The sequence below is a fragment of the Geodermatophilus siccatus genome (genome assembly GCF_900103785.1).
Taxonomy (GTDB): domain Bacteria; phylum Actinomycetota; class Actinomycetes; order Mycobacteriales; family Geodermatophilaceae; genus Geodermatophilus; species Geodermatophilus siccatus.
This window is the reverse complement of record NZ_FNHE01000003.1, coordinates 226,384-281,037: the sequence shown is the minus strand read 5'-3', so window position 1 is coordinate 281,037 and position 54,654 is coordinate 226,384. Positions and strand designations below refer to the sequence as shown.

Here is a 54,654-nt window from a genome sequence, read left to right as displayed (position 1 = left end):
CAACCGGATCGGCTACGGCGCGATGCAGCTGGCCGGCCCGCACGTCATGGGTCCGCCGGCCGACCGCGCCGCCGCCGTCGCCGTCCTGCGCCGGGCGGTGGAGCTCGGCGTCGACCACATCGACACCAGCGACTACTACGGCCCGCACGTGACCAACGAGATCATCCGCGAGGCGCTGCACCCCTACCCCGAGGACCTGACGATCGTCACGAAGGTCGGCGCCGAGCGGACCCCGGCCGGCGAGTGGCCCGAGGCGCTGGCCCCCGAGCAGCTGCGCCGGGCGGTCGAGGACAACCTGCGCGACCTCGGCGTGGAGGTGATGGACGTCGTGAACCTGCGCATGCCCGGCTTCTCCGAGCCGGTCGAGCGGTCGCTGGCCGAGCCGTTCGAGGCGCTCGCCGCTCTGCGGGACGAGGGGCTGGTCCGGCACCTCGGGGTCAGCAACGTGACGACGCAGCAGCTGGCCGAGGCCCGGTCGATCGCCCCGGTCGTGTGCGTGCAGAACCACTACAACCTGGTGCACCGGCACGACGACCCGATGGTGGACGCGCTGGCCCGCGAGGGCGTCCCCTACGTGCCGTTCTTCCCGCTCGGCGGCTTCACGCCGCTGCAGTCCGCGGCGTTGGAGACGGTGGCCCGGCGGCTGGAGGCCTCCCCGATGCAGGTCGCGCTGGCCTGGCTGCTGGCCCGCAGCCCCAACCTGCTGCTCATCCCGGGCACCTCGTCGGTGGCCCACCTGGAGGAAAACCTGGCCGCCGGGATGCTCGTGCTCGGCCCGCGGGAGCTCGAGGAGCTCGACGACATCGGCGGCACCCCGACCCCGTGATCGACTCGGCGCTCGGCGGGAGGGAGCCGGACGGGAGGTCAGCGCGGCCGGTCGCCGGCCAGGGCCCGGGCGGCCGCGGCGTCCTCCTCGTCGAAGCCGATCTCGCCGACGGCGCCGTGCTGGGCGGCCTGCCCGTCGATCCAGCGGCGGTGCGCCTCCCACGCCGACTGGCGCGTGGTCCCCAGGGACCGTCCGATCTCCGCCCACGAGGCACCGGTCCCCCGCGCCGTCCGGACCGTCAGCTGCCGCCCCTGGCCGGCCTTGCGGGCGATCACCTCGCCGAGGGCCAGCAGCTCCAGCGCCTCGGCCCGGCTCAGCGGACGGGGACCGTCCGGGTCGTCGGGGTCGGCCAGCGAGTCCCGCCCGCGCAGCTCGTCGAAGCGCTGGACGGCGGTGGCGAGCGTGTGCTCGCGGTCGAGGGCGTCGATGTCGGCCATGCCCCAGCGTCCGTCAGGACAGCCTGACTGTCAAGGTGGCCTGACACGTCAGCGGCGGCGACCCGGCCGTCGACGGCGGACGGTCACGACCCGCCGAACTTGCTCCTCGCGAGTTCCTCGACCGCCTGGGGGATCCGGGTCTCGAAGTCGTGGACCCTCGCCCACGTCGGCGTGACGTCGATCCGGACCATCTGGTCGTACAGCGCGTGCACGCCCGCCTCCCACCGCGGGAACTCCTCCGCCGGCGTCAGCTTCCGGGCGCCCTCGACGTACTCGGGGAAGACGCCGTCCACCAGCGAGACCTCGGCCGTGCCGCGCACGAGCAGCACGTTGGGCGGCCAGGTCGGTGGGCTGGTGTCGATCGTCAGCGCCACGGCGGGACGGGCCTGCAGGGCGGCGACCTTCGCGGACCCGGGCACCGTGCCGATGACGATCGCCGCGCCGTTCCAGGAGAAGCCGACCGGGACGACGCGCGGCGTCCCGTCTCGCGCGACGTAGGCGAGCCGGGCGGGGTTCGCCGACGCCAGCAGCCGGCGCGCGACGGGGTCCTCCATCACCGCACGGATCTCGTCAGCCTCCACGGGACACCTCCTGGCCTCGACGGCGGGATGCGGCTCCGGCCCTCCGCCGAGGTCGACCGCGTGAGCACCCTCACACACACGGGCGACCGGTGGGCCCCTCTCACCGGGCGCGCCGTACCCGCGTCCCGTCGAACACCGGCTCGGCCGACTCGTACACCCGGCCGTCGGCGCCGAAGACCAGGAAGCGGTCGAAGGAGCGGGCGAACCAGCGATCGTGGGTGACGGCGAGCACCGTGCCCTCGAACGCGGCGAGCGCCTCCTCCAGCGACTCGGCCGACAGCACGTCGAGGTTGTCGGTCGGCTCGTCGAGCAGCAGCAGCGTGGCGCCGGACAGCTCCAGCAGCAGCACCTGGAAGCGCGCCTGCTGCCCGCCGGAGAGCGTGCCGAACGTCTGGTCGCCGGATGCCGCCAGCCCGTAGCGGCGCAGCGCGGCCATCGCCCGCCCGCGGTCGACCCCCGGCCGGCCCGGCTCCCCGTGCCACAGCAGGTCGACCAGGGTCCGGTCGAGCCAGTCCGGGTGCGCGTGGGTCTGCGCGAAGAACCCGGGGACGACGCGGGCGCCGAGCCGCCACGTGCCGGTGTGCGCGACGTCCTGGCCGGCCATCAGCCGCAGGAAGTGCGACTTGCCCGCGCCGTTGGCCCCCAGGACGGCGACCCGGTCGCCGTACCAGACCTCCAGGTCGAACGGCCGCATCAGGCCGGTGAGCTCCAGCTGCTCGGCCATGACCGCGCGCACGCCGGTGCGCCCGCCGCGCAGCCGCATCGCGACCTGCTGCTCCGGCGGCCGCTCCGGGGGCGCTCCCTCCGCCTCGAACCTGGCCAGGCGGGTCCGCGCGGCCCGGTACCGGGAGGCCATGTCCGGCGAGTTGGCCGCCTGCTGCTGCAGCGTGCGCACCAGCTCGACCAGCCGCGCGTGCTCCTCGTCCCAGCGCCGGCGCAGCTCGGCCATCCGCTCGTGCCGGGCGGTCCGCGCCTGCGCGTAGTCGCCGAACCCGCCCCCGTGCACCCACGCCGTCCCGCCCTCGACGGTGACCACCCGGTCGGCGACGCGCGCCAGCAGCTCCCGGTCGTGGCTGACGAACAGCACGGTCTTGCGGGTCGCCCGCAGCCGCTCCTCGAGCCACCGCTTGCCGGGGACGTCGAGGTAGTTGTCCGGCTCGTCGAGCAGCAGCACCTGGTCCGGACCGCGCAGCAGCGCCTCCAGCGCCAGCCGCTTCTGCTCCCCGCCGGAGAGGGTCGAGAGCTCGCGGTACTTGCACCGGTCGTACGGGATCCCGAGCGCGGCGACGGTGACGGTGTCCCAGGTGACCTCGGCGTCGTAGCCGCCGGCGTCGCCCCACTGCGCGAGCGCGTCGGCGTAGGTCAGCTGCGCCGCGTCGTCGTCGGTCTCCATCAGGGTCAGCTCGGCGGCCTCCACCGCATCCCACGCGGCGCGCACGGCCGGCGGCGCGAGGTCGACGAGGAACCGCTGGACCGTCGTGTCGTCGCGGACCAAGCCGATGAACTGGCGCATCACGCCGAGGCCGCCGCTGCGGGCCACCGTCCCGGCCTCGGGGACCAGGTCGCCGGCGACGATCCGCAGCAGCGTCGTCTTGCCGGCCCCGTTCTCGCCGACCAGCGCGGCACGGGCACCGTCACCGACGCGGAAGGAGACGCCGTCGAGCAGCACCCGCCCATCGGGGAGGGTGTGCCGCACCCCGGTCACGTCGACTGAGCCCACCCGGTCATCGTCCGGGCGCGGGCAACCGGTTTCGCCGGCCCCCTGCAGAGCCTGCGAGCGGTGGGGGCGGGAGGCCCTCCATCAGGCGACGGACTGCAGGCGCTCCCGGGCCAGTCGCTCGACGAGCTCGGGCAGCGCCGTGGCGGGCACCCCGCTGAGGTCCTGCCGGCAGGTGCGGACCACGGTGCCGATGACCTGCGGGCGCAGCCGCGCCCGGAACTCGTCGGCGAGTCGGGCCACGGCCTGCTCGACGGCGGGGTCGTCGGTCAGCGTCATGCGGGGGCGCCTCCGTGCGCGGGGATCAGGTCCGGTGGGCACCATCGGCGCCGGCGTCAACGGTGAACGGTGAACGGGGCCCGCACCAGGGACCAAGGTCACGGCGCAACCCGGGGTTGCGGATCGCGATCGGACGGGACGAGGGTGAGCATGGGGTCCGACGCGAGGAGGCTCGGGTGCCGTTCCAGGACCGCAGGGACGCGGGTCGGCAGCTGGGGCGCCGGATGGCGCCGCTCGCCGGTCGGGACGCCGTCGTGCTCGGGCTGCCCCGGGGCGGGGTGCCGGTGGCCGCCGAGGTCGCGCGCGCACTGGGCGCTCCGCTGGACGTCGTCCTGGTCCGGAAGCTCGGCCTGCCGCGACGCCCGGAGCTGGCGATGGGCGCCGTCGGCGAGGACGGCGTGGTCGTCCTCAACGAGGACGTGCTGGACGCCGCCGGGGTCGACGAGGCGACCCTCGCCGACGTCGAGCGGCGCGAGCGCGCCGAGCTCGAGCGGCGGGCCCGGCAGCTGCGCGGCGACCGGGCACGGCTGTCCCTCGAGGGCCGGACGGCGGTGGTGGTGGACGACGGCATCGCGACCGGCGCGACCGCCCGGGCCGCCTGCGAGGTGGTCCGGGCGCACGGCGCGGCGCGCGTGGTGCTGGCCGTCCCGGTCGGCTCGCCGCGCGCCCTGGCCGACATCGCGCCGACCGTGGACGAGGTGGTGTGCCTGGAGAGCCCGCAGCGCTTCGCCGCGGTCGGGCAGGCCTACGCCGACTTCCGGGCGACCGACGAGGAGGAGGTCCTCGCGCTGCTGCGCCGGCCGGCCCCGGCACCCGCGGCGGAGGTCCCCACCCCGCGGGACGAGGACGTGGTCGCCGACGCCGGCCCCGACGGACTGCCCGGGCACCTGGCCGTCCCCGAGCACGCCGCCGGGCTGGTCGTCTTCGCCCACGGCACCGGCAGCGGCCGGCACAGCCCCCGCAACCGCGCCGTCGCCGAGGTGCTGCACTGCGCGGGGATGGCCACGCTGCTGGTCGACCTGCTCACCCCGGCCGAGGAGACCGCCCGCGGCCCGGTCTTCGACGTCGAGCTGCTGGCCGGGCGGCTGGCCGCGGTGGCCCGCTGGGCGACGGCCGAGCCGTCCTGCGCCGGCCTGCCGCTGGGGTACTTCGGCGCGAGCACCGGCGCCGCGGCGGCCCTGGTGGCGGCGGCGCGGGACGACGCCGTGCGGGCCGTGGTCAGCCGCGGCGGGCGCCCCGACCTCGCCGGCCCGGCGCTGGCCGAGGTGCGGGCGCCGACGCTGCTCGTCGTGGGCGGCCACGACCAGCAGGTGCTCGAGCTCAACCGGGAGGCGCAGGCCCGGCTGCGGTGCACCAGCCGGCTGGCCGTCGTCCCCGGCGCCTCGCACCTGTTCGAGGAGCCGGGCACGCTGCGCGCGGCCGCCGAGCTCGCCCGTGACTGGTTCGCCACGCACCTCACCGGGGCGGCACTCGCCGGTCCCCCGGCCCGGCGGCGGGCCGATCAGCCCGAGGAGTAGGCGTTGGCGCCGGCCTCCGTCGCGGCGACGGCGTCCTGCAGCAGCGCGGTCAGCTCGTCCCGGTCCACCCGGTCGAGCGAGGAGAAGCGGATGCAGCTCTTCCCGCAGGAGACCCGGCCCAGCCGGTCGGCACGGGCCTCGGCCAGGTAGGCCCCGTCGACGACGGCGCAGACGTAGAGCGACAGGTGCCGCTTCTGCGCCGCGAGGGCGATCAGCGGCCACGTCGTCGTCTCCCGCGCCGAGCGCGGCCGGTAGGGCATCAGCCCGTAGCCGAGCACCTGCCCCGACCCCGCCGGCACCAGCTGCCGGTCGATGCCCGGCGCGGCGGCCACGACGAGCGCATCGGTGGCGCGCAGCTCGGCCTCGCGCGGGCCCGCCGCGGCGAACCAGCCCTCGATCCCGGCGTCCACGACCCGCCTCCTCAGCCCAGCACGATCGACAGCACCGTGGCCGCGGCGGTGAGCAGCATCGCGAGCACCACGACCGCGGCGACGAGCCGCCGGCGGCGCTGCGCGTCCGGGCCGCCGGCCCCGCCCATCCCCATCACCGGCCGGACGCTACCTCCGGTGGAGGGACCCCGCCCGCACCGCTCGCACGCTCGCGGCGAGCCTCCGGACGGGGCCGACCCGGCACGGGCACGGGGCGGCGGCCCAGCAGCAGGGTGTCCAGCGCGGTGCCCGCCGGTGTCTGCCGACGCACCTGCTCCAGCCGGTCGACGTCGAGCAGCTCGGCCACGGGCGCGAGCCGCCGGACGCTGTGGAGGATCGCCGGGTCCTGCGGTCCGCCGACGCCGTGGGCGACGTTGTCGACGTCGTGGCCGAGGACGAGCAGTCGCCCGCCGGGCCGCAGCCAGCCGACCGCGCGGCGCAGCAGGGTGGTGGTCTGCGCCTCCGGCAGGTGCAGGTAGGCGACGAGCACGAGGTCCAGCGACTCCGGTGGCGCGCCCCACTCCAGCACGTCGGCGGTCACCCAGGTGACGCGGTCGGCACCGGACCGGCCGCGACCCCGGGCCAACCCGGTGGCGGAGAAGTCGACCGCCGTCACCCGCCAGCCGAGCCCGGCCAGCCACAGCGCGTGCCGCCCCTCCCCCGCCGCCAGGTCGACCGCCGCGCCGGGCGGCAGGTCCCCGACCAGCTCGGCCACCAGCGCGTTGGGCTCGGCCGACCACTGCTGCTGCGCGGCGTAGCGCGCGTCCCAGTCCGCTGCCTGCACGCGCGGAGTGTGTCAGCCGCCGGTCCCGTCGCACCCCGCTGGCAGGCTCCCCGGCCATGACGACGTCCCGCGACCTGGCGCTGCTCCGGCTGGTGGCCCAGCGGGTGGCCGGGCCGCCCCCGGCCACGGCGACCGAGGCGGTCCGGCTGCTCACCTGCGTGCAGGGGCAGGACCTGCCCGGCGCGCTGACCTCGGTGGCCCTGCGGACCGCGGCGCGCACGCGGGCCGGGGTGGAGGCGGCGCTGGACGCCGGGGAGGTGGTCCGCTCCTGGCCGATGCGCAGCACCCTGCACCTGGTGCCGGCCGAGGACCTGCACTGGCTGCTGGAGCTGTGCGGTCCGCGGGTGCTGGCGGGAGCGGCCAGGCGGCGGGCCGTGCTCGGCCTCACCGAGGCCGACACCGAGCGGGCCCGCGAGCTGGTCACCGCGGCGCTGCGGGGCGGGCGACGGTGCGGCCGCAAGGAGCTGCTGGCCGCCCTGCCCGAGGGCGGGGTCGACGTCACCGGGCAGCGCGGCTACCACCTGCTCTGGTACCTCGCGCAGACCGGCACCCTCTGCCTCGGGCCGATGGCGGGCGGCGACCAGGCGTTCGTGCTGCTCGACGAGTGGGTGACCGCGCCGCGGCGGCTGGACCGGGACGCCGGCCTGGCCGAGCTCGCGCTGCGCTACTTCCGGGGTCACGGCCCGGCCACGGTCGCCGACCTGGCGCGCTGGGCCGGGCTGCCGCTCGGCGACGTCCGCGCCGGGGTGGCCGCCGTCCGTGACGAGCTGGCCGCCGTGGAGGTCGACGGCCGCGAGCACCTGCTGGCGCCGGAGACGGCCGATCTGCTGGCCGCGCACCGGGCCGAGGCCGCCGGGCTGTTCCTGCTGCCCGGCTTCGACGAGTTCGTCCTCGGCTACGCCGACCGCAGCTGCGCCGTCCCGCCCGAGTTCGCCGACCGGATCGTGCCCGGTGGCAACGGCGTCTTCCGGCCGACCGTCGTCCACCGCGGGCAGGTGGTCGGCACGTGGGGCTGGACGGGCCGCGGCGCGAAGCGGACGGTGACCGCCACCCCGTTCACGACGTTCCCCGACGAGGTCGCCGCCGCGATCCCGCAGGCGGCCGCCGCCCTGCCGTGAGCCGGCGGTACTCGCGCACCACGAGCACGGTGATCGCGAGGTCGAGCGCCGCGGCGACCCAGAGCGCCGACGACCCGGTCCGGACCGCCCGGTACGCCTCGTAGCCGACGAAGACCGCGAGGACGCCGATCGCCACCGGGTACGCGGGCCGCAGCTCGCGCAGCAGGGCCACGACCAGGCCCAGCTTCACCAGGCCGTGGAGGGTCAGGTAGACGACGGCGAACGTGCGGTCGCCCCCGCTCAGCGCGGCCTCCCCCGCCGTGAACCGCTCGGCCAGGGCGCCGCGCGGGCTGCCCAGCAGGTGGTGCGCGACCACCCCCCGGGTCAGCTCCCCGAGCTCCCGGGGGCCCACCAGGGCGAGGGCGACGCCGGCGAGCAGCTCGACCGCGCCGTCGAGTCCCTTGAGGAGCAGGGCGGCGCGCAGCAGCCGGTCGGTGGTCGTGCCGGGCATGCTCCTCGCCGACGACCCGCGGCGTCCAGGCCCGCGAGGTCGCGCTCTCGACGGCGGAGAGGGCGGCGTCGCCGGCACGGCGGCTCCCCGGCTGACCGCGGCTCAGCTCTCCAGCTGCTGCGCGAACCGCTCCAGGTCGTCGAGCACCAGCCCGGCGCCCAGCGGGCCGATCGCCAGGAACCAGCGGTCGTCGCTGACCTCGAACGCCCGGCCCTGCTGGACCGCGGTCAGCCCCTGCCACAGCCCGCCGGAGGTGATCTGCCCCGCCGCCGTCCGCCCCTCGTCGCCGTAGGAGGCGTGGAAGAGCAGGTCCCCGTCGGCCTGGTCGATCTGCTCCGGGCTGACCTCGACGAAGGTCTCGGCCGTGCGCTGCACCTCCGGCCGGGCGAAGCCCACGTCGCCGAGGACGTCGCCGATGAACGAGCCCTCCCCGTAGAGGCGGACCGTCGAGCCGTCGAGGAAGCGCACCACGCTCACCTCGGTCGCCCCGGGGTCGCCGTAGAGGGCGCCCACCTCGGCGGCGCGCTCCGCGTACCCGGCGAGCAGCTGCTCCGCCTGCTCCGACCGGCCGAGCGCCTCCCCGGCCAGCCGCAGGTTGTCCTCCCACGTCTCGCCGATCGCCTCGGCGTAGACGGTCGGCGCGATCGCCGAGAGCTGGTCGTAGACGTCGGCGTGCCGGACGGCGTTGGAGAGGATGAGGTCGGGCTCCAGCGCGGCGATCTGCTCGAGGGCCGGCTCGGCGATCGTGCCGACGTTCGCGATGGCGGCCGGGTCGACCCCGGCGTCCTCGATGTAGCCCGGCAGCTCGTCGCTGACCCCGGTGCGCACGGCGCCGACCGGGGTGACGCCCAGCGCCAGGACCGCGTCGAGCTCGCCGGTGTCGAGGACGACGACCCGCTCCGGGGTGCCGGTGATCTCCGTGGCGCCCGCAGCGTGCTCGACCGTGCGCACCTCCTCGGCCGCGGTGGACGGCGCCGACGCCGTCGTCCCCTCGTCCGCCGAGCCGCAGCCGGCGAGCACCAGCCCTGTCACCAACGGGACCGCGCCCCACACCGTCGTGCGCACTGCCGCCCTCCTCCCGGCGCCGGTCCCTCCGACGCCGGGCTCAACTTAGGACAGCCTTGCCTATGCCGGGTTGACCGGGTCGGCCCGCTCGACGACGAACACCGGGATCTCCCGGTCGGTGCGCTGCTGGTACCGCTCGTACTCGGGGTAGACCGCGACGGTCCGCTCCCACCACTGCCGCTTCTCCTCGCCGGTCACCTCGCGGGCCACGCCGTCCCACGGCTCGGGCCCGTCCTGCACGGTGACCTGGTCGGGGTGGGCGCGCAGGTTGGCCACCCACGCCGGGTCCTTGGGCGCGCCGCCCTGCGAGCCGACCATCGCGTAGGCGCCCTCGTGCTCGACCCGCATCAGGCCGTTCTTGCGGACCTTCCCGGTCCTCGCACCGCGGGTCCAGAAGATGGCGATCGGGATCCCGGTGTCGCGCAGCGTGTTGGCCTCCCGGCCTCCGGTGGCCTCGTAACGCTCGACCTGCTCGCGCACCCAGGCCTCGGGACTCGGTTCGTACTCACCCTCCAACGGCATGCCCCGACCGTAGGTCGGCTACCGGCGCCCGGCCTCTGGAGCGGTGAAGTCGATGGTGTGCGGCACGAAGAAGCTCAGGTTGTCGGTGATCAGCCCGTCGCTCTCGCGGATGCCCAGCCCGGCCGGCTCGCCATCCACCACCCAGGCGCCGAGCACCGGGTGGTGCGGACCGTCGACGCCGGCGAAGTCCGGCAGCGGCGCGAACTCCTGCACGACCCAGCCCTCGGTGCCGTACCGGCCGGGCAGCTCCACGGCCACCTGCCCGTCGCGCACGATCTGCACGTTGGCACCCTCCCGGCCCCACAACGGCTTGCGCACGTACGTCCGCCAGGACGACGGCACCTCGTCGGCGAAGTAGGCCGGCAGCAGCAGCGAGGACAGCGCCGGGTCGCTGCCGAACAGCTGCCACAGCACGGGCAGCAGCGCCTTGGTGCTCCACAGCATCTTGTAGGCCGGTTCCACCCAGGTCGTGCCGCCCGGGCGGGCGGCGTCGGCGAGCACGGCGGGGCCGAACTCGTCCTCGATCAGCCACTCCCAGGGGTAGAGCTTGAAGACGACGTCGAGGTGGCGGCCCTGCGGGTCGTAGAACCGACCGTCCCCGTCGTCGAGCGCGATGTCCTCGACGACGAGCTCGATCGCCTCGTAGCCGGCCTGGACGACGGTGTCCATGAGATAGGCGACGGTCATCCGGTCCTCGCCGGAGCGCTCCTCCGACGTCCAGGCCAGGTGCACCCGCGGGCGGACGCCGGTGCGCCGCTCCCAGCGCAGCAGGTTGCGCTGCCACGCGGCGACGAGCTTGTCGTGCAGGGCGTTCCACTGGTCGCGGCCCTGCCCGGTGAACAGGTGCCAGTTCCACTGGGTGACGGCGGACTCGACCAGGCCGGTCGGGGTGTCGGCGTTGAACTCCAGCAGCCTGGGCGGGCCCTGCCCGTCGTAGCGCAGGTCGAAGCGCCCGTAGACGCTCGGCGGCTCGGTCTCCCAGGTGCGCCGGATCTCCGGGCGCGCGATCGGCGGGATGCCCATCCGGTCGAACAGGTCGTGCTCGATGACGTGGTCCCCGGCGGCCACGCACATCTCGAACAGCTGGGCGACCCAGCCCTCGAGCCGCTCGACCTCCGCCATCGTGAAGTCGTAGAACGGCCCCTCGCGCCAGTAGCTGCGCACCTCGCCGCCGGGCAGCTCGGTGCGGTTGTAGACCAGTCCCTGGGCCTCGACCTCGGCCTCCCAGCCGGGACGCACCACCCCCGCCTCGACGCGCCTCACGCTCCAGTCCTCTCCTCACCCGGGTTCAGCGGCCCCGTCCCGGGTCCCGCCCTGAGCCTGCGAACGGCGGGGAGGACGGCGTCCTTCCTCAGCTGCCCGCGCCGGTGCCGGCCCGGCTGCCGGAGTCGCTGCCGCCCACCCCCGAGCCGATGCCGCCGGTGACCCGCGTGCCCGCGGCGACCCGGCCGGTCGAGGGCAGGCCGGCGCGCTGCCGGGCCGCGGTGTCGCGCGGGTCGATCCGGGTGCCGCCGCTGGGCAGGACGGAGCCGACCGGCAGGCCCGGGCGGAAGCCGCCCAGGTAGAGGAAGAACAGCCCGGCGCCGGGGCCGCGGTAGTCGTCGTCGCAGTAGTCGTCGTCGACGATCTCGCCCTCCGCGTTCGTGCAGTAGGCGACCTGCTCCTGCTCCTCCTCGTCCGTGCCGCAGGCGGCCAGGAAGCCGGTGGCCGCGGTCGCCAGCACCGTCGTCGTCAGTGCGCCGCGGACGCGGTTGGAGACCGCCATGTGCTCTCCCGGTGTCGCAGGTGTGTCGGCCGACCCTAGATCGTCCCGGTCGGACGGTGGTCCGCCCCGCATCCGGGTGCCGGATCCGGGCCGGGGTCGTACGGTTCGGCCCCTGAGGTCCCTTGCCGCGCGGAGGCGCTGATGTCCGACCGCCAACCCCCCGAGATGGCCCAGGTCGCGAGTGAGACCGGGGCCAAGAAGATCCACCGCACCTGGGACCGCGTGCTCGTGAGCGCCTTCCTCGGTGGTGCCTACATCGCCTTCGGCGCGCTGGTGGCCATCACCGTCTCCTCGGGCCTGGACCCGGCCACGTGGGGCACCCTGCCCACGCTCTTCATGGGCGCGGCCTTCACCCTCGGCCTGATCCTGGTGCTCATCGCCGGCTCCGACCTGGCCACCGGCAACATGATGCTGGTCCCGCTGGGCGCGATGCACGGACGCCTGACCCTGGGTGACGTCGGGAAGAACCTCACGCTGGTGCTGGTCGGCAACCTGCTCGGCGCGCTGTTCGTGGCCTACTTCCTCGCCGTCCAGACCGGGGTCATCGGGTCGCCCGGCGCCTCGGGCAGCGCAGCTCTCACGCACGACCGGCTGGCCTCGATCGCCGAGGCCAAGGCGCTGCACGAGTCCCCGTGGCAGGTCTTCCTGCGCGGCCTCGGCTGCAACTGGCTGGTCTGCCTGGGGGTGTGGATGTCCCTGGCGGCGTCCTCGGTCTCGGGCAAGGTGCTCGCCGTCTTCCTGCCGATCATGGCGTTCGTCGCCATGGGCTTCGACCACGTGGTGGCCAACATGTTCTTCCTGCCGGCGGCGATCTGGGCCGGCATCCCGGACATCGGCTGGGGCGACGTGCTGCTCAACTGGCTGCTGGCGGGCGCGGGCAACCTGGTCGGCGCGGTGGTCTTCGTCGCGACGTCCTACTGGTACCTGTTCCTGCGCGACCAGCCGGCCGAGCAGCCCAGCCGCACGCCGGTCGGCGGGGAGGCCGCCGAGCGCGCATGACCCGACCCCGTCGGGGGCACCGCCGCTGCGGATGGCACCGGCTCGGCGTGCCACGCGACCGGGAGGGTGCCAGCCATGAGGTACAGCGAGGGAGCAGACCTCGATCCGTCGGGCGTGCAGGACCGCCGGGGCGGCGGCTTCGGCGGCGGGCGCGGCCTCGCGGTCGGCGGTGGCGGGCTGGGCCTGGTCGGCGTCCTCGTGCTCGTGCTGTTCCAGGTCCTCGGCGGTGGCGGCGGCGGGACCGGCGCGGCGCTGGGCCAGCTCGGTGGCCAGCTCGGCGGCCTCGGTGAGGGGCAGACCGCGGACAACACCCAGCTCGAGCAGCAGTGCCGGACCGGCGCCGACGCCAACGAGTCGGTGGACTGCGCCGTCGTGGCCGACATCGAGTCGATCCAGGACTACTGGTCCGGCGTGCTCGGCCCGGACTACCGGCCGACCGACACGGTCTTCTTCAACGGCTCGGTGCGGACCGACTGCGGCGGTGCGACCAGCGGCTCGGGGCCCTTCTACTGCCCGGCCGACCGGCTGGTCTACATCGACCTGTCCTTCTTCGACACGCTGCAGCAGCAGTTCGGCGCGGAGGGCGGGCTGTTCGTCAACGCCTACGTGATCGCCCACGAGTACGGCCACCACGTGCAGAACCTGCTGGGGATCAACCAGCAGGTGACGCCGGGTGAGACCGGCCCGACCAGCGGAACCGTGCGCCTGGAGCTGCAGGCCGACTGCTTCGCGGGTGCCTGGGCCAACCACGCCGAGACCGTCCCGGACGAGTCCGGGCAGCCGCTCATCGCCGAGATCACCCAGGACGACGTGGACCGGGCGCTGGACGCCGCGGCCCGCATCGGCGACGACTTCATCCAGCAGAACCTGGGCGGCGGCACCGTCGACCAGGACGCCTTCACGCACGGCTCCTCCGAGCAGCGGCAGCGCTGGTTCAGCACCGGCTACCAGACCGGCGACCCGGCGCAGTGCGACACGTTCGCCACCGACGACCTGGGCTGATGGTGGAGGACCCCTCTGCCCCCCGCCCCCCGCGAGCTCCCGGCGGGACCCTGCGGAGGGGCCACCTGCGCGTGGACACCGACGGAGCCGTCGCCGTCCTCACCATCGACCGGCCCGCCAAGCGGAACTCGATGACCCACGCCATGTGGGCGGCGCTCCCCGAGGTGCTCGCCGGCCCCGCCGGCGACCCGGCCGTCCGGGTGCTCGTGGTGACGGGCGCGGGAGCGAGCTTCTGCGCCGGCGCCGACATCGCCGACCTGCTCGGTGGCCCGGACCCCGAGGACCCGATGGCCGCGCTGCGCCGGGACAACCTGGCCGCGCAGGCCGCGCTGCGCGACTTCCCCAAGCCCACGATCGCGATGGTCCGCGGGCACTGCATCGGCGGCGGCGTCGAGCTGGCCACCTGCTGCGACCTGCGGATCACCGACCCCACCGGCGTCTTCGGGATCACGCCGGCGAAGGTCGGCATCGTCTACACGCCCGAGTCGACCACGGCCCTGCTGGACCTCGTCGGCCCCGGGATGACGAAGTACCTGCTCTTCAGCGGGGAGCTGGTCGACGCGCCGACCGCTCTGCGCACCGGGCTGGTCGACCGGCTGGTGCCCGCCGAGGACCTCGAGGACGACGTGCACCGCCTCGCCGCGGTGCTGGCCTCCCGCTCGGCGCTGTCCCAGCGGGCGACCAAGGAGGTCGTGACCGCGCTGGGCGCCGGGCGGGACGCGCAGGCCGAGGCGGGCCGCTGGTACCGGGAGACCATTGCGGCCGGCGAGCTGGCCGAGGGGGTCGCCGCCTTCGCCGACCGCCGCCCCCCGCGCTTCCCCTGGCGGGGTTGAGGAGGCCGCTGCCCGACCACGGTGGTCAGCTGGGATCACGATCGCCGGTCCTGGCTCACCACCGGTGGTGAGCCAGGACCGCGGACGATCAGCTCACCTGATCGTCGGGAGGCGGGAGATCGGCGGGAGGCTCAGGCGACCTGGCCGACCGACTGCTCGTCGGCCTCGACCGCGGCGTTCCACTGCGCCTTCTCGGCCCGCCAGCCCTCGTCGGTGCGGCCCAGGCGCCAGTAGCCCGACGCCGAGAGCTGCTCACGGGGCACCGCGCGCTCCACCCGCAGGTAGCGGCGCAGCTCGCGGACGAACCCGGCCTCGCCGTGCACGAAGGCGTGCACGGAGCCGGCGGGCAGCGCGGCCCCGCGGACGGCGGCGACCAGCGCCTCCCCCGGCAGCCCGGTGCGGTGCACCCAGGTCAGCTCGGCACCGGCCGGCAGCGGCAGCGGCTGCTCCTCGGCGGCGTCGGCGACCTCGACGAACACCCGGGCCGTCGCACCCGCGGGCAGCCGCTCGAGCGAGGCGGCGATCGCCGGCAGCGCGGTCTCGTCGCCGGCCAGCAGGTGCCAGTCGACGTCCCCGCTGGGGGCGTAGGCGCCGCCGGGGCCGAGCAGCTGCACCCGGTCGCCCGGCCGGGCGGCGACGGCCCAGGGGCCGGCCAGCCCCTCGTCCCCGTGGACGACGACGTCGAGGACGAGCTCGCCGGCGGTCTGGTCCCAGGCCCGCACGGTGTAGGTGCGCAGGCACGGCCACAGCTCGCGCGGGTGCTCGCGCTGGACGGCGTCCATGTCGAACGGCGCGGCGTAGGGCGCGCCGGCCGGCGGGAGCACCAGCTTGACGTAGGCGTCGGTGTACTCGGGCGCGAACCCGGCGAGGCCCTCCCCGCCGAGCACCACGCGGACGAGGTGGGGGGTCGGTCGCGAGGTCCGGAGCACGGTGGCCAGCCGGGGCGTGCGCGGGCGGCGCGGGGCCTTGTCGGCCATGGCGGAGCTCCCTCGGGTCGAGCGCGGATAGGGAAGGCTCACCTTAGTCCGCGGTCCTGGAACGGGAGCCGCGCCCGGGAGAGCACGGCCCGCCGGAGGGACACGCAGGGGTCGCACCGCCCCCGTCCGGGTACCCCACCGCTCCGGTCTCTCCCCCATCCGCACCCGGTGCCGCGCGGCGACCCGGGCGCCCCGCGGTCCCCGCACGGATCGCGGCGGCCGTCGTCAGGCCATGTGTGGGTGATCGTTTGACGGGTATCGGCTCGGCTGACCATGACGTTCGCCGAGGAGGAACGATGACTCACTCGATCGATGCCCCGTTCCCGCCCCCGCCCTCCACCGGCTCGGGCGCGACCAGCGGGGCCAGCGGGGCCACCACGGCCAGCACGACCACGACGACCACGACCACCTCGACGGGCTCGCCGTCGACGAGTGACGTGGCGAAGGACGAGGCCCGCAACGTGGGCCAGACCGCCGCCCAGGCCGGCAGCCAGGTCGCCTCGACCGCTGCCGACCAGGCCAAGGAGGTCGCGCACGAGACCCAGCGGCAGGCGCAGGACCTGCTGCACCAGGGCCGCCAGCAGCTGCGCCAGCAGACCGTGGCCCAGCAGCAGAAGGCCGCCTCCGGGCTGTCCTCGCTGGCCCAGGAGCTGCGCGGCCTGGCCGACGGCAGCAGCCAGGGTGCCCCCGGCCCGGCGCGCGACCTGCTCCAGCAGGCCTCGGGCTACGTCGACCAGTTCGCCGCCCGGCTGCAGGACCGCGAGCCGGCCGACCTGCTCGAGGACGTCCGAGCCTTCGCCCGCCGCAGGCCCGGCGCGTTCCTGCTCGGCGCCGCGCTCGCCGGTGTCCTGGCCGGCCGTCTCACCAGTGGCGTGAAGGCCGCGCACAGCGACGACTCGTCGACGAGCGGGACGCAGCAGTACCGCACCGGCTACACGCAGACCAACTACGTCGACCCGGCGCCGGCCTACTCCGGCTACGCCGAGACGACGTCCTACGAGACCACCACCGGCGCCGGGACCACGGGCACGCCCGTCCCGCCGCCGCCGTACGGCACCGTCCCGCCCGCGGGCGCCGCCGTCCCGCCGACCACCCCGGCCGGCTGGGACGACCCGACCCGCCGTCCCGGTCAGGGGGTCTGACCCACATGAGCTCTCCCTACTCCGGCGCGACGCCGGTCGGTTCCACGCCGGGCCAGGATCCGTACGCCCAGGGCAACTACGCCGTCTCGCCCGACGAGGCGTACGGCGCGCACAGCGGCGCCGCGGGCACGCCGACGACGGCCGAGGGCCGGCCCGACGTCGAGGGCACCTCGGTCGGGCAGCTGTTCGGCGAGCTGGCCAAGGACCTCTCCACGCTGATGCGGCAGGAGGTGGCCCTCGCCAAGGCCGAGGTCCAGGCCGAGGCCAAGAAGGCGGGCAAGGGCGCGGGCATGATGGCCGCCGCCGCGGTCGCCGGGTTCCTGACGCTGCTCTTCCTCTCCAACGCCCTGTGGTGGGCGCTGGAGAACGTGATGGACGCCGGCCTGGCCGCGCTCATCGTCGCGATCCTGTGGGGCGTCATCGGCGCGGTCGCCTTCTCCATGGGCAAGAAGAAGCTGCAGCAGGTGAACCCCAAGCCCGAGCGCACGGTGGACACGCTGTCCGACGTCCCCAGCGCTCTGAAGCCCAACTGACCCGCGGCCCCCGGCCCCCTCAGACATCGGAGTACGTGACATGACCACGAGCAACGACCCCGAAGCCATCCGCCGGCAGATCGAGCAGACCCAGCGCGAGCTGAGCTACGACGTCGACGCGCTCAACGAGAAGGTGAACCCCTCTCGCGTGATGGACCGCCGGGTCAGCGCGGCCAAGGGACGGTTCACCCGCGCCAGGGAGCGGGTCATGGGCAGCGCCCACGACACCCGCGCCGCGGCCCAGCACCGCACGCAGAACGCCGCGGGCACGGTGCAGGACCGGGCGCAGGGCGCCGCCGAGTCCGTGCAGGGTGCCGCGCAGCAGGCCGCGCACGCGGTGCAGCAGGCCCCGGACACCATCGTCCGCCAGGCCCAGGGCAACCCGCTGGCCGCAGGCCTCATCGCCTTCGGCGTCGGCTGGCTGGTCTCCAGCCTCCTGCCGGCCTCGGAGCGGGAGCGGGAGCTGGCCCAGCAGGCCGAGTCCGCGGTGCGCGAGCACAAGGACACGCTGCTGCAGCCGGCGAAGGAGGCCGCGCAGGAGATCCGCGAGGAGCTCCAGCCCGCCGCCCAGCAGGCGGTCCAGGAGGTCAAGTCCACCGCGCAGGACGCCGCCCAGACCGTCAAGCAGGAGGGCCAGTCCGCCGCGCAGGACGTCCAGGGCCAGGCCCAGGAGTCCCGCCAGACGGTGCAGAGCCAGACGCGCAGCTGAACGAGGGCCTCCCCTGCAGGGAGGCCGCCACCCCTCCAGTGCGCCCCGCCGGGTCCTCCCCGGCGGGGCGCGCTGCCGTTCGCGGCCGGTCCCCTGTTGGGGTGAGGCCCCGGCGGGTGCGCTGCAGTCCGCCCTCGGGGGCGCCGACGTCCACCGGGACGACACCGCCCGAGCGAGGGAGCTCGACCCGTGCCGACCGCAGCGCCGCGCGTCCTGGTCGCCGCGCTGGTCGCGCTGGTGCGCGGGCTGGCCTCCGGGGGGACCGCGTGACCGTCCTCGAGCCCCCGCCGGCCGAGGAGCTGGCCCGGCTGCGCGCGGAGAACGCCACGCTGCGGGCGCAGATGCAGCACCGCGACGACGAGCTGCAGGTCGCCACCCGGATGCTGCAGGCCCGCGCGCAGACGATGACCAGCGTCATCGACGCGGTCACCGAGCAGTCGATCATCGGCACCGACGTGGACGGCGTGATCCGGGTGTGGAACCCCGGCGCCGAGCGGATGCTGGGCCTCCCCCGCGCCGACGTCGTCCGCCGTCGGTCGATCACCGACTTCCACCTGCCCGAGGAGCTCGAGGACGCCGGCGGCGGCCTGGCCGCCCTGGTGCGCACCGCGCAGCAGCAGGGCAGCGACGTCCGGGACTGGACCTACGTCGCCGCCGACGGCGCCGAGCTCACCGTGTCGGTGGCGGTCACCCCGCGCACCGACGACCGCGGCGTGCACGCCGGGTGGAACTTCGTCGGCACCGACATGACCGAGGCCCGGGCGACCGAGCGCATGAAGGACCAGTTCGTGAGCCTGGTCAGCCACGAGCTGCGCACGCCGCTGACCTCCATCCTCGGCTACCTGGAGCTCGTCCTCGACGACCCGGCGCTCGGCGGGGAGTCGCGGGCGCACCTGGGCACCGTCGAGCGCAACGCCCAGCGGTTGCTGCGCCTGGTCGGCGACCTGCTGTTCACCGCTCAGGTGGACGCCGGCCGGTTCAGCCTGCAGCCGGGGGACGTCGACCTGGCGGGTGTGGTGCGGGCGGCGGAGGAGACCGTGCGGCTGACCGCCGCGGCGACCGGTGTCGAGGTCGTCGTCGACGTGCCCGACGGCGGCCTGGTGGTGCACGGCGACGCCGTCCGGCTGGGACAGGCCTGCGACAACCTGGTCTCCAACGCGGTCAAGTTCACCCCGGCGGGCGGGCGGGTCACCCTCGCGCTGCGATCGGCCTGGCGGACGGCGGACGGCGCGGTCGTCGACGCCCCGCAGGACGACGCGGTGCCGGTCGCCCGGCTGGCGGTCAGCGACACCGGCATCGGGATCCCCGCCGGCGAGCAGGGCCAGCTCTTCGCCCGCTTCTTCCGCGCCTCGACCGCCCGGCGGCACGCGGTGCCCGGTGTCGGGCTGGGGCTGGCCATCACGCGGGCCATCGCCGCCGCGCACGACGGCGCCCTCGAGGTCGCCAGCGTCGAGGGCCGGGGCACCACGTCCACCCTCACGCTCCCTCGCTGAGGTCCGCGGCCCCCCTGCGGCGTCCCGCCGCCGACCCCGTCCGGAGGCTCGTCGCGGCCCCGCCCAGGGCACCGCCCTGCGCCTGCGAGGGGCGGGGGGACGGGGTCCGCCATCTTGCGGATCCCTTGTGGTCGGCGGGCGGGTGCCCTGCGGTCGGGCGGTCAGGGTCGTCCCTGTCGCCGGGTCGCCCCGATCCCGGCTCCACGCAGGAGGAACCCCGATGAGCAGCAGCAACCGCGCCGGCACCACCCGCAAGGTCCTCGGCTCCCTGGCCGTCATCGGCACCGCCGCCGCGGTCGCCGGCCTGGGCACCTTCGGCACCTTCACGGACTCCACCACCCCGGTCTCGGCCCAGCTGACCTCCGGCACCGTCTCCATCGACCTGGCCCAGCCCGCCGCCCCGGTCCCCGCGGTCACCACCGGCCTGCTGCCCGGCGACTCCATCGCCCGCACCCTCACCCTGGTCAACGACGGCGACAGCCCGCTGTCCTCGGTCGCCCTGGGGGTGAGCACCACAAACCCCGGCGTGCTGACCAACGACCCGGTCAACGGCCTGCAGCTGACCCTCGAGGCCTGCTCGGTCGCCTGGACCCAGGCCGGCACCGCCCCCCTCTACACCTGCGCCGGCACCGAGCGCGCCATCACCACCGGCGGCGCCGCCATCGGCAACCGCACCCTCGAGGCCCCCGCCAGCCTCACCCCCGGCGGCACCGACCACCTGCTGCTCACCCTGAGCCTGCCGACCACCGCCGACGACACCTTCCAGGGCAAGACCAGCACCCTGGCCCTCACCTTCTCCGGCGTCCAGCGCGCCGCCACCACCCGCTGACCCCGGCGACGACGAACCGGAGACCGCCGTGACCGCCGTCCTCGCGCTCCGCACCCCGGCGGCAGCCCGCACGCTGCCGCCGGTGGCCCGGGCCGCCCTCCGCGTCCCGCGCGCCGCCCCGGCGTTCCTGGGTCGCTGGTCGGTGCGCCTGCTGGTGACCGCGGCGGTCCTCGCCTTCGCCGTCCTGGCCGCCGGCCCGCACCTGCTGGGCTACCGCACGATGACGATGCTGACCGCCAGCATGGCGCCGGGCATCGAGCCCGGTGACGTCGTGATCGCCACCCCGCTGGCCGTCGGCGACGTCACCGAGGGCATGGTGATCAGCTACCACATCCCCGTCGACGACCACCGCGTCGTCAGCCACCGCGTCATCGACGTCCAGCACGCTCCCGACGGCACCGTCACGGTCCAGACCAAGGGCGACGCCAACGACCACCCCGACCCCTGGACCGCCGTCCTGCAGGGCGACACCGCCCACGAGGTCCGCGCCGTCGTGCCCGAGCTCGGGCACCTCATCACCGCCCTGCGCACCCCCGCCGTCCACCACGCCCTCGCCCACGGCGTGCCGGCGGTCCTCGCCGGCTGGCTGCTGCTCAGCATCTGGCGGCCGGGGGACGAGGAGGACGGGTCGTGAGCGCCGTCCCGACCGCCCTCGTCGTCGGCGCCGACGCAGCCGGGCGCGCACCGCTCGCCGCACTGCTGCAGCTGACCGGGTGGGACGTGCGGGAGTCCGCCGGCACCCGCGAGGCGCTCGGCCTGGCCCGGCGCCTGGAGCTGGACCTGGTCGTCGTCGACCTGGACGGCCCGGCCGGCGAGGCGCCGGCCCTGCTGCGCCGGCTGCGGCTGGTCGGCTGCCGGGCCCACCTGCTCGCCGTGACCGCCGCCGGGGCCCCGGACCGGGCTGCCGCCCTCGAGGCCGGTGCCCTGGCGTGCCTGCCCCGGCCGGTGGACGCCCGCCTGCTGGTCGGCCTGCTCGCCCGCCGGGCACCCGGACCGCAGGCCCCCGCCGCCGGGGGTGCCCCCGGTGCGGACGTCGACGCCGACCTCATGGACCGGCTGCAGCAGGTGTACGCCGCCGCGCTGCCCGACCGGCTGACCGCCATCGCCGACGGCGCCCGGACCGGGGACGCCGCGGCGCTCGCCCGGGCCTCGGCGACGCTGGCCGGCACCAGCGCCCAGCTGGGCCACCCGGAGGTCGCCGCGGTCTGCCGGGCCATCGCGCAGGACGCCCGCCGCGGGGTCGTGGCGCACGAACTCGTCGTCGAGCTGCGCAGCGTCGCGGGCGGCTGAGGTCGGCCCCCCTGCAGGGGCCCGCCGCGAGCCTGCGAGTGGCGGGGGCACGGGGGTCCTGCTTCTTGCGGATCCCTCGTGGTCCGCGGGCGGGTGTCCTGCGGTCGGGCGGCCAGGCTCGCCCCTGCCGCCGGGTCGCCCCGATCCCGGCCCCCGGAGGAACCCCGATGAGCAGCAGCGACCACGCCGGCACCACCCGCTGACCCCAGCGACGACCGAGCCGATCCCCACGGAGGAGACGACATGACCGCATTCCCCCTGTCCGGCCGGCGAGTCCTGCGCGCGGCGACCGCTCCCCGCGGCCGCTGGAGCGCCCGGGCGCTGGTCGTGGTCACCGCGCTGGCCGTCACCGTCCTGAGCACCGGCGCCCCGGCCGCGAACGCCACCTTCTCCGACTCGGTGGCGCCACCGTCGATGCGCGTCGGCGCCGGCACCGTCGCGCCGGCCACCAACGTGCGGGTGGAGACCTCGTGCACCACCACGACGACGGTGATCCAGCGGACCTTCCAGACCACCGCCTCCGGCGGCCTCTGGCAGACCGGCTACCGGCAGACGTCCAGCACGGCCACCAGCACGAGCAACGTCGAGAGCGACGTCACGACGCGGACCGACGGTCCCGGCGTCAACCAGTACACGACCACCCGGACCATCAAGGACACCGAGCTGTACGCCACGGCGCGCTGGGGCCTCAGCACGTCGGCCCGGGTGACGGGGTACCGCATGACCGCGCACACGGTCTACGGCCCCGTGCTGATCGGCGAGCCCGGTCCGATCACGACGTCGATGACCCGCCGGTACGACGCCGGCGTGCTCAGCTGGAACCCCCGGCTGTCGATCGACACGCTGACCGACTACGGCTGGATCGGCACCTCGCAGTTCACCAGGCCCGTCACCTGCTGACTCAGGCGACGAGCCGGTACCCGACGCCGCGCACGGTGCGGATCGACGGCGACGAGAGCCCCGCGGCCTGCAGCTTGCGGCGCAGGTTGGACATGTGGGCCTCGACCAGGCGCACGCTGCCCTCCCAGTCGGTCTGCCAGACCTCGCGCAGCAGCGTCTCGCGCTGCAGCACCCGGCCAGGACGCGAGGCCAGCGCGGCGAGCAGGTCGAACTCGGTGCGGGTCAGGTCGACGACCACGCCGTCCACCCGCACCTCGCGGCTGTCCTCGTCGACCTCCAGCTCGGCGAGCCGGAGCACCGACTCCTCGGCCGGCGCGGGACGCGGGGCGGGGACGCGCGGACGGCGGAGCATCGCCTGCACGCGGGCGACCAGCTCGCGCGGGGAGAAGGGCTTGGCCATGTACCCGTCGGCGCCGACGGCCAGCCCGATGAGCAGGTCGACCTCCTCGGCGCGCGCGGTGAGCATGAGGACGTAGCACTCGCTCTCGGCGCGGATCTGCCGGCACACCTCGGTGCCGTCGGCGTCCGGGAGGCCCAGGTCCAGGACGACGACGTCGGGCGCCGCACGCCGGACCTCGGCCAGCGCCTCGGCACCGGACGCCACCGCGCGGACGTCCATCCCCGCCCGGCGCAGGACCGTGCAGACCAGCTCCCTGATCTCCTCGGTGTCCTCGACGACGAGCACGGACTGCTCGGACACGACGTCTCCTCCCGTTGCCCGTTCGACCGGCACCCGGCCGCGGGGGCCGGGCGTCACCTGACCGGGTGATCGGCGGAGGCCCGGGCCGTCTTGAGCGGGGTGTCCGGGCCTCACCCGGAGGGAGGAGGTGCGGCCTCGGCGTCGGCCGACAGGTCACGAGGACGCCGTGGGGCGCTCACCCCGACGGGGCGGACCGTGCGGCGCGGGCTCAACCGGGGGCGCCGAGCGGTCGAAGGAACCGGCACCTCACTCCCGAGGGAGCCGCCGGGGCCCGATGCCCCGCCCAGCCGGAGGACCGCGATGATCGGCCTCACCCGCCGCACCGGCGAGAAGTGCCGCCTGGACCCCGACCACATCGAGCGGGTCGAGGCCGGGCCGGACACCGTCGTGATCACCACCGACGGCAGCTGCTACTGCATCCGCGAGACGATCGACCAGGTCATCACGCGCATCGTCGAGTACCGCGCCGGTGACATCGCCGCCTGCTACGTGCTCGACCGCGGGGAGGACGCCGACCCGCGGGGCCTCGGCGGCTCCGGCGTCCCGCCCCAGGCGCACGCCCCCGACCCCGTGGTGCCCATCCGGCTCCCCTGACCGCGACGGCCCACCCCCCTCGGAGGAGGGACCGCGCCGGCTTGGGTTGACCACCGGCGGTCCACGGCCGATCTCCCGGCCGGAACACCGAACCAACGAGGAGACGACCGTGAGAATCACCGCCCGCGGGGTGCCCGCCTCGGACGACCAGGTCCACAGCGAGGTCGCCCAGCTGCTCGACCGACGGGCGGCGATGAAGCACCCGCCGTTCAGCCTCACCGTGTCCGACTCCGTGGCGCTCGGCATCGCGCGGATGTTCCGCAGCACGTCGCTGTCCGGCGAGGTGCTCGACCGCTTCGCCGCCGGCGTGAGCGTCGACAGCGACGAGCTGGTCGAGGCCGCGCGTTTCGAGCAGGGCTACGCCTCCCCCGAGGGCTACGCCGCGCTGCGCTGCCTGGTGCTGTGGGTGCACCACCAGGAGCACCGGCGCGACCAGCGCCGCGCGCACGCGGGCTGACCCGCGCCGCACCGGAGACGACTCGGGGCGCTTCCCCGCCGGAGGACGCCTTGGCCGACGGGGTGGAGCCGGGGGCACGGCCGTGCACCGCCACGCCGGACGTGGGACCCGGTCGACTGCACCAGGACCGGGACCGCACCACCGGCGGCCGTCGGTCGGACGACCGCCGGCCCGGGTCACAGCTTGTACAGCGGCGGGTTGGGCAGCACCGTGCGTCCGAAGGTGGAGGCGCTGACCCCCGCGAGGCAGGCGTACCAGGCGACGGCGGCGGTCACGAGGCCCAGATAGCCGCCCAGCGTGACCAGACCCTCGTTCTGCGCCACGTCCCCGATCCCCAGCACGAAGAACGTCGCGGCGAGGAGCGTGAAGAGCAGGGCCAGCACCGCGGTGGTGCGCAGGGAGGCGACCCACATGATCACCGTGAAGATGCCCCAGCCGATGAGGTACCAGCCGACCACGGTCGCCCGGTCACCGGCATCCGGGATGTCGGCTGCGTAGAAGGTGACGAACGCCCAGAACGACAGCCAGAAGGCGCCGTAGGAGGTGAAAGCGGTCGCGCCGAAGACATTGCCCTTCCGGAACTCCCACATGCCGGCGAGCACCTGGATCGCGCCCCCGTAGGCGAGTGCGACGCCGAAGACGATCGGCTCGCCAGCCGCCGGCAGCAGACCTGCGTTGAACAGGCTCAGCAGGAACGTCGTCAGCGCGAAGCAGCCGAGACCGAGCGGCGCGGGGTCGGCGATCATCCGCACGTTCTCCGAGGCGAGTTCCCTCGCCATGGCCACCCGGCCGGCGGTCGGGTCACTCAGGTCGGCGAGGAACTCGTTGCCCTCTCGTGCGGTCTTCGTACCGGCGTCGGGTGCTGCGTTGACTGCCACTGCACGACCCCCTCCTGGTCGACGACGCTGGGAACGGCTCAGCCGAACGAGAGGTCTGTGGTCTGCCGGTCCCGCTCATGCCGTCCGGCGGCGGGCCGGTCCCGGTCGTCTCGCTGCGTCGATCGGTCCACCCGGCTCCGGGTGGCCGCTCGCCTCGGCTCCACCCTCCCCACACGACAGTGATGCGGGCCACAGCGGGCCGTCAAGACGGCTCCGGCGTGTCTCGGCCCGCCTCTGCCGGAGGTCGGACCGGCCCCCCGATCGCGAGGTCGCGGTCACCGCCGCCGCCGTGCCATGACACGCCGCCCGGTGGCGCCGAGCTGATCAGGTGGGTCACGCGTCACCGCCCCGTGGCGGTGCCACCACCAGCGCGACGCCCACAGCGGTGACCCCGATCCCCACGAGCGACAGCCCGCTGACCAGCTCGCCGAAGAGCAGGTAGGCCTCGACGGCGGTGGCCACCGGCACGAGGTAGTAGAGGCTGGAGACGCCCGCGGCCGTGCCCCGGCGGAGCAGCAGGAGCAGCAGCAGGACGGCGCCGATCGACAGGACCAGCACCAGCCAGACGAACGCCGCGGTGAACTCTCCGGTCCACCGGATCGCCATGTCCTCGGTGGCCACCGCGACCGCCAGCAGCACGGCCGCGGCCGCCGCGTACTGCACCGCCGTCCCCCAGACCAGCGGGATGCGGTCGCCGTGCCGCTTCTGGTAGACGGTGCCCAGCGTTCCCGAGGCCAGTGCCACGAGGCACGCGACGAGACCGGCCACCGGGAACGGCTCGGCCGAGCCGGCGTCGGCGATGCCCGGGCCGACGACCAGCACGACGCCCGCGACGCCCAGCGCCAGCCCGAACCACTGGCGCGCCGTGGGCCGCTCGCCGAGCACCCGCGCGGCGAGGACGGCGGTGAGCACCGGTTGCAGGCTGACGATCACCGCCGACACCCCCGCGGGCACACCCAGCGAGATGCCGTAGAAGACGCCGCCCAGGTAGCCGCCGTGCAGCAGCAGCCCGGCGACCGAGGCGCGGCCGTACTGCGCGCGGGAGGCCATGCCCGCCGAGCGCAGCGCGACGGCGAGGACGCCGAGCAGGACCGCGGCGACGCCCAGGCGCAGGCTCAGGAACGTGAAGGGCTCGGCGTAGGGCAGCCCGTACTTCGCGCCGACGAAACCGGTGCTCCACAGCAGGACGAACAGCGCCGGCCCACCCAACGTCTGGACCCGCGAGCTCGTCCCCGTCACCGGCTCAGTCTGACGACGCCGAGCTGATCACCGCCTGCACGCTGCGACACCGGGTCGCCACCCCGTGCGGAGGTGGGCCGTCGCGGGACAGGAGGCGCGCCACCGCGACGGCATGGCACGGGACACGGTCCGGCTCAGCACCGGCGCCCGGCGATCCGACGAATTGGCTCTAGTAGTCGGTGAACTCGACGTAGTGCGCAGATCCGTCGAACGAGACGACCCGCCCCGGGACCCCGACGACCACGCCGTTGTCCGGCACGTCCTTCGTGACCACACAGTTCGCGCCGATCGCGACGTTGTCCCCGATCCTGACGGATCCGACGATCTTGGCTCCGGGCCCGATGTAGGTGTTGTCACCGATCGTGGGGTACCCCTGCCGGGGACCACGGTTGGCCTGCCCCAGGGTCACCTGCTGGGAGATGTTGCAGTTCTTCCCGATGACGGCCCGAGAGTTGACGACGATCCCGCCGAAGTGCCCGATGTAGAAGCCACTACCGATGGTCGTGGTGTACGGGATGTCGATGCCGTACTTGTAGCCGTAACGTCTCAGCACCAGCCTGGCCACCGGGTACACCGCGACCCTGAGCACGGGATGCGCACTCGCGTACCGACACGCCCGCATCCAGAAGACGTACTGGTAGGCACCGTCGGACCCACCGAGGAGCAGGACCCGTAGGAAGGCCGACAGGGTCGCCCGTCCGTGCAGTCTGTAGAGGTCGGACCGGACCAGGTGGGTGAACTCCGTGAGGCTCATGGACGTCCGATCATCGTGTGGGAGGCCCGGTGGAGCGCCGCGTCCGCGCCCACCCTCGCCTGCAGCGTCGTGGGCACGGTCCCGGGACCCACCGGTCGGCGGCTGTCGGGAACGCTCACTGCGCACCTCGGTAGCCCCTGATGGCGTCCATCGGTGTAATCGACGTGTCGGCGCGCCGACCGTAGAAGAACACACTGCTCGCGCCGTCCACGGTCGCGGGGGTCGACAGCAGACCATCAAGCCAGCTCAGCCAGAAGAAGGCCAACCGCACCAGCCTGCCCGCCACTTGGCTGCGGAGGAGGCCCCGGGTGAAGTAGTCGAGCGACCACCGCAGTTGGGTACCCAGGCCGGCCACGACCCCCCGCTCCACCTCGGCGAACCACCGGAACAAGTGGCGGTGGCCCGACTCGGTGAAGCGGGTGAAGTCGTAGGCGCCCTCGTGGACCTGCTGCATGAAGGGCGTGTCCGCGTACACCAGGCCCTCCGGTCCCAGCACGCGGTGGATCTCCGCGACGACGACACCCGGTTCGAGTACGTGCTCGAGGACCGCTTGCACGACGACCCCGTGGACGGAGGCGTCGGCGAGGGGGATGCGATGGGCGTCGGCGATGAACTGCACGTGTCGTGACGCGTAGATGTCGAAGGCCACGAGGTCGATCCGGTCGTCCTCGTACAGGGCGCCTGCCCCCTCGCCGACCGATCCACCGCCGATGACCAGCACCCGAGGTCGTCCGCCGCCCTCTCCCCTGACCTCGTCGGTCAGGCGTCGGAGGCAGCGTTCGGCCGTGGTGTTCCGCGGCTTGGTCAACCGGCGGACCGGCGCCAGCAGCCGTCCGCCCCGGCTGCGATCGATCACACTGGGCGCCCCAGCGCGGACCACGTGCTCGACGTCGACGACGCTGGTGTCTGCGTCGATGAGGACGGGGAGCCGGCCACTGCCGTCCACGTGGACGAAGCGTCGACCGCAGGCGCTGCACGTCAGGTCGTCAGCATCCGCGGTCAGGGGTGATCTGCACGCCGGACACGCGGCGATCTCCAGAACGGACTCCAGTGGCAAGAGCGGCACGTTCTCCCCCGTTCGGAGGGCAGCCCGGATGGCCGAGCCGCCACGGTCTCGATTGCAATAGGAGATAACACGCGTCGCACCCAACGGCCACGCGGCCACGGAGCCCCTGGGTGGTCGATGGGTGTGCGGTGCCGGGTCCGGTGCTGCCGCGACACGGCGCGGGTGCGGGGACCGGTACGTGGAGCACCTCAGCCCGTGGGGCGGCCGACCGCACCGGCACTCGGCAGCGCACCGGTGAGGCAGGGCGAGCTGCGACCAGAGACGACTCAGGCCGCCCTCCCGAGCGGGAGAGCGGCCTGAGTCGATCGGGTGGAGCTGAGGGGACTCGAACCCCTGACCCCCACACTGCCAGGCCGTCATGATTGCGTCCGTGGCGGTTCCTGATCGTTCCGCAAGTCGCTTGACCTGGCGATTCGAACGACAGCGAACAGTGGGGCACCAGCGCGAACGCCACCAACTGCAACCAGAACTGCAACCACGCCGGCGAGGCCGCTCCGGAAGCCGCGGCGCCCCGAGTGTTCCTATGGGCGGCTCAAAAGCGCCTGCCGAAGATAGTCAGTGTCTCCCTGCCGCCGCATCGGACACCTTCCACAAGAAATGGAGGTTGTCCAGTCGTGAGTCACGTTGATCTTTGAGGTAGTCGCTGACGCCCGAGACGACTCCGCCCGCAGCTATGACGAGGCCAGGGACAACGATGGGCGCGAAGGTCATGAGGCCTACAGTCGTAACCAGGCCGCCAGCCAGCAGCGTCGCTTCCGACCGCAGACCGAATAGGCGACGCGACGCGCTCATGCGCCGTCGCAGGTCTGCTAGTGCAGGATTGACAAAGTCCTGAACCACAGAATCTGCAACGCCCTCCACATCCTCAGAAGGCAAGGCCTTGACTCGCTCTTCGATAGCCTTCTTCAGTGCTGCGCGGAAGACTTGAAATTCCGCCTCACCCTCTTTTCGTAATACGAGGAGCTCTTTGGCGGTTAGCCCTCGTATTACTGGAAGCTCGATATTGAACGCCACGTCCGCTGGTGTTACGGAGCTCGAGGAGGGGGTTAGGACCTTGCTGTTGACGGAGGTCAACTGGCCAAGAGACGCCTTCGCGTCTCGCGCCAGTTTGGCATCGCGTATGAGCCTTGCTGTCAACCCCCTAGCCTGCCTGCCCGCGATGTCGCGAGCAAGTGCGGCGCGACTCATCCTCTTTTCCACGCGCCCAGTTGCAATGAATGTTAGGGCCGGATGCTTGAACGCATATGTCTGGCCCGTCCGAGCCTCTTTCAGGCGCAGGTCGTAGCCGACGCTCAATTCTCGCTCCAGTTGTTCTGCAGCGAGTACGGCCGAAGTAAGACCCGCTTCATGAGAGTGCTTGTCCAAGTGATGCACGCACATGCGAGAAGGGCGTTGGAAATAGAACATATCCTCAGCACCCACGTCACGAATGTAGAGGGCTACAGAAATGTGATGATACAGGCGATTCGCCGCATCCGTACGCGTCGGCTCGATCTCCCGGATGCCCATGGCGCGCTTCGGGTCGAGTCCGGTCACTATGACACGATCAAAGTAGTGCCAAGTATTGAAGACGAGCTGATCGACTGTGCTCATCAGGCATTGCGGAGAGGAGCACGACTGTATGCCCTCCAGGGATAAGGCCCCGCCAGCGATGAGCGAGTTCGTGCGACGTTCCGGCGTCAATTCCTGCGTCTGAGCATCTTCCGCGGCCATCAAGAATCTCTGCATACCCTCGCGAGTACGCAGCACTCCACGAGCTATCTCTGCATCACCAACGCCCTCACTGTCGAGCCAGTCTAAGAGCCAGTACTGAGCCACGCTCACCTCTGTTGGTTCGACGCGAGAAGGTCGCCCGTGGCGACCCGCATAGTCATGCTTTCGCTATTCTATCGGCGGGCCGATGGAGCGGCGGCATTCAACGGCGTGTCGCGAGCACAGGCCGGTGAATAGCTGAGCTGCAGGCGGGCGTCAGCGCTGGCGGGCGAAGCCCGTCCTGCAGTGGTTCTGCAGTTGGGTCAGGCGACCGGGTCGAGGACCACGGTGTGGCCGAGCCGTTCGAGTTGGGCGATCAGCCGACGGGTGTGGGCCTCGTCGTTGCGGCGGGCCAGCCAGTCCGCGCCCAGGTCGGCGTAGAGCTCGTCGCGGATGAGCATCCATAGGCCAAGACCAGGATCGAGTGCGCGACGGGACCTGGGCCGGGGCCCTGCCGTGGCGGCGGCGAGCCGGGCGTGCTGGACAGACAGGTAATTGGCGCCCTTCATCCGCCCGACCGAGCCGACGGCCCCCACCAGCATCGCGGTCAGCCACTTGTTGCCCGGCCGGGCGCCCACCGTGGTGCGTCTGCCGGCCGACTCGAGCGCGTCGGGTGCCAGCCCTGCCCAGGCGGCCAGATGCGCCGCGGAGTGAAACCGGGACATGTCCCGGCCGGTCTCGGCCAGGATCACCTGGGCGACCTTCGGCCCGACTCCGAAAATCGTCTGCAACAGCTCCAGCTGACGCGCCGAGGGCCGGCAGGCCTCGGCGATAACCGCGTCGAGTTCGGCCAGCGCGGCCTCGGCCAGCTCCAAACGGTGCAGCATGGAGCGGGCCAGCTGCGCGTGGCCGGCGTCGAAGCGCCCGGTCAGCGCCTCGATCAGGGCCGGAATCTTGCGCCGCATCCAGGTTGGGCCAGCTCGGCGAGCACCCGCGGATCCCGCTCACCGGCGATTAGCGCGCCCGGCATTGCCCGCGCCGAGACGGTGGTGACGCTGGAGGCCACCGCCGAGAGCTTGATGCTGGCGTCCTCCAGCATCCGCTATAGCTGAGTCGCCTCCCGGGTGCGATCGCCCATCAGCTGCACCCGATAGCGGGTCAGCATCCGCAAGCCGACGAATGTCGGCCGGCGGCACGAAGAGGGCCGCACCAGGCCGTGCTCGAGCAGCTGCGCGATCCACTCCGCGTCGCGCACGTCGGTCTTGCGGCCGGGGACGGCTTTGGTGTGCGCGGAGCCCCGCAGTCAGACCTCCAGCACCTCCTCCAGGCAGTAGAACGGCGCCTTCCAGTAGGTCGACTCCATCGCCGCGATCGTCGCGCCCTGGCCAGCACCCAGTCGCGCATCACTTCCAACGACCGGGTCGTCGTGGCGAACGAGCGCGTTTCAGCCCGCCGCCCGCGCGCCCCGGGCGTGCGCACGGAGACCCTCTCAGCGGGCTCTCCCGCGCCACTGTGTCACGACGTCGCCGGGCGACCGGAGCAATCTTATCCGCACGAGCAGCGATCAAGTATCCGCACGAGCAGCGATCAAGATCGCAAGCCGTCACGCGTCTTGCATCTCGGGCTCGGAACTCGTGGTGACGGGTTACCGGAGAAACGCCTGCACACTCAGGGACATGGGAACCAGCGGCGCTCCCGAGTACCGGGCCCGACGGCGGGCGCGCGAGCAACAACGCCGCAAGCGCCGGCAGCAATCGCCGGAAGAAGGCCCCCGTCCGGGCCAGGCCAGTCCTGCGGCGGACGGGCCCGAACGACGGACCGCCGCGACCACGTGCGGATGGTGCAGTGGGCCGATCACCCCGCGAAACCGCGGTCCGATCCCGAAGTGGTGTTCGGCCACCTGCCGACATCGAGCCTGGGAGCAGAGCCGCGCGGCGACCTCGGGCCGGATGGCAGTGCAGGTGGTCGAGCGGCGGGTCGAGATCCGTGTACCTCTCGAGCCGACCCGCCAGGACTGGCCGAGGTTGCTCGGCGAGCTCGCCGGTCAACTGGACGACGGCCGCGTCTACGACCGAGACCTGCCCGCCCTCGGCCGGGCACTGAACCCGGTCCTGCAGTCCTACCGGCGGCGGGCCCGCGGGAGCGGCGCACCCGACCTCCCCTGACTGCCCAGAGCCGGAGCTGCCGTACTGCTCCTGTGGGGGCGCAGGCGTCGACGGTGACGTCGGGACAGTTGTCGTGGAGCGGGAAGCCAACGGGGGTGACGTAGGGACGGGGCGGTGACGACCCAACCGGCCCGATGTCACCCCGGCCGGCGCGTCACTGGCCGTCGCGGGCGACGTGGCTCCCGGCCCTGTTGGACGGCAGGGCCCCTCTGCCTGAGCAGCACGCCCCGCCAGGAGGCGCACCGATCCCCTGCGAGCAGCAACGCGCTCCGGTGACGCTCACGCGGCATGCCGCTCGGCAGCTGACCGCACCTCTGTCACCCCCGTCGTCGGCTACTCGTTACAACGGATTACACCGTCCTGGGTGCATAAGGTGTGTCGGCTCGTGATCTTGTCGGGTCGGGCAGCTGAGAAGGGAGCGGAAGAAGGGGTCGCAGGCGAGGCTCGACCGCGCAGCCGAGCGTCGACGGTGCGGTGCGGAGGTCCAGGGCAGGTTTCAAATTGCGCTGCCGCGGAGGCGACTTCGCCGAGGACGTTCCAGCACCCGTAGACCAGGACATGTCCGAGCTGCCCGACCGGTCGTCGTCGCTAGCGGGACCCGTGGAGGCCGGACACAATCCGCTGGTCCCGAACGAGCGCGGTTGTGCCGCTATTGGAGACGGCGGATACGCAGCAGGCCGCGCTGCGCGACGGTGACCGTGCCAGCCAGCATGGACAGGTCGTGACCGGCGACCACCTCCGTGAGCGCAGCGGCCACTGCGGGCGCCGACTGATCAAGTGGCCGCAGTACGAGGATCCCGGCGTGGCTGCCCGGCGGGTACGCCCGGATGTCGCCCAGTCCACGATCCAACGTGATCAGCAGTCGTCCGGTGGCGGCTGCAGCGGTCACGACCTGCGGATCAGTGGCACCTGCGAGGTCCTCGTCGACGACGGTGTCGACATCGTGTCCGGCGGCGATGAGCACCTGGCGAGCTGAACGAGGGATGTTCTCGTCGAGCTTGACCTTCACTCGGGGCCCAGCGGGACCAGTTCCTCACGGGCCAGCAGCGCCCCGTAGGCGGCAGCGGCCTGCACGCCTTCGGAGGTCAGGGTTGGGTACTCCTCGACGATCTGTTCAGCGCTCATCCCGGCGGCAAGGCAGTCGAGCACCACGCTGACCGGCACGCGGGTGCCGGCGATCACCGCCTGGCCGCTCAGCACGGCCGGATCGGTGGCGATCAACCCCAGCCGGTCGGAACTCATGCGCCCAGTGTGCCCGTGCTCGCCAACCAGGCCCAGCATGCTGAGCCCTCGACCGTGCGGACCTCGTCGAGCCGGACCCTCCATGCCTGCGCTGCGCTCGGTGACCGGCCGAACGCCTGCGCTCGCATGACACCGCCCGAGCCCCTCGACGTACCGGAGGAAAACCGGAGACACGCCGGAGCCCGCCGGGAGGACGAGGGACTCGAAGGACGCCGCCCCTCGGTGATCGAGGCCCTTGACTGCCGGAGAACCGGAGAAAAACAGGAACTTCGCCGCGCAGCGTCACCAATCGGCCGGAAATGGCGCCTTCTCAGGTGGGCTGCCGCGCCGAACGCCGGCGCACGAGGCCGGCCGACGAGGAGGGCGACATGGGCGACGCGCAGCGACCTCGGGAGCCGGTGTCCAGCGACCCGCTGCTGCTCACACCCGAGGAGGCCGCCGAGGTGCTCCGCGTCGGCCGCACCACGATCTACGCCCTCATGAAAGCCGGCGAGCTGCACGCAGTGCACATCGGCCGCAGCTGCCGGATCTCCCACGCCGAGCTCGAGCGCTACGTCCACCGCCTGGAAGCCCCCCGTGCGCCGCGACGGACCCGGGCTACCACGGACCAGCGGCAACTCTTCGAGCTCGGCCCGGAGTCCCCAGACGCGGCGTGACTCCACAGGGCTCCTGCCCGCAGCCGAGCGCTCGGCCAGACTGGACCTCCAGCCCACGACCCAGGGGTGACCGATGTCGGGACGTGCCTCGAACGGCGAGTCGACGATCTACAAGGGCGCCGACGGCCGCTGGCACGGCTACGTCTCCGTCGGGTTCACGCTCGACGGCAGGCTCGACCGCCGCCACGTCAGCAGCAAGAGCCGCGGCGTCGTGGTCGCGAAGGTCCGAGAGCTCGAACGCCAGCGCGACACCGGGACGGTCAGCGAGACGTCGACCCCGACCGTCGCCTGGTGGCTCGAGCACTGGCTGACCACGATCGCCCCGCGCCGCGTGCGCCAGCGCACGCTGGAGAGCTACGAGTCCGCTGTCCGCAAGCACCTGATCCCCGGCATCGGCCGCCACCGGATGGACCGGCTGCGGCCCGAACACCTGGACCAGCTCTACACCGCCCTGCTGGACGACGGCTACTCCCCCGCCTCCGTGCTGCGCCACCACCGCATCCTGTCCCGGGCCCTCACCGTCGCCGTCCAGCGCGGACACGTCCCCCGCAACGTCGCTGCCATCGTCGACCCGCCCGCCCAGCGCCCGAGCGACATCGCCACCGCCCTCGACCTCGGAGAGGCCCGCGCCGTCCTGCAAGCCGCAGCCGGCGTCCGCAACTCCGCTCGCTGGACCGTCGCCCTCGCCCTCGGCTTGCGCCAGTCCGAGGCGCTGGCGCTGCAGTGGAAGGACGTCGACCTGCTGAACAACACGCTGACGGTGCGGCGGAGCATCCACCGCGTCCGCGGCGGCGGGCTGATCTACGAGGAGCCCAAGACCCGCCGCAGCCAGCGCACACTGGCCCTGCCGCTCCCCCTGGTCGCCGAGCTGCACCGGCACAAGGCCGCGCAACTCGGCGAGCGGATGCTGGCCGGCTCCGAGTGGCACGACGAGGACCTGGTCGTCGCCCAGCCCAACGGCCGGCCGATCGACAAGGAGTCCGACTACGACGACTGGTCCCGCCTGCTGAAGGCGGCCGGTGTCCGGCACGTCCGCCTGCACGACGGCCGGCACACCGCCGCCACCCTGCTGCTGAGCGAGAACGTCCACCCGCGGGTGGTCGTGGAGCTGCTCGGCCACAGCCAGATGCGCACGACGATGGACATCTACAGCCACGTCATGCCGGCCCTCGCTCGGGAGGCGGCGGACCGGATGAGCACCCTCCTGCTGCCAGGTAAGGGTGGGCAAACTGCAACCACAATTGCAACCAGAGACGACTCAGGCCGCCCTCCCGAGCGGGAGAGCGGCCTGAGTCGATCGGGGTGGAGCTGAGGGGACTCGAACCCCTGACCCCCACACTGCCAGTGTGGTGCGCTACCAGCTGCGCCACAGCCCCGTGCCTCGACCCGGTCTGGTGCGTCCGAGCCGGGATCAACTGTACAGGGCCCGCACTGCCCCCTGACGCAGGGGGCGGGTCGCCGTGTCAGACCTCGACGCCGCGCTCCGCCAGCCACGGCACCGGGTCGATGCGCTTGCCGTTCATCCCGCCCTGGTGCACCTCGAAGTGCAGGTGCGGACCGGTCGACTGACCGCGGTTGCCCAGCAGCGCGATGGTCTCGCCGGCCTCCACGTACTGGCCCGGCTCGACGAGGATGTCCTCCATGTGGCCGTACACGGTCACGTCGCCGTTCTCGTGGAGGACGTAGACGGCCAGGCCGAAGCCGCTGGCCGACCCGGCCCGCAGGACGACGCCGTCCATGGCCGCGTACTCCGGCGTCCGCATCGGGGCGGCCAGGTCGATGCCGTAGTGGAAGGTGCCCCACCGGCCCCCGTAGCCACTGGTGAACCGGGCGCCGTCGACGGGCAGCACCGCTTTGGGCCGCGCGGCCTCCCGGGCCGCCTCGGCGGCGGCCGCCTCCGCCGCGGCGCGCTCGGCGCGCGAGGCGGCCACCTCGGCCAGCCGGGCCTGGGCCTCCGCCTCGGTGATCGAGGCCATGGGCAGCGCCTCGACCTCGTCGCCGGCGGTGGCCAGCTCCATCTGCGCGTCGAGCACCGAGTCCGGCCCGGCCGGGACGTCGGAGGCGTTCGACACGCCGGTGACGCTCGCGACCAGGCCGCCCACGACCAGCGCGGTCAGCAGCAGCGGGCCGCGACGCGGACCGGAGGCCGACCGCCGGACCGGGCGGGGAGCGGGGACCCGAGGGTCCTCGGAGCGCTGCGCGCGACGCCGACCGGCCATGCACCTACCCGTTCGTGGGGAGAACGCCCGTTGCCGAGCTCGAGGGGCTCGCCGCAGATCCAAACACTCCGTGACGGATCCGTGACCCGATGCACGGCGTGTCCTCGAGGACACGCCGTGCGTGATCCCGCACACGTCCCCCACGTCACACGGCGATCCTGTTTGGAACCGGTTCCCTGCGGCTAGATTCGCGCCCTGGCGTGAAAACACTGCGCCGCGACGCCCTGCGTTCATCGCGGCTCACGCCATCGAGTGGAAGGCCCCCGCACTGGCCGACCTCGTTGCCCGTGTAGTCATGATCATCGCCGCACCACGGGCGGCCCCCACGTCACCGGGCCGCTCAGGGACCGCCGCGAGGGGGGACGTCACCGCACGACTGCACGAGGGAGGACCGCCGCCGCATGACCACGGCAGAGCCCATGACGGGACCCGGGGCGCCGGCCCACAGCCAGGCCACGGCCACACTCCTCCCGACGGTCCACGACCCGGAGGCGCCGCAGGTCCGCCCGCTGAGCCAGGCGATGCTGCACAGCCACGACGCCCGCGTCGCCGTCCCCACGTACGACCGCGGCGCGCTCACCCCGGCCGTCGTCCACCTGAGCGTGGGCGGCTTCTCCCGGGCCCACCAGCTCATCTACTTCGACGAGCTCGCCGAGCGGCGCATCTCCACCGAGTGGGGCGTCGTCGGCGTCGGCCTCCGGCAGCGGCACCTGCAGGAGGCCCTCGCCCCGCAGGACCACCTCTACACCGTCGTCGAGCGCAGCCCGGACGGCGAGCGCGCCCGCGTCGTCGGCGTGATGGTCGACTACCTCTACGCCCCTGACGACCCCACCGCCGTCCTCGACCGGCTCAGCGACCCCCGCACCCGGCTGGTCACGCTCACCATCACCCCGGGCGGCTACCCGCTCGACCCGCAGACCCGCGCCTTCCGCGCCGACGACCCCGACGTGGTCCGCGACCTGGCGCAGCCGTCCGCGCCGGCCACCGTCTTCGGCTACCTGGTGGAGGCCCTCGACCGGCGACGGCGAGCGGGCCTGGCGCCGTTCACGGTCGTCTCCTGCGACAACCTGCACCGGAACGGCGAGGTCACCCGCGCCTCCGTCGTCGGCCTGGCCCGGCTGCGCGACGAGGTGCTCGCCCGCTGGATCGCCGACCGGGTCGCCTTCCCCAGCAGCATGGTCGACCGGATCACCCCGCAGACCCCGCCCGAGGAGCGCGCCGCCCTCGCCGCCCGCTACGGCGTCGACGACCGCTGGCCGGTCGTCACCGAACCGTTCTCCCAGTGGTTCGTCGAGGACGTCTTCAGCTCCGGACGTCCACCGCTGGACGAGGTCGGGGTCCGCTTCGTCGCGGACGTCGGCGACTACGAGCTGATGAAGACCCGGCTGCTCAACGCGAGCCACTCGGCGCTGGGCCACCTGGGCGCGCTGGCCGGGTACACCCGCATGGACGAGCTGATGGGCGACCCGGTCTTCGCCGCGTACGTCGCCCGGCTCATGGACGACGAGGTCACCCCGCTGCTGCCGCAGCCCGACGGCGTCGACCTCGCCGTCTACAAGGACACGCTGCTGCAGCGCTTCGCCAACCCGGCGATCGCCGACCGGCTGTCCCGGCTGTGCCGGCGGGGCTCGGCCAAGCTGCCGCAGCACCTGCTGCCCTCGCTGCGCCAGTCGCGGGTCGAGGGCCGGTCCGCACCGCTGCTCACCCTGGCCGTGGCCGGCTGGTGCCGGTACCTGCGCGGCACCGACGACGCCGGCCGCCCACTGCCCCTGGAGGACCCGCGCGCCGCCGAGCTGCAGGCCCTGGCGCTGCAGGGCCGCGGCGACCCGCGCCCGCTGCTCGCCGTCCGCCCGGTCTTCGGCGACCTCGGCGACGACCCGGCGTTCGTCGCCGACCTGAGCCGCGCGCTGGACCGGCTCGACCGGCTCGGCGCCCGCGCCGCGGTCGCCGCCACCCTGGCCCGATGACCGCCGTCCCACCCGGAGGTACCGCCCCGATGCCCGCCCTCCCCGAGCCGCTCGTCGCGCGGCTCGAGGCGCTCCTCTGCGACGCCGACGGCAACCTCTTCCCCTCCGAGGAGCCGGCGTTCGTCGCCTCCGCGGACGTGACCAACCGCCTCCTCGCCGACCTCGGCGTCGACCGCCGGTTCTCCCCCGAGGAGCTGCGGCTGGCCACCACGGGCATGAACTTCCGGACGACGTCGCGCCGGCTGGCCGCCGAGGCCGGGCACCCCGAGGTCGACGTCGAGCCGTGGGTGGTCGAGGAGAAGCGGGCGGTCACCGCCCACCTCGGCGCCACGCTGACCCCGCACCCGGAGACCAGCGACGCCCTCACGGCGCTGTCGGCGTACCTGCGCCTCGCCGCGGTCAGCTCCAGCGCGCTGACCCGGCTGGCCGCCTGCTTCACCGCCACCGGGCTGGACGAGCTCATCCCGCCGGCCGTGCGCTTCAGCGCCGAGGACTCGCTGCCCGTGCCCACCAGCAAGCCCGATCCGGCCGTCTACCTGCACGCCTGCAAGCAGCTGGGCATCGCGCCGGAGGCCGGGCTGGCCGTGGAGGACTCCGTCCCCGGCGCCCTGTCGGCGGTGCGGGCCGGCTGCCCCACCGTCGGCAACCTGCTGTTCGTCCCGGAGGCCGAGCGGGCAGCGCGAGGAGCAGCGCTGTTCGACGCGGGGGTGCTCACCGTGGTCGACTCCTGGCGGCAGCTGGCCGATCTGCTGCTCCCGGTGCTCACCCGCCGGGCCGCCGGAGACCTGATCTCCACGGGAGGAGTTGAGTGAACATCGTCTACGTGGCCTTCCGCGGCCACTTCTCCGACAGTCCCCGCGCGCTGTACGAGGGGCTGCTCGAGCGCGGCGTCGAGGCGACCCACACGTGGCTCTCGGCCCCGCACACCCAGGCGACCTTCCCCGACGACGTCGCCACGGTCCCCTTCGGCAGCCCGGAGTCGATCGCGGCGCTGGAGGGTGCGGACCTGGTGATCAGCAACGACCACATCCCGCTGGACTGGGAGAAGAAGCCCGGCGCCCGCTACCTGCAGACCTGGCACGGCACGCCGCTCAAGCGCATCCACAACGACGTGCGCTGGGCGCCCGAGGGCCGGCTGGCCTACCTGGAGCACGACATCGCCAGGTGGGACCTGCTGCTGTCGCCGAACGCGGCGAGCACCCCGCGCCTGCGCAACGCCTTCGGCTACCGCGGTGAGATCCACGAGACCGGCTACCCGCGCAACGACCTGCTCAGCAGCCCCCAGCGGGACGCCGTCCGGGCCGCCGTCCGCGCCGACCTCGGCATCGACGAGGGTCAGACCATCGTCCTGTACACGCCCACCTGGCGCGACGACCTGGTGTTCGAGAAGACCGGGCCGCAGGACTTCGAGTTCCCCGTCGACCTCGACGAGTTCACCGCCCGGCTGGGGAAGGACCACGTGCTGCTGCTGCGGCTGCACAACATGGTCATGGACCGGCTCGAGGTCGTCGACGGCTCGCCGGTGCACGACGTCTGCAGCCACCCTGACATCCGGGACCTGTATCTCGCCGCCGACGCCATGGTCACCGACTACTCGTCGACGATGTTCGACTTCGCCATCACCGGCCGGCCGATGCTGTTCTTCACCTACGACCTGGCCTACTTCCGCGACGAGCTGCGCGGGTTCTACTTCGACCTGGAGGACGTCGCCCCCGGGCCGATGCTGTCCACGAGCACGGAGCTGATCGACGCCATCGCCGACCTCGACGGGGTGCGCGAGCGCTACGCCACCCGCTACGCCGAGTTCCAGCAGACCTTCTGCCACCTGGAGGACGGGCACGCCACCGAGCGCGTCCTCGACCTGCTCTTCCCGCCGGCACCGGCCGCCGGGACCACCACCCGAGGAGGGGACGACCGTGCTCGCTGACCGCGCCACCACCGCCGAACCGACCGGGCCGGCGACTGCCGCCCCGGGCCTGGACGTACCCGTCCAGGTCGTCATCCTCGCCGCCGGGATGGGCACCCGGCTGGGCCGGCCCTGGCCCAAGCCGCTGACCCCGCTGCACGACGGGCGCAGCATCCTGCAGCGCCAGCTCGACGGGCTGCGCTCGGTGCTCGGCCCCTCGGTCGACATCACCGTGGTGGTCGGCTTCGAGGCCGAGCGCGTCATGCGGGCGGTCCCCGACGTGCGCTTCGTCTACAACCCCGACTACCGGGTCACCAACACCTCGCAGAGCCTGCTGCGCGCCCTGCGGAACACCGGGAACCGCGGCGTGCTGTGGCTCAACGGCGACGTCGTGTTCGACCCGGCGGTGATCGAGACCGCCCTGCCGGCGCTGCGGGCCGAGGAGAGCTTCGTCTGCGTCGACACCTCCACCGTCGCCGACGAGGAGGTCAAGTACACCGTCGACGCCGAGGGCTGGATCGAGCAGCTGTCCAAGACCGTGGTCGGCGGCCTCGGCGAGGCCGTCGGCATCAACCACGTCTGCTCCGCCGACAAGCCGGTGCTGATCGAGCACCTGGCGACCTGCGCGGAGCAGGACTACTTCGAGCGCGGCATCGAGACCGCCATCGCGTCGGCGGGGCTGCGCGTCCGGCCGCTCGACATCTCGCAGCACGCCGCCGTCGAGGTGGACTTCGAGGCCGACCTCGAGCGGGCGAACGCGCTGTTCGCCGAGCGCAGCCACCTGCAGCCGGTGACCGACGCCCCGGCCTAGTCCCGCGCGGCCGACGGGTCCCAGCCCCCGAGCAGGGACTCGTCGGCCGGGCGACGGCTCTCGCGGAACCGGCGGGTGCCGACCAGGCCCCCGACGACGCAGCCGGCACCCAGGGTGACCAGCACCGCCACCGCCGCGCGGGTCAGCAGCACCGGTCCCTCGGCCAGCACGTTCGCCGTCCACAGCACGTCGACGTCGGGCAGCCCCTGCACCAGCAGCAGCCAGCCCAGGACGACGGCCAGCAGCCCGGTCAGCCCGCCGCGGCCGCGGACGGCGGCGACCAGGCCACCGACGGCCACGGCGAGCGCGAGCAGGCCGGGCAGCAGCGCCGACACCAGCGCGCCGGCGTGCGAGGAGACGCTCGCCGCGGGCTCCGGCGTGGTCGCCGCGTGGTACACCGCAGCGGCTCCGCCGAGCACCAGCAGGAGCCCGAGCGGGCGGGGTCCCCGGCCGAGCAGCGCCGCGGTCACCGGGGCCAGGGCCAGGACGGTGTAGAGCGGCCACACCACCCAGGCCGGCGGTGGCGGGCTCCAGGTCAGCTCGCCGCGCACCTGCACCGGCGTGCCGCCGTAGGTCATCGGCACCACCCACGACGACACCACGTGCTCGCGGGTCGGGTCGGCGGCCACCGCGGGCGGCAGCAGGTCCTCGCTCATCCAGTGCGTGCGGTGGTCGTGCCAGACGTAGCTCGGCTCGGTCGACACCCGCACCCAGTCCGGCTCGGCGGCGGGGTCGGCGTGCGCGGGGAGGGTCACCCGGCCGAACCGGTCGAGGTTGATGTAGGTGGCCGGGCTGTTCGCGTTGCGCCACACGCCGTCGGGACCGATGCGCAGGTACGGCTCGTCGGAGTAGCCGGGCACCGCGACCTCGGTCGCGGTCGGGTTGACCACCTCGAACTCGTCGCCGAAGGCGAGCACCCGCACCGCCACGCCGGGCACCGCGGGGTCGACCGCCAGGACCCGTCCGTCGAAGTCGCTGCCCGCGGCACCGCCACCGACGTGCGCCTGCGCGGGCCCGGCGACCAGCAGCCCGGCCAGGGCCCCGAGGACGACGACCAGCAGGCGGGCCGCCGCCCGGCTCACGCCCCGGCCACCAGGCCGAGGTCGCCGGCGATGTCGCGGCTGGTGTTGCCCGCGTCGAAGGCGACGTGGGCGAGGTCGTCGGCGCCGTAGAGCAGCAGCAGCGAGGAGTGCAGCCGGCCGGCGTCCTCGGCCAGCGGCACGCCCGCGGCCAGCTGCGCGCGGTCGATGGCGGCCTGGTCGCCGGTCAGCCCGACGAACCGGGTCGGCAGGTCGGCGTCGAAGCGGCCCAGGTACTCGGCGAGCACCTCGGGGGTGTCGAACGCGGGGTCGGTGGTGACGAAGACCACCTGCACCTGCTCGGCCAGCGCCGGGTCGACCCCGCGCAGCGCGACGGCGACGTCGGCCATCGTCGTGGGGCAGATGTCGGGGCAGTTGGTGTAGCCGAAGAACAGCAGCGTCGGCGACCCGGCGGTCTCGGTGCCGAAGTCGTAGGGCTGCCCGTCCGGGCCGGTGAGGGTGAAGGAGGGCCGCTGGTAGGGATCGGGCAGGTCCAGCCCGGCATAGCGGTCCTCGGGGCCCTCGACCACGGCGGGCGCGCCGCCGGAGTGGTCGTGGCCCTCGGCGGACGGGGTCCCCTCGGCGGCCGCGCCCCCGCAGCCGGCCAGCAGGAGCCCGGCCGAGACGGTCAGGGCGGCCAGTCGGCTGCGGGCGCAGGACGTCACGAGGACACGGTACGACGGCCTGCGCGCCATCCCAGGACGACGCCGGCCACACCGGTGAACAGCGCCAGGATCGACAGGAGGAGCGCGAGCGCGCCCGGGCCGGCGTCGCCGTGGCCGGTGCTCGCCGCCGCGGTGTCGCCGGCCGTGTCGGTCGCGTCGTGTCCGGCGGCGGCGGTCGTGGGAGCGGTGGTGTCGGTCGTGGCCTCGGTCAGCGTGAGCACCGGGGCGGGGTGCTCCGGCTCGACCCGGCCCTCCACGGTCGGCTCGATCCACGCCGACTCGGTGCCGTCGTCGTAGGTCTGCACCGTGGGGAAGGACACCTGGTCGGCCTCGGGGAACGGCCCGCCGGAGAGGGCGAACTCCTGGAACTCGCCGGGCCGGATGCCGCCGCCGTCCGCCGCACGGAACTCCACGACCGAGACGTAGCCGGTCACCTGCTCGCCGTGGCTCTCCAACGGCGTCGCCAGGTCCGACGTCGTCGTGCTGACCGTCCAACCGGGCACCGGCTGCGCGCGCAGGGAGGCCAGCGCGGACTCCTCGGGGATCGAGATGCGCAGCGCGACGGTGCTGGCGGTGTCGCTCTCGTTCGGCACCCGGAAGGTCAGCTTGCCGAAGCCGCCGGCGGCGGCGTCGGTCGAGGAGACGCCGACGTGCGCGGAGGCGGCGCCCGCTCCGGCGAGGGCGGCGGCCAGCGCCGTCAGCAGGGCCAGCACGACGACGCCGAGCCGCCCGAGCGGTCGGGGCAGGGATGAGGACACGGTTCTCCTGTCGGTACGGGGTGGAGCGGGGGTCCGAGGGGTCAGCGCACCGGGAAGGTGGTGGTGGCGGTGCCGGCGGTGAACTCGTCGAGCCGGACGGTGACGGCGAGGGTCCAGGTGCCGGCGCCGGGGATCGCCATGCCGTCGCCGACGTAGTGCCCGGGCCCGGCGGGTTCGAGGGCGACGTCGATCGGGCCGATCTCCTGGGCCTCCTCGGTGAGGGTCACCCGGATGTCGACGGGCTGGGTCAGCTGCCCCCGCTCGTCGAGGAGGTAGAGGTGCAGCGTGTTCGCCCCGGCGGCGGCCGGGTCGACCGACACCTGCACGCTGCCGTCCTGCCCGGCCGCGGTCTGCACCGGCAGCGTCACGTCCACCGGCTGGGCGACCTCCGCGCGCGCCGGGGGCGTGCCGACGAGCACGGCCGACAGCGCCAGGACGACGAGGCCGACGGCGAGCTCGACGAGCACCGAGCGGCGGAGCGCGGGCCGCTCGGCGGCGGCCGCGGCGGCCTGCGCCTCGGCGCGTGCGCCTGCGGCCGAGGCGACCACCGGGTCGCGCTCGGGCTCCGCGGACGACGCGGAGAAGGCGTGCGCGGTGACCCGGCGGCGCGGCGTGGGCCGGGGCCGGCGGACGCCGAGGTGCTGCTGCACCCACACCCGGGAGACGCCGGCCGCGGCGAGCAGCAGCAGGACCAGGGCGAGCTTGGCCAGCAGCACCCAGCCGTAGGTCGTCGTCACCAGGGCGGCGGGCGAGCCGACCTCGCGGACCGACTGGACGACGCCGGTGACCACCAGCGCGGTGACCGAGCCGGCGGCCAGCCGGGAGAACGGCGGCAGCGCCCGGGCGACGTCGGCCGCGGGGGCGTCCTCGCGCAGCACGCCGCCCAGCAGCCCGGCCAGCCCGCCCAGCCAGACGACCATCGCCGCGACGTGCACCGCCGCGGCCGTGACCGCCAGGCCCGGCATCGGCCCGGCGACGGGGTGGCCGACGGCGGCGACCGTGCCGACGAGGGCGAGGGCGAGGACGCCGCCGGCGAGCACGTCCGGCAGGGCGGGGCTCCCCCGCCGCCACACCGTGCGCAGCACGACCGCCAGCGCGGCCACCAGGACGATCCGCACCAGGTGCGCCGCACCGTTCCCGGAGGCCGCGGTGGGCCCGAGGAGCGCCGGGTCGGCGACCGTGGGCAGCCCGCTGCCGGCGGCGTAGGGGCCCTGCAGGACGAAGGAGAGCGCGGCACCGACGGCGACGGCGACCAGCCCGCCGGTGGTCATGCGACGCAGCCGCGCCGACGCCCAGCCCTCCGGCCACGCGGTGAGCAGCAGCACGGGCACGCCGATCGCGAGCGACAGGCCGGCGAAGCCGAGCCAGCGCGCCGCAGGCAGCGCCGCGCCCACGACCGGGTCGGTGTCTCCCGCTTCCGCGGTGGCGTCCGCGGCCACCAGCTCGCCGTCGCCGACGGCGAAGGAGAAGGCGCCGGAGATGGGGTGGGAGTCGGCCGAGACCACCCGGTAGGTCACGAGGTAGCCGTCGTCGGGCAGGTCCGCCCGCAGCGGGACGACGACGGAGTCGCCCTCGACCGTGGCGTCCCCGGCGTCGACCCGCTCCCCGGATGCGTCGAGCACGCGGGCGTAGCCGGCCCCGAGGGAGACGCCCTCGGTGAAGGTCAGCGTGACCCGGTCCGGCGCCTCGGGGAGCCGGGCGCCCTCGGCCGGGTCGGTCGACACCAGCTCGGCGTGCGCGGCGGCCGGCGGCGCGGTCGCCACCCCCGCCGCCGACCACAGCCCGAGCAGGCCCAGCAGGAGCAGCAGCGCTCCGGGCGCGCGACGCCTCACGCCGGCACCCGCTCGCGGCCGACGACGGGCAGCTCCCGGCGTCGGCGTCCCCGCCAGGCGACGGTGCCGACCAGCGCCACGCCGGCGAGCAGCAGCAGGTGGGTGACCGCACGCTCGGCGTGCACGTGCCCGGCGCGCAGGTCGGCGACGGTGAGGACGGCGAGGAGCGCGGCGAAGGTGCCGAGGAACGGCAGCGCCCCGGCGGCGAGCCGGGGGGCGGCGGCGACGGCGAGGAAGGCCGCGGCGGTGCCCAGGTTCCAGGCGCCGGTCTCGTGGGCCATGTGCACCGGTGCGCTCATCGCCGCGGTGCCGGTGGCGAGGGAGGGCCAGGCGAACGCGGCCTGTGCGACGCCGACGGCCAGCAGGGCCAGGCGCAGCGCGGCGGCGGCCAGCCGGGCACGGGCGGCCGCAGCCGCGCCGGGCAGCTCGCGGGGCAGCGCGGCCAGCACCGTCGCCGTGAGATCGGGCACGTCCGGGGCGGGCGCGAGCCGGGCGCGGCGGGTGACCAGCTCGGCCTGCCGCGCCCAGGTGGCGCAGGCGGGACACGCGCCCAGGTGCGCCTCCAGCTCGCCGGCGGGCAGGCCGGACGACTCGCCGTCGAGCCGGGCGGAGACCGCCTCGCGGTACGGGGTGCACTGCATGATGGGTTGGTCGTCCTCCGAGGCTGGTTGGTTCCCCTCATTCCGGGTGACGCTGCAGCAACGGTTCACCGGGGAGGATGGGACGCGTGGACGACCTGGAGCGGCTGGCCGTTGCCGCCGTCGACGGCGACCCCCTCGCCGCGGCAGCCCTGGTGCGCGCCACCCAGTCCGACGTCTGGCGGCTGTGCGCGGCCCTCGGTGACCGGCAGTCCGCCGACGACCTGACGCAGGAGACCTACCTGCGCGCCTTCGGGTCCCTGCACCGCTTCGAGGGCCGCTCGTCGCTGCGCACCTGGCTGCTGTCGATCGCCCGGCGGGTGTGCGCCGACGCCGTCCGGTCCCGTCGGCGCCGTCGGCTCACCCTCGTGCGGGAGGACGCCGAGCTCGAGGCCCTGGGCACCGCGAGCGACGCCGACCGGGTGGGCGAGGGCGCCGCGGTGGCCGACCTGCTGGCCCGGCTGGACCCCGACCGCCGCGAGGCCTTCGTGCTCACCCAGCTGCTGGGGCTGCCCTACGCGGAAGCCGCGGAGGTCGCCGGCTGCCCGGTGGGCACCATCCGCTCGCGGGTGGCGCGGGCCCGGGCCGACCTGGTCGAGGCCCTGGGCGACGAGGCGGCGACCGCGCGGGCGTAGGCGCCGTCCCAGCAGCCGGGACGCGCTTTGGGCATTAGTCCATCGATCTGGTAGACATTGCGTCCGTGGCGGCGACGACGGTGCTCCTCGTGGGGCGGATCCACGTCGACCTGCTGCGCGTCTGCACCGCCCGCTGTCCGGGCTGCTGACCTCCCGCGCTCCGCGCACCCCCTCGCTCTGCCTCCCGCGCTGCGCTGCGCCCCTCGGCGCGCCCGCGGCCCTCCCCGGATCCGGAGAACCAGCCCGTGAAGACCCTCGTCCTGCTCGCCCTCGTGGGCCTCGGTGCGCAGCTCGTGGACGGCAGCCTGGGCATGGCCTACGGCGTGACGTCGACCACCCTGCTGCTCGCCGTCGGCACCAACCCGGCCGCCGCGTCGGCCACCGTGCACTTCGCCGAGATCGGCACCAGCCTGATGTCCGGCCTCTCGCACTGGAAGTTCGGCAACGTCGACTGGAAGGTCGTCGCCAAGGTCGGCGTCCCTGGCGCGGTGGGCGCCTTCGTCGGCGCCAACGTGCTGTCCAGCCTCTCGACCGAGGTCGCCGCCCCGGTCATGTCGCTGATCCTGCTGTCCCTCGGCGTCTACCTGCTCGTGCGCTTCACCCTCCGGGGGATCGACCGCCGGCACCTGGGCAAGCCGGTCCGCAAGCGCTTCCTCGGCCCGCTGGGTCTGGTGGCCGGCTTCGTCGACGCCACCGGCGGTGGCGGCTGGGGCCCGGTCGGGACGCCGGCGCTGCTGGCCAGCGGGCGGATGGAGCCGCGCAAGGTCATCGGCTCGATCGACACGTCCGAGTTCCTCATCGCCGTGGCCGCGAGTCTCGGTTTCCTCGTCGCGCTGGGCTCCCAGGGTGTCGACGCCACGTGGGCGCTCGGGCTGCTCGCCGGCGGGCTGGTCGCCGCGCCGCTCGCCGCGTGGCTGGTGCGGCACGTCCCGCCGCGGATGCTCGGCTCGCTGGTCGGCGGCATGATCGTGCTGACCAACACCCGGACGCTGCTGCGCAGTGACTGGATCGACGCCTCCGACCCGGTGCGCTACGCCGTCTACGCGGTCATCTACGCCGTCTGGGCCACCGCGGTCGTCCACTCCTTCCGCGAGTACCGCAAGGACCGTGCGCTGGAGTCCGCCGACGCCCTGGCCGCCGAGGCGGCGCGGTCGCACGACGAGATCGAGCTCCCGGCCGACGGTGCGGACGCCGCCGACCTGCGGCGCGACGTCCGGGCGGGCCGACCCCGCGACCCGCGCGACTAGGCGGTCCCCCTGCAGGCCGAGGGGCCCCGTCCGGCTGCTGCCGGGCGGGGCCCCTCGCCGTTCAGCGTCCCGTCAGGAGCGCGGCCTCGAGGTCGGCGGGCAGCCCGGGACGGGGCAGGCCGTGCGGCGGGGGCGGCAACTCCCCGACGCCGCGCAGCCAGGCCCAGGTGTCGGCGACGGTCTGCCCCAGCGGCCGGCTGGGCAGCCCCAGCTCGCGCGCCCGGGCGGTGTCGACGTCCCAGGCGGTGCGGGCCATCTCGACCGGCAGCCACAGCGGCAGGTGCAGCCACGGCTCGACACCGGCCGCCAGCAGGTCGGCCTCCGGCACCGGGACCCACTCCGCGTCGCCGCCGGTCGTCTCCCGGCAGAGCTCCAGCAGGCCGCCGAGGGTGGCCATGCCCACGGGCCCGGTCGCGTTCACCGCGCCGGCAGCGCCCCGCTCGGCCATCTCCACCAGCCAGCCGGCCAGGTCGCGGACGTCGACGGCGGCGATCGGCTGGTCCCACCCCTCCGCCGGGACGACGACCCGGCCGCCGCGTGCGATCCGCCGCAGCCACCAGCCCAGCCGGTCCACGCGGTCGTCGGGGCCGACGATGGCGCCGGCGCGCGCGGTGAGGAACCGGCCCGGCACCGCGGCACCGATCTCCCGCTCGGCGAAGGCCTTGACCGGCCCGTACTCGTCGTCGTCGGTCTGCCAGGTCGGCTCGCCGTCCTCGGGGCCGATCGGGCCGGGCGGCCAGTTCGCGTAGGCGTTGAGGCTGCTGACGAAGGCGTACCCGCGGACGCCGCCCAGCACGGCCGCGGCGTTGCGGGCGGCCGCCCGGGTCTGGCAGGAGGTGTCGACGACGAGGTCGGGCGCCCAGCCGTCGAGCGCCGCCGGCAGCGCGGTGGGGTCGTCGCGGTCGCCGTGCAGCGCGCGGGCGCCGGCCGGTGGGGCGCCGGAGACGCCGCGGGTGAACGTCGCCACCTCGTGGCCGCGGTCGAGGGCCGCCGTCGCCACGTGCCGGCCGAGGAAGTGGGTGCCGCCGAGGACGAGCAGTCGCATGCCCGTCAGCCCAGCCGAGCCGCTCCCCCGCCGTCCAGCCGGTTCGCTACGGGCTCACACCGCCCGGGTGTAGGGCAGCCCCGGCACCTGCGGCAGCGGGGTGGAGCGGGCGGCGGCCAGCACCATCTGCGGCGAGCGCGGCAGGCCGCGGCGGGTGCACAGCCGCAGCGCCCGGGCCCCGGTGATGACGTCGGTCTCCGGGGGGACGACGAGCAGGTCGGCGCGGCGGATACCGCCTGCCCAGGTCAGGCAGACCACCCCGGCGTCCATGCTGCGGAAGCCGCCGGTGCGGACCACCCGCCCGCCGACGACGACCTTGCGCGGCGCCGGCGACCAGGCGTCGAGCGGATAGGTGAAGCGCTCGATGCGCAGGCCCCGCTTGTCCAGCGCGGCCACCAGCTCGGGCAGTTCGACCGCGAGGTCGCGGCTGCGCGGGAACCACGCCCCGTCGAAGGCCTGCTCGCCGGATCCCGCGTCGCTGCGCAGGCTCACCCGGACGTCGATCCCGCCGCGGTGCCCCTCCGCCGCCAGCGTGTGCCGGGTGGTCCCCATCAGCGTCGCCTCCTCGTCGATCCCGGGCCCGCCCACACGGCCCCGAGGAGAACGTAGGCAGCCGAGGCGGCGGGTCCGGGTGAGCGTGCCGTGGGCGGGTCGGCGTGCCCCGGCTCGCCGTCACTTCCGGTCATGGGACGGTCACGACACCCCTGGGTGGCCGTCTCCGCGGAGACGGCCACCCAGGGCCGGGAGCTTCAGGAGGTGAGCTCGAAGACCGTCGTGCTGTCGTAGACCTCACCCGGGCGCAGCACCGTGGAGGGGAACTCCGGCTGGTTCGGCGAGTCCGGGAAGTGCTGGGTCTCCAGCGCCAGCCCGTCGCCCTGCCGGTAGACCCCGCCGCCGGTGCCCACGAGCGTGCCGTCGAGGAAGTTGCCCGAGTAGAACTGGATGCCCGGCTCGGTGGTGGAGATCGTCAGCGTCCGCCCGCTGGCCGGGTCGTGCAGCACCGCGGCCTGCTCCAGCGCGTCCTCGCTGTCCGAGCCCTCGCGCGCACCCCCGTCCTGGCGGTCGAGCACCCAGTTGTGGTCGTAGCCCTGCCCGTAGAGCAGCTGCTGGTCGGCCACGCGGATCCGCGCGCCGATCGGCGTGGGCTCGCGGAAGTCGAACGGCGTGCCCTCGACCGGGGCGATCTCGCCGGTCGGGATGAGCGTCTCGTCGACCGGCGTGAAGCCGCTCGCGTTGAGCTGCAGCTCCTGGTCGTAGACGTCCCCGGAGCCCTCGCCGGCCAGGTTCCAGTAGGTGTGCTGGGTCAGGTTGACGACGGTCGGCGCGTCGGTCGTCGCCTGGTAGTGCACGGTCAGCCGCGACTCGGCGTCCAGGCGGTAGGTGACCGTCGTGGTCAGCGTGCCGGGGAAGCCCTGGTCGCCGTTCTCGCTGACCAGCCGCAGCTGCAGGGCGGCCACGTCGTCGTCGCTGACGTCGGTGGCGGTCCAGACCCGCTCGGAGAAGCCCCCGGGGCCGCCGTGCAGCGTGTTCGGGCCGTCGTTCAACGGCAGCTGGTACGTGGCGCCGTCGAGGGTGAACCGGCCCTCGGCGATGCGGTTGCCGTAGCGGCCGATGAGGGACCCGAAGTAGGGGTCGCCCTCGGTGTAGTAGCCCTCCAGGTCGGGGTGGCCGAGGACGACGTTCTCGACCTCGCCGTCGGCGTCGGGCACCTCCAGGGTCTGGATGACGCCGCCGAAGGTCAGCACGCGCATCGTCGTGTCGCCGTTGCTGAGGGTCCAGCGCTCGACCGCGGTGCCGTCGGGGGTGGCCCCGAAGGGCTCGACGCTCGTGGTCGGACCGCCGCCACCGCCGTCGTCCCGCCCGTCGTCGTCGGCGGTCGCGGCCGCCGGTGCGGCGAGGCCGCCGGCGAGCAGGCCGGCGCCGAGGACGGCGACCAGCGTGCGGCGCCGCGCGGTGCTGGAGGGGGTGGGGCGCTGTCCGGGCATGAGGACTCCGGTGTCCGTGGTGGTCCACCGGCGTCGTCGCACGGTGGCAGGACCGCTGCCGGACCCGTCCTCGCAGACGGCGTGCGACCGGCTCCCCCGCGGTGCAGCCCCGGAACGCCGCCCGACGCTAGGGAGGGCCCGGAAGGGGTGTCAACGCACCTGCGCGTCCCGCTCCGCAACACGCGAGAGGGCCCCGCCCGGACACACCGGACGGGGCCTCCCAGGCGGCCGCTCAGGCCTTGGGCTTGCGGTTCTTCGCCTTGCCCCGCTCGTTCTGGTCGAGGATCACCTTGCGCACCCGGATGGTGGCCGGCGTCACCTCGACGCACTCGTCCTCGGCGCAGAACTCCAGCGCCTGCTCGAGGTTCAGGATGCGCGGCGGGACCAGCCGCTCCAGCTCCTCCGCGGTCGAGGACCGCATGTTGGTGAGCTTCTTCTCCTTGGTGATGTTGACGTCCATGTCGTCGGGTCGGGAGTTCTCGCCGACGATCATGCCCTCGTACACCTCGGTGCCCGGGGCGACCATCATCGAGCCGCGCTCCTGCAGCGAGAACATCGCGTACGACGTCGCCACGCCCTGCCGGTCGGCGACCAGCGAGCCGGTCGGGCGGGCGCGCATGTCGCCCATCCACGGCTCGTAGCCCTCGAGGTTGTGGTTGAGGACGCCGGTGCCGCGGGTCTCGGTGAGGAACTCGGTGCGGAACCCGATCAGGCCGCGCGAGGGGACGATGTACTCCATCCGCGCCCAGCCGGTGTCGTGGTGGACGAGGTTCTCCATCCGACCGCGCCGGGTGGCCAACGCCTGGGTGAGCGTGCCGACGTACTCGCCGGGGGTGTCGATGGTGACCCGCTCGACCGGCTCGTGCAGCTTGCCGTCGATCTCCTTGGTGACCACCTGCGGGCGGCCGACGGTCAGCTCGAACTCCTCGCGGCGCAGCTGCTCGACCAGGATGGCCAGCGCCAGCTCGCCGCGGCCCTGCATCTCCCAGGTGTCGGGGCGCTCGGTGGGCAGCATCCGCACCGAGACGTTGCCGACCAGCTCCTGGTCGAGACGGTTCTTGATCAGCCGGGCGGTGAGCTTCTTGCCCGAGCGGCCGGAGATCGGCGAGGTGTTGATGCCGATGGTGATCGAGATCGACGGCTCGTCGACGGTCAGCGGCGGCAGCGGCCGCGGGTCGTTCGGGTCGGCGAGGGTGTCGCCGATCATGATGTCCTCGATGCCGGCGATGGCGACGAGGTCGCCGGGGCCGGCGCTCTCGGCCGGGGTGCGGGTGAGGCCCTCGGTGACCAGCAGCTCGGTGATCTTGACGCGCTGGATGGTGCCGTCGGTCTTGCACCAGGCGACCTGCTGGCCGTTCTTCATCGTGCCGGAGTGGATGCGCAGCAGCGCCAGCCGGCCGAGGTAGGGCGAGGCGTCGAGGTTGGTGACCTGCGCGCGCAGCGGCTCCTCGGCGTCGTAGGTCGGCGCCGGGATGGTGTCCAGCAGCGTCGTGACCAGCGGGCCGAGGTCGGGGCTGTCGGGGCTGGTGCCGTCGGCCGGCCGGGTGAGCGATGCCTGCCCGGTCTTGCCGTTGCTGTAGACGATCGGGAACTCGAGCGCGTCGGTGTCCAGGCCGTTGTCCTCGAGCAGCTCCATGAACAGCTCGTAGGTCTCGTCGACGACCTCGGCGATGCGGGCGTCGGAGCGGTCGGTCTTGTTGACCACCAGGATGACCGGCATCCCCTTGCCGAGCGCCTTGCGCAGCACGAAGCGGGTCTGCGGCAACGGGCCCTCGGAGGCGTCCACGAGCAGGACGACGCCGTCGACCATGGACAGGCCGCGCTCGACCTCGCCGCCGAAGTCGGCGTGACCGGGGGTGTCGACGATGTTGACCGTCACCGGGTTGCCGTTCTCGTCGGCCAGCCGGATGGCGGTGTTCTTGGCGAGGATGGTGATGCCGCGCTCACGCTCGAGGTCCATCGAGTCCATGACGCGGTCCTGCGTGGAGTCGTTGTCCGTCCCCTCGCCCTTGGCACGCCCGAGGGCGCCTGCCTGGCGGAGGAGGGCGTCGACCAGGGTCGTCTTGCCGTGGTCGACGTGGGCGATGATCGCCACGTTGCGCAGGTCGTCGCGGGTGGGCATGCGGGAGGGCACCTCGGGGGAGATCAGGGGGTCGGCGCGTCCGTCTCTGTTGCGGAGCGCCCAGACACCAGGGTCAACAGCCGCCGACCCGGCGACCTTCCCATGCTAGTGGAAGGACCCCTGCCCCCCTCCGTGGAAGGACCCCGTCCTCCCACCCCGCGCACGCTCGGGGCGGCCCCGGGACGGGGCCGGCGGCGGGGCCCTGCAGGGGGCCGGTCGGCGGTCAGGCGCGGTCGGCCACCGCGTAGGTGACCCCGGCGGCGACGAGGGTCACCAGGGCCACCGCCAGCCAGGACGCCATCCCGACGCCGAGCGCCAGCACGTGCGCGAGCACGAAGGCGCCGATGTAGAGGGCACCCAGGCCCAGGGCGACCGCCCAACCGCGGTGCCTGACCCACAGCCAGGCCGCGCCGAGTCCGCCGAGGGCGAAGACCGCGCCGCCGAGGGCGCGGATACCGGTGCCCTGTGCGACGCCGAAGCCGGCCGCGAGGCCGACGGCGACCAGGAGGGCGGAGGGGGTGCGGGTGCGGGTGCGCGCGCGGGTCAGGGTCGGGCTCGTCATGCCGTCCAGTCTCCCCGGCCGTGGCCGGCCGCACCGGGCACCGGCTACGCAGCCGGGCGGACGAGGCCGAACCGTCGGCCGAGCAAGGGGCCGACGACCGGCCACGCCGACGCGCGCAGGGACGTGTCCCGCACGGTCATCCGCCACCGCTCCTCGGGCACGAACCAGGACGCCGTGCGGGCGCCCGTGTCGGCGAGCCGCGTCACGAGGGGCCCGAGGCGGTGGTGCGCCCGGTCCAGTGCGGCGGGGACGTCGGCGACGACCGATGCCGTCGCCAGCTCCTCGGCCACCGCCGCACCGCCGGCCAGGGCGAGCGACGCCCCCTGGCCGGCGAGCAGGGACACGCACCAGCAGGCGTCGCCGAGCAGCGCGACCCGGCCGCGGTGCCACACCCGTGCGCGGACCTGCACGGTCCGGTCGGTGTAGCGGTCCACGGCCGACGGGAGGGCCGCGAGCAGCTCGGGGACGAGCCAACCGAGGTCGCCGAAGCGCCGGTGCAGCGTCCCGGCGAGCTCGGCACCGGGCTCGCCCCCGCCGTCGGGTGACCGGTGGACGAAGAACGCGGCGGTGCGTCCCTCGTCCACGGGGTAGACCGCCACCATGCGTCCCGGTGCCGTGAGCGTGACGAAGTCCTCGCGGCGCACTCCTGGCAGGCTGCGGTCCAGGATCCAGGTCCACACGGCGTGGCCCAGGTCGCGGGTGCTCCACTCGTCCGGCTCGAGCAGGTCGTCGCGCACCCGCGAGTGGACCCCGTCCGCCCCGAGGACGACGTCCCACTCCTCCTCGGCGCCGTCGGCGTAGCGCACGACGACCGGGTCCCCGGCCGCCGCGGAGGGCTGCACGCCGACCACCTTGCGACCGTGGGACAGCTCGACCCCGGCGTCCCGTGCTGCGGCGTACAGCTCGGCCTCCAGGTCGCCGCGCAGGAAGTTGTGGTGCCGGCCACCGAACACGCGGCGGCGCAGGGCCGGGTAGCCGACGGCGACCCGCGACCGGCCGGACCCGTCGACGAACACCAGCCGCTCGATCGGGGCGTGGATGCGCTGCAGCGCGGGTCCCAGCCCCAACCGCTCGGCCGCGTCGACGCCGGGACCGAAGAAGTCGATCATGTAGCCGCCGCCCCGGGGCCCGGGCGCGGCCTCCACCACGGCCGGGGCTCCCCCGAGCTGGCGCAGCCGCAGGGCGGCCGACAGCCCGGCGATGCCGGCTCCGACGACGAGGACCCGCACGGTCACGCTCCCCTCCCGCCGCACGGGACGCCGGACCGGACGCTGCGCTGCACGGTGTGCACTGGCAGACGCCGGAGGCGGCAGCGGGGTTCCCTCGATGCCCGCCCAGGCCGCACGCGGCCGGCTCACCCCTCCTGCGCTTCCGCCACGGCGGCACGCAGACCCTCGGCACTCCGGTCCTGGAGGGGTGCGCCGTCGACGAGGACCGTCGGTGTCCCGGACACGCCCGCCCGGCTCGCGGCATCGGTGACCTCACGCGTCCAGTCCCCGTAGACCAGTCCCGTGATCGCCTCCTCGACGTCGGGACCGGCGGC

The 54,654-nt window shown here is 74.2% G+C and carries 61 protein-coding genes and 1 tRNA gene (2 of these 62 cut by a window edge); 25 read left to right on the top strand and 37 right to left on the bottom strand.

What is annotated here, in order from left to right; genetic code table 11:
- Window positions 1-826, top strand: the 3' portion of a protein-coding gene (locus BLS21_RS07235; RefSeq protein WP_091215765.1) for an oxidoreductase. The gene continues 62 nt to the left of window position 1, outside the view; the window shows 826 of its 888 coding nt (coding positions 63-888); its start codon lies off the left edge, out of view; its stop codon occupies window positions 824-826.
- A gap of 38 nt (window positions 827-864) precedes the next feature.
- Here the strand turns inward: BLS21_RS07235 and BLS21_RS07230 are convergent, their stop codons facing one another.
- From BLS21_RS07230 to BLS21_RS07215, 4 genes are all read right to left on the bottom strand, one after another.
- Window positions 865-1,263: a hypothetical protein gene (locus BLS21_RS07230; RefSeq protein WP_091215763.1), complete on the bottom strand. Its 399-nt coding sequence runs from the start codon at window positions 1,261-1,263 to the stop codon at window positions 865-867.
- Between the two features lie 83 nt (window positions 1,264-1,346).
- A complete protein-coding gene (locus tag BLS21_RS07225; RefSeq protein ID WP_091215761.1) occupies window positions 1,347-1,844 on the bottom strand; it encodes a pyridoxamine 5'-phosphate oxidase family protein in 498 nt (165 codons plus the stop codon).
- A 100-nt stretch (window positions 1,845-1,944) separates the two neighbouring features.
- The gene (locus BLS21_RS07220; protein WP_091215758.1) at window positions 1,945-3,564 is read right to left on the bottom strand and encodes an ABC-F family ATP-binding cassette domain-containing protein; all 1,620 of its coding nucleotides are present in this window, start codon (window positions 3,562-3,564) and stop codon (window positions 1,945-1,947) included.
- A gap of 81 nt (window positions 3,565-3,645) precedes the next feature.
- The gene (locus BLS21_RS07215; protein ID WP_091215756.1) at window positions 3,646-3,840 is read right to left on the bottom strand and encodes a three-helix bundle dimerization domain-containing protein; all 195 of its coding nucleotides are present in this window, start codon (window positions 3,838-3,840) and stop codon (window positions 3,646-3,648) included.
- Between the two features lie 176 nt (window positions 3,841-4,016).
- Between BLS21_RS07215 and BLS21_RS07210 the strand changes: the two genes are divergently transcribed.
- The gene (locus BLS21_RS07210; protein ID WP_091215753.1) at window positions 4,017-5,357 is read left to right on the top strand and encodes a phosphoribosyltransferase family protein; all 1,341 of its coding nucleotides are present in this window, start codon (window positions 4,017-4,019) and stop codon (window positions 5,355-5,357) included.
- On the opposite strand, the gene BLS21_RS07205 is transcribed toward BLS21_RS07210, so the two are convergent.
- Genes BLS21_RS07205 through BLS21_RS07200 form a run of 3 tightly spaced genes read right to left on the bottom strand, consistent with a single transcriptional unit; the run spans window position 5,342 to window position 6,569 of the window.
- Window positions 5,342-5,767, bottom strand: coding sequence for a DUF1801 domain-containing protein (locus BLS21_RS07205; RefSeq protein WP_091215750.1), 426 nt, complete (start codon window positions 5,765-5,767; stop codon window positions 5,342-5,344). The two genes, BLS21_RS07210 and BLS21_RS07205, sit on opposite strands and share 16 nt — an antisense overlap.
- 11 nt (window positions 5,768-5,778) lie before the next feature.
- Window positions 5,779-5,904: a hypothetical protein gene (locus BLS21_RS26170; protein ID WP_281241916.1), complete on the bottom strand. Its 126-nt coding sequence runs from the start codon at window positions 5,902-5,904 to the stop codon at window positions 5,779-5,781.
- Entirely contained in the window at window positions 5,901-6,569 is a 669-nt protein-coding gene (locus tag BLS21_RS07200; RefSeq protein WP_091215748.1) for a class I SAM-dependent methyltransferase, read from the bottom strand. The genes BLS21_RS26170 and BLS21_RS07200 overlap by 4 nt, the downstream gene beginning before the upstream one ends.
- A 56-nt stretch (window positions 6,570-6,625) precedes the next feature.
- Here BLS21_RS07200 and BLS21_RS07195 point away from each other — a divergent pair, with 56 nt between their 5' ends.
- On the top strand, window positions 6,626-7,687 hold the full coding sequence (locus BLS21_RS07195; RefSeq protein WP_091215746.1) for a winged helix DNA-binding domain-containing protein: 1,062 nt from the start codon (window positions 6,626-6,628) through the stop codon (window positions 7,685-7,687).
- Here the strand turns inward: BLS21_RS07195 and BLS21_RS07190 are convergent.
- From BLS21_RS07190 to BLS21_RS07170, 5 genes are all read right to left on the bottom strand, one after another.
- Window positions 7,626-8,138 (bottom strand): DUF2127 domain-containing protein, encoded by a 513-nt coding sequence (locus tag BLS21_RS07190; protein ID WP_091215744.1) that lies wholly within the window; start codon window positions 8,136-8,138, stop codon window positions 7,626-7,628. The genes BLS21_RS07195 and BLS21_RS07190 overlap by 62 nt on opposite strands.
- A 102-nt stretch (window positions 8,139-8,240) precedes the next feature.
- Complete coding sequence (locus tag BLS21_RS07185) at window positions 8,241-9,203, bottom strand: ABC transporter substrate-binding protein (protein ID WP_217636031.1); 963 nt, start codon at window positions 9,201-9,203, stop codon at window positions 8,241-8,243.
- Window positions 9,204-9,263: 60 nt separating this feature from the next.
- The gene (locus BLS21_RS07180; protein WP_091215741.1) at window positions 9,264-9,725 is read right to left on the bottom strand and encodes a nitroreductase family deazaflavin-dependent oxidoreductase; all 462 of its coding nucleotides are present in this window, start codon (window positions 9,723-9,725) and stop codon (window positions 9,264-9,266) included.
- Window positions 9,726-9,743: 18 nt separating this feature from the next.
- Complete coding sequence (locus BLS21_RS07175) at window positions 9,744-10,988, bottom strand: glutathionylspermidine synthase family protein (protein WP_245700130.1); 1,245 nt, start codon at window positions 10,986-10,988, stop codon at window positions 9,744-9,746.
- Window positions 10,989-11,076: 88 nt separating this feature from the next.
- Window positions 11,077-11,490 carry a hypothetical protein gene (locus BLS21_RS07170; protein ID WP_091215735.1) on the bottom strand — a complete coding sequence of 138 codons (414 nt, stop codon included), beginning with the start codon at window positions 11,488-11,490 and terminating at the stop codon, window positions 11,077-11,079.
- Window positions 11,491-11,631: 141 nt separating this feature from the next.
- On the opposite strand from BLS21_RS07170, the gene BLS21_RS07165 reads away from it, so the two are divergent.
- The 3 genes from BLS21_RS07165 (at window position 11,632) to BLS21_RS07155 (ending at window position 14,324) form a co-directional block, all read left to right on the top strand.
- Window positions 11,632-12,489: a formate/nitrite transporter family protein gene (locus BLS21_RS07165; protein WP_091215733.1), complete on the top strand. Its 858-nt coding sequence runs from the start codon at window positions 11,632-11,634 to the stop codon at window positions 12,487-12,489.
- Window positions 12,490-12,564: 75 nt separating this feature from the next.
- Entirely contained in the window at window positions 12,565-13,491 is a 927-nt protein-coding gene (gene ypfJ / locus BLS21_RS07160; protein ID WP_091215730.1) for a KPN_02809 family neutral zinc metallopeptidase, read from the top strand.
- 71 nt (window positions 13,492-13,562) lie between these two features.
- Window positions 13,563-14,324, top strand: coding sequence for an enoyl-CoA hydratase/isomerase family protein (locus tag BLS21_RS07155; RefSeq protein ID WP_245700128.1), 762 nt, complete (start codon window positions 13,563-13,565; stop codon window positions 14,322-14,324).
- Between the two features lie 131 nt (window positions 14,325-14,455).
- Here BLS21_RS07155 and BLS21_RS07150 read toward each other — a convergent pair whose 3' ends face one another.
- The gene (locus tag BLS21_RS07150; protein ID WP_091215725.1) at window positions 14,456-15,301 is read right to left on the bottom strand and encodes a siderophore-interacting protein; all 846 of its coding nucleotides are present in this window, start codon (window positions 15,299-15,301) and stop codon (window positions 14,456-14,458) included.
- Between the two features lie 437 nt (window positions 15,302-15,738).
- Here BLS21_RS07150 and BLS21_RS07145 point away from each other — a divergent pair, with 437 nt between their 5' ends.
- The 8 genes from BLS21_RS07145 (at window position 15,739) to BLS21_RS07110 (ending at window position 22,197) form a co-directional block, all read left to right on the top strand.
- On the top strand, window positions 15,739-16,443 hold the full coding sequence (locus tag BLS21_RS07145) for a hypothetical protein (RefSeq protein ID WP_245700127.1): 705 nt from the start codon (window positions 15,739-15,741) through the stop codon (window positions 16,441-16,443).
- A 5-nt stretch (window positions 16,444-16,448) separates the two neighbouring features.
- On the top strand, window positions 16,449-16,976 hold the full coding sequence (locus BLS21_RS07140; protein WP_091215719.1) for a phage holin family protein: 528 nt from the start codon (window positions 16,449-16,451) through the stop codon (window positions 16,974-16,976).
- A gap of 40 nt (window positions 16,977-17,016) precedes the next feature.
- Window positions 17,017-17,685, top strand: coding sequence for a DUF3618 domain-containing protein (locus BLS21_RS07135; protein ID WP_091215717.1), 669 nt, complete (start codon window positions 17,017-17,019; stop codon window positions 17,683-17,685).
- 266 nt (window positions 17,686-17,951) lie between these two features.
- Window positions 17,952-19,178, top strand: a complete 1,227-nt coding sequence (locus BLS21_RS07130; RefSeq protein WP_091215714.1) for a sensor histidine kinase — start codon at window positions 17,952-17,954, stop codon at window positions 19,176-19,178.
- A gap of 220 nt (window positions 19,179-19,398) precedes the next feature.
- Window positions 19,399-20,007 (top strand): TasA family protein, encoded by a 609-nt coding sequence (locus BLS21_RS07125; RefSeq protein ID WP_091215711.1) that lies wholly within the window; start codon window positions 19,399-19,401, stop codon window positions 20,005-20,007.
- 28 nt (window positions 20,008-20,035) lie between these two features.
- Window positions 20,036-20,641, top strand: a complete 606-nt coding sequence (locus BLS21_RS07120) for a signal peptidase I (RefSeq protein ID WP_091215709.1) — start codon at window positions 20,036-20,038, stop codon at window positions 20,639-20,641.
- Window positions 20,638-21,297, top strand: a complete 660-nt coding sequence (locus tag BLS21_RS07115) for a response regulator (protein WP_091215706.1) — start codon at window positions 20,638-20,640, stop codon at window positions 21,295-21,297. The genes BLS21_RS07120 and BLS21_RS07115 overlap by 4 nt, the downstream gene beginning before the upstream one ends.
- 243 nt (window positions 21,298-21,540) lie before the next feature.
- On the top strand, window positions 21,541-22,197 hold the full coding sequence (locus BLS21_RS07110; RefSeq protein WP_091215703.1) for a hypothetical protein: 657 nt from the start codon (window positions 21,541-21,543) through the stop codon (window positions 22,195-22,197).
- Window position 22,198: 1 nt separating this feature from the next.
- Here BLS21_RS07110 and BLS21_RS07105 read toward each other — a convergent pair whose 3' ends face one another.
- A complete protein-coding gene (locus BLS21_RS07105) occupies window positions 22,199-22,897 on the bottom strand; it encodes a response regulator transcription factor (RefSeq protein ID WP_091215701.1) in 699 nt (232 codons plus the stop codon).
- Window positions 22,898-23,197: 300 nt separating this feature from the next.
- On the opposite strand from BLS21_RS07105, the gene BLS21_RS07100 reads away from it, so the two are divergent.
- Together BLS21_RS07100 and BLS21_RS07095 are read left to right on the top strand one after the other, a co-directional pair.
- Window positions 23,198-23,491 (top strand): flagellar FlbD family protein, encoded by a 294-nt coding sequence (locus tag BLS21_RS07100; protein ID WP_091215698.1) that lies wholly within the window; start codon window positions 23,198-23,200, stop codon window positions 23,489-23,491.
- 109 nt (window positions 23,492-23,600) lie between these two features.
- Window positions 23,601-23,948 (top strand): hypothetical protein, encoded by a 348-nt coding sequence (locus BLS21_RS07095; protein ID WP_175479473.1) that lies wholly within the window; start codon window positions 23,601-23,603, stop codon window positions 23,946-23,948.
- Between the two features lie 176 nt (window positions 23,949-24,124).
- Here the strand turns inward: BLS21_RS07095 and BLS21_RS07090 are convergent, their stop codons facing one another.
- From BLS21_RS07090 to BLS21_RS26425, 7 genes are all read right to left on the bottom strand, one after another.
- Window positions 24,125-24,826 (bottom strand): acetate uptake transporter, encoded by a 702-nt coding sequence (locus BLS21_RS07090; RefSeq protein ID WP_245700125.1) that lies wholly within the window; start codon window positions 24,824-24,826, stop codon window positions 24,125-24,127.
- Between the two features lie 333 nt (window positions 24,827-25,159).
- Window positions 25,160-26,065, bottom strand: coding sequence for a DMT family transporter (locus BLS21_RS07085; RefSeq protein WP_091215696.1), 906 nt, complete (start codon window positions 26,063-26,065; stop codon window positions 25,160-25,162).
- A 169-nt stretch (window positions 26,066-26,234) separates the two neighbouring features.
- A complete protein-coding gene (locus BLS21_RS07080) occupies window positions 26,235-26,819 on the bottom strand; it encodes a serine O-acetyltransferase (protein ID WP_091215693.1) in 585 nt (194 codons plus the stop codon).
- Between the two features lie 115 nt (window positions 26,820-26,934).
- On the bottom strand, window positions 26,935-27,984 hold the full coding sequence (locus BLS21_RS07075; protein WP_175479472.1) for a methyltransferase domain-containing protein: 1,050 nt from the start codon (window positions 27,982-27,984) through the stop codon (window positions 26,935-26,937).
- 456 nt (window positions 27,985-28,440) lie between these two features.
- The gene (locus tag BLS21_RS24545) at window positions 28,441-29,703 is read right to left on the bottom strand and encodes a hypothetical protein (RefSeq protein WP_139177043.1); all 1,263 of its coding nucleotides are present in this window, start codon (window positions 29,701-29,703) and stop codon (window positions 28,441-28,443) included.
- A gap of 197 nt (window positions 29,704-29,900) precedes the next feature.
- Window positions 29,901-30,542: a transposase gene (locus BLS21_RS25530; RefSeq protein WP_217636030.1), complete on the bottom strand. Its 642-nt coding sequence runs from the start codon at window positions 30,540-30,542 to the stop codon at window positions 29,901-29,903.
- A gap of 137 nt (window positions 30,543-30,679) precedes the next feature.
- The gene (locus BLS21_RS26425; protein WP_425431596.1) at window positions 30,680-30,880 is read right to left on the bottom strand and encodes an IS110 family transposase; all 201 of its coding nucleotides are present in this window, start codon (window positions 30,878-30,880) and stop codon (window positions 30,680-30,682) included.
- A gap of 646 nt (window positions 30,881-31,526) precedes the next feature.
- On the opposite strand from BLS21_RS26425, the gene BLS21_RS07065 reads away from it, so the two are divergent.
- Window positions 31,527-31,742 carry a hypothetical protein gene (locus BLS21_RS07065; protein ID WP_091215688.1) on the top strand — a complete coding sequence of 72 codons (216 nt, stop codon included), beginning with the start codon at window positions 31,527-31,529 and terminating at the stop codon, window positions 31,740-31,742.
- A gap of 649 nt (window positions 31,743-32,391) precedes the next feature.
- On the opposite strand, the gene BLS21_RS07060 is transcribed toward BLS21_RS07065, so the two are convergent.
- Together BLS21_RS07060 and BLS21_RS07055 are read right to left on the bottom strand one after the other, a co-directional pair.
- Window positions 32,392-32,751: a DUF5615 family PIN-like protein gene (locus BLS21_RS07060; protein WP_091215685.1), complete on the bottom strand. Its 360-nt coding sequence runs from the start codon at window positions 32,749-32,751 to the stop codon at window positions 32,392-32,394.
- Window positions 32,748-32,984 (bottom strand): DUF433 domain-containing protein, encoded by a 237-nt coding sequence (locus BLS21_RS07055; protein WP_091216457.1) that lies wholly within the window; start codon window positions 32,982-32,984, stop codon window positions 32,748-32,750. Before BLS21_RS07055 ends, BLS21_RS07060 begins: the two co-directional genes overlap by 4 nt.
- A 368-nt stretch (window positions 32,985-33,352) precedes the next feature.
- Between BLS21_RS07055 and BLS21_RS07050 the strand changes: the two genes are divergently transcribed.
- On the top strand, window positions 33,353-33,640 hold the full coding sequence (locus tag BLS21_RS07050) for a helix-turn-helix domain-containing protein (RefSeq protein WP_091215682.1): 288 nt from the start codon (window positions 33,353-33,355) through the stop codon (window positions 33,638-33,640).
- A 73-nt stretch (window positions 33,641-33,713) separates the two neighbouring features.
- The gene (locus BLS21_RS07045; protein WP_091215680.1) at window positions 33,714-34,952 is read left to right on the top strand and encodes a tyrosine-type recombinase/integrase; all 1,239 of its coding nucleotides are present in this window, start codon (window positions 33,714-33,716) and stop codon (window positions 34,950-34,952) included.
- On the opposite strand, the gene BLS21_RS07040 is transcribed toward BLS21_RS07045, so the two are convergent.
- Both BLS21_RS07040 and BLS21_RS07035 read right to left on the bottom strand, forming a co-directional pair.
- A tRNA-Ala gene (locus BLS21_RS07040) sits at window positions 34,944-35,016 on the bottom strand. The genes BLS21_RS07045 and BLS21_RS07040 overlap by 9 nt on opposite strands.
- A gap of 87 nt (window positions 35,017-35,103) precedes the next feature.
- The gene (locus BLS21_RS07035) at window positions 35,104-35,859 is read right to left on the bottom strand and encodes a M23 family metallopeptidase (protein ID WP_091215677.1); all 756 of its coding nucleotides are present in this window, start codon (window positions 35,857-35,859) and stop codon (window positions 35,104-35,106) included.
- Between the two features lie 401 nt (window positions 35,860-36,260).
- Between BLS21_RS07035 and BLS21_RS07030 the strand changes: the two genes are divergently transcribed.
- The 4 genes from BLS21_RS07030 to BLS21_RS07015 are packed head-to-tail and all read left to right on the top strand — an operon-like array spanning window position 36,261 to window position 40,543.
- On the top strand, window positions 36,261-37,826 hold the full coding sequence (locus BLS21_RS07030) for a mannitol dehydrogenase family protein (protein WP_091215674.1): 1,566 nt from the start codon (window positions 36,261-36,263) through the stop codon (window positions 37,824-37,826).
- A complete protein-coding gene (locus BLS21_RS07025) occupies window positions 37,823-38,638 on the top strand; it encodes an HAD family hydrolase (protein WP_217636027.1) in 816 nt (271 codons plus the stop codon). Before BLS21_RS07030 ends, BLS21_RS07025 begins: the two co-directional genes overlap by 4 nt.
- Window positions 38,635-39,753, top strand: a complete 1,119-nt coding sequence (locus BLS21_RS07020; RefSeq protein ID WP_091215668.1) for a CDP-glycerol glycerophosphotransferase family protein — start codon at window positions 38,635-38,637, stop codon at window positions 39,751-39,753. The genes BLS21_RS07025 and BLS21_RS07020 overlap by 4 nt, the downstream gene beginning before the upstream one ends.
- Entirely contained in the window at window positions 39,743-40,543 is an 801-nt protein-coding gene (locus tag BLS21_RS07015) for a phosphocholine cytidylyltransferase family protein (protein WP_091215665.1), read from the top strand. The genes BLS21_RS07020 and BLS21_RS07015 overlap by 11 nt, the downstream gene beginning before the upstream one ends.
- Here the strand turns inward: BLS21_RS07015 and BLS21_RS07010 are convergent.
- From BLS21_RS07010 to BLS21_RS06990, 5 genes are read right to left on the bottom strand one after another with little or no spacing between them, the layout of a single operon-like run.
- On the bottom strand, window positions 40,540-41,625 hold the full coding sequence (locus tag BLS21_RS07010) for a hypothetical protein (protein WP_091215662.1): 1,086 nt from the start codon (window positions 41,623-41,625) through the stop codon (window positions 40,540-40,542). The genes BLS21_RS07015 and BLS21_RS07010 overlap by 4 nt on opposite strands.
- The gene (locus BLS21_RS07005; RefSeq protein ID WP_091215660.1) at window positions 41,622-42,287 is read right to left on the bottom strand and encodes an SCO family protein; all 666 of its coding nucleotides are present in this window, start codon (window positions 42,285-42,287) and stop codon (window positions 41,622-41,624) included. Before BLS21_RS07005 ends, BLS21_RS07010 begins: the two co-directional genes overlap by 4 nt.
- Window positions 42,284-43,045, bottom strand: coding sequence for a YcnI family protein (locus BLS21_RS07000; protein ID WP_091215658.1), 762 nt, complete (start codon window positions 43,043-43,045; stop codon window positions 42,284-42,286). The genes BLS21_RS07005 and BLS21_RS07000 overlap by 4 nt, the downstream gene beginning before the upstream one ends.
- A gap of 41 nt (window positions 43,046-43,086) precedes the next feature.
- Window positions 43,087-44,877 carry a copper resistance protein CopC gene (locus BLS21_RS06995; RefSeq protein WP_091215656.1) on the bottom strand — a complete coding sequence of 597 codons (1,791 nt, stop codon included), beginning with the start codon at window positions 44,875-44,877 and terminating at the stop codon, window positions 43,087-43,089.
- A complete protein-coding gene (locus tag BLS21_RS06990) occupies window positions 44,874-45,518 on the bottom strand; it encodes a zf-HC2 domain-containing protein (RefSeq protein ID WP_091215654.1) in 645 nt (214 codons plus the stop codon). Before BLS21_RS06990 ends, BLS21_RS06995 begins: the two co-directional genes overlap by 4 nt.
- A gap of 86 nt (window positions 45,519-45,604) precedes the next feature.
- On the opposite strand from BLS21_RS06990, the gene BLS21_RS06985 reads away from it, so the two are divergent.
- The gene (locus tag BLS21_RS06985; protein WP_091215652.1) at window positions 45,605-46,150 is read left to right on the top strand and encodes a sigma-70 family RNA polymerase sigma factor; all 546 of its coding nucleotides are present in this window, start codon (window positions 45,605-45,607) and stop codon (window positions 46,148-46,150) included.
- Between the two features lie 245 nt (window positions 46,151-46,395).
- Entirely contained in the window at window positions 46,396-47,397 is a 1,002-nt protein-coding gene (locus tag BLS21_RS06980) for a sulfite exporter TauE/SafE family protein (RefSeq protein ID WP_091215649.1), read from the top strand.
- Between the two features lie 61 nt (window positions 47,398-47,458).
- Here the strand turns inward: BLS21_RS06980 and BLS21_RS06975 are convergent, their stop codons facing one another.
- From BLS21_RS06975 to BLS21_RS06945, 7 genes are all read right to left on the bottom strand, one after another.
- Complete coding sequence (locus BLS21_RS06975) at window positions 47,459-48,442, bottom strand: NAD-dependent epimerase/dehydratase family protein (protein WP_091215646.1); 984 nt, start codon at window positions 48,440-48,442, stop codon at window positions 47,459-47,461.
- Window positions 48,443-48,496: 54 nt separating this feature from the next.
- Window positions 48,497-48,994, bottom strand: coding sequence for a DUF5994 family protein (locus tag BLS21_RS06970; RefSeq protein ID WP_091216454.1), 498 nt, complete (start codon window positions 48,992-48,994; stop codon window positions 48,497-48,499).
- A 197-nt stretch (window positions 48,995-49,191) separates the two neighbouring features.
- Complete coding sequence (locus BLS21_RS06965) at window positions 49,192-50,427, bottom strand: aldose epimerase family protein (RefSeq protein WP_091215642.1); 1,236 nt, start codon at window positions 50,425-50,427, stop codon at window positions 49,192-49,194.
- Window positions 50,428-50,659: 232 nt separating this feature from the next.
- Window positions 50,660-52,549, bottom strand: a complete 1,890-nt coding sequence (gene typA, locus BLS21_RS06960; RefSeq protein WP_091215639.1) for a translational GTPase TypA — start codon at window positions 52,547-52,549, stop codon at window positions 50,660-50,662.
- Window positions 52,550-52,772: 223 nt separating this feature from the next.
- Window positions 52,773-53,111 carry a hypothetical protein gene (locus BLS21_RS06955; RefSeq protein WP_091215636.1) on the bottom strand — a complete coding sequence of 113 codons (339 nt, stop codon included), beginning with the start codon at window positions 53,109-53,111 and terminating at the stop codon, window positions 52,773-52,775.
- 44 nt (window positions 53,112-53,155) lie between these two features.
- Entirely contained in the window at window positions 53,156-54,346 is a 1,191-nt protein-coding gene (locus tag BLS21_RS06950; RefSeq protein WP_175479471.1) for an FAD-dependent monooxygenase, read from the bottom strand.
- 119 nt (window positions 54,347-54,465) lie between these two features.
- Window positions 54,466-54,654: the 3' end of a DsbA family protein gene (locus BLS21_RS06945; protein ID WP_245700123.1), read on the bottom strand. The gene runs 573 nt beyond the window's last position; the window shows 189 of its 762 coding nt (coding positions 574-762); its start codon lies beyond the right edge, outside the window; its stop codon occupies window positions 54,466-54,468.

Coding starts and splice junctions, on each gene's coding strand:
- BLS21_RS06975 (WP_091215646.1), bottom strand. CDS start 48,442: ATGCGACTGCTCGTCCTCGGCGGCACCCACTTCCTCGGCCGGCACGTG.
- BLS21_RS07065 (WP_091215688.1), top strand. CDS start 31,527: ATGGCAGTGCAGGTGGTCGAGCGGCGGGTCGAGATCCGTGTACCTCTC.
- BLS21_RS07025 (WP_217636027.1), top strand. CDS start 37,823: ATGACCGCCGTCCCACCCGGAGGTACCGCCCCGATGCCCGCCCTCCCC.
- BLS21_RS06990 (WP_091215654.1), bottom strand. CDS start 45,518: ATGCAGTGCACCCCGTACCGCGAGGCGGTCTCCGCCCGGCTCGACGGC.
- BLS21_RS07080 (WP_091215693.1), bottom strand. CDS start 26,819: ATGAGCCTCACGGAGTTCACCCACCTGGTCCGGTCCGACCTCTACAGA.
- BLS21_RS07170 (WP_091215735.1), bottom strand. CDS start 11,490: ATGGCGGTCTCCAACCGCGTCCGCGGCGCACTGACGACGACGGTGCTG.
- BLS21_RS06970 (WP_091216454.1), bottom strand. CDS start 48,994: ATGGGGACCACCCGGCACACGCTGGCGGCGGAGGGGCACCGCGGCGGG.
- BLS21_RS07150 (WP_091215725.1), bottom strand. CDS start 15,301: ATGGCCGACAAGGCCCCGCGCCGCCCGCGCACGCCCCGGCTGGCCACC.
- BLS21_RS07055 (WP_091216457.1), bottom strand. CDS start 32,984: ATGAGTTCCGACCGGCTGGGGTTGATCGCCACCGATCCGGCCGTGCTG.
- BLS21_RS07190 (WP_091215744.1), bottom strand. CDS start 8,138: ATGCCCGGCACGACCACCGACCGGCTGCTGCGCGCCGCCCTGCTCCTC.
- BLS21_RS07140 (WP_091215719.1), top strand. CDS start 16,449: ATGAGCTCTCCCTACTCCGGCGCGACGCCGGTCGGTTCCACGCCGGGC.
- BLS21_RS07230 (WP_091215763.1), bottom strand. CDS start 1,263: ATGGCCGACATCGACGCCCTCGACCGCGAGCACACGCTCGCCACCGCC.
- BLS21_RS07045 (WP_091215680.1), top strand. CDS start 33,714: ATGTCGGGACGTGCCTCGAACGGCGAGTCGACGATCTACAAGGGCGCC.
- typA (WP_091215639.1), bottom strand. CDS start 52,549: ATGCCCACCCGCGACGACCTGCGCAACGTGGCGATCATCGCCCACGTC.
- BLS21_RS07050 (WP_091215682.1), top strand. CDS start 33,353: ATGGGCGACGCGCAGCGACCTCGGGAGCCGGTGTCCAGCGACCCGCTG.
- BLS21_RS07035 (WP_091215677.1), bottom strand. CDS start 35,859: ATGGCCGGTCGGCGTCGCGCGCAGCGCTCCGAGGACCCTCGGGTCCCC.
- BLS21_RS07125 (WP_091215711.1), top strand. CDS start 19,399: ATGAGCAGCAGCAACCGCGCCGGCACCACCCGCAAGGTCCTCGGCTCC.
- BLS21_RS06955 (WP_091215636.1), bottom strand. CDS start 53,111: ATGACGAGCCCGACCCTGACCCGCGCGCGCACCCGCACCCGCACCCCC.
- BLS21_RS25530 (WP_217636030.1), bottom strand. CDS start 30,542: ATGCGGCGCAAGATTCCGGCCCTGATCGAGGCGCTGACCGGGCGCTTC.
- BLS21_RS07030 (WP_091215674.1), top strand. CDS start 36,261: ATGACCACGGCAGAGCCCATGACGGGACCCGGGGCGCCGGCCCACAGC.
- BLS21_RS07165 (WP_091215733.1), top strand. CDS start 11,632: ATGTCCGACCGCCAACCCCCCGAGATGGCCCAGGTCGCGAGTGAGACC.
- BLS21_RS07135 (WP_091215717.1), top strand. CDS start 17,017: ATGACCACGAGCAACGACCCCGAAGCCATCCGCCGGCAGATCGAGCAG.
- BLS21_RS07195 (WP_091215746.1), top strand. CDS start 6,626: ATGACGACGTCCCGCGACCTGGCGCTGCTCCGGCTGGTGGCCCAGCGG.
- BLS21_RS07110 (WP_091215703.1), top strand. CDS start 21,541: ATGACCGCATTCCCCCTGTCCGGCCGGCGAGTCCTGCGCGCGGCGACC.
- ypfJ (WP_091215730.1), top strand. CDS start 12,565: ATGAGGTACAGCGAGGGAGCAGACCTCGATCCGTCGGGCGTGCAGGAC.
- BLS21_RS06965 (WP_091215642.1), bottom strand. CDS start 50,427: ATGCCCGGACAGCGCCCCACCCCCTCCAGCACCGCGCGGCGCCGCACG.
- BLS21_RS07180 (WP_091215741.1), bottom strand. CDS start 9,725: ATGCCGTTGGAGGGTGAGTACGAACCGAGTCCCGAGGCCTGGGTGCGC.
- BLS21_RS07100 (WP_091215698.1), top strand. CDS start 23,198: ATGATCGGCCTCACCCGCCGCACCGGCGAGAAGTGCCGCCTGGACCCC.
- BLS21_RS07215 (WP_091215756.1), bottom strand. CDS start 3,840: ATGACGCTGACCGACGACCCCGCCGTCGAGCAGGCCGTGGCCCGACTC.